This is a genomic window from Bartonella sp. CM120XJJH, assembly GCF_042194715.1.
Lineage (GTDB): Bacteria > Pseudomonadota > Alphaproteobacteria > Rhizobiales > Rhizobiaceae > Bartonella.
Genome location: NZ_JBHINE010000007.1, coordinates 57,672 through 101,713 on the forward strand (window position 1 = coordinate 57,672; position 44,042 = coordinate 101,713).

32 protein-coding genes, 2 tRNA genes and 1 pseudogene are annotated in these 44,042 nt (G+C 35.6%); 18 read left to right on the top strand and 17 right to left on the bottom strand.

What is annotated here, in order from left to right:
* Positions 1-1,061: 1,061 nt before the first annotated feature.
* Positions 1,062-2,000, bottom strand: a complete 939-nt coding sequence (locus ACFIKU_RS04595; RefSeq protein WP_375656822.1) for an ArsR/SmtB family transcription factor — start codon at positions 1,998-2,000, stop codon at positions 1,062-1,064.
* A gap of 672 nt (positions 2,001-2,672) precedes the next feature.
* Positions 2,673-4,322 carry an energy-dependent translational throttle protein EttA gene (gene ettA, locus ACFIKU_RS04600; RefSeq protein ID WP_375656823.1) on the bottom strand — a complete coding sequence of 550 codons (1,650 nt, stop codon included), beginning with the start codon at positions 4,320-4,322 and terminating at the stop codon, positions 2,673-2,675.
* 171 nt (positions 4,323-4,493) lie between these two features.
* Between ettA and ACFIKU_RS04605 the strand changes: the two genes are divergently transcribed.
* Both ACFIKU_RS04605 and pncA read left to right on the top strand, forming a co-directional pair.
* Entirely contained in the window at positions 4,494-5,030 is a 537-nt protein-coding gene (locus ACFIKU_RS04605; protein WP_375656824.1) for a hypothetical protein, read from the top strand.
* A gap of 46 nt (positions 5,031-5,076) precedes the next feature.
* Complete coding sequence (pncA, locus tag ACFIKU_RS04610; protein WP_375656825.1) at positions 5,077-5,685, top strand: bifunctional nicotinamidase/pyrazinamidase; 609 nt, start codon at positions 5,077-5,079, stop codon at positions 5,683-5,685.
* 456 nt (positions 5,686-6,141) lie between these two features.
* On the opposite strand, the gene ACFIKU_RS04615 is transcribed toward pncA, so the two are convergent.
* Positions 6,142-7,194, bottom strand: coding sequence for a DUF475 domain-containing protein (locus ACFIKU_RS04615; protein WP_375656826.1), 1,053 nt, complete (start codon positions 7,192-7,194; stop codon positions 6,142-6,144).
* A 360-nt stretch (positions 7,195-7,554) separates the two neighbouring features.
* Between ACFIKU_RS04615 and ACFIKU_RS04620 the strand changes: the two genes are divergently transcribed.
* Positions 7,555-8,094, top strand: a complete 540-nt coding sequence (locus tag ACFIKU_RS04620) for a helix-turn-helix domain-containing protein (protein WP_375656827.1) — start codon at positions 7,555-7,557, stop codon at positions 8,092-8,094.
* Between the two features lie 391 nt (positions 8,095-8,485).
* Positions 8,486-8,665 carry a DUF1508 domain-containing protein gene (locus ACFIKU_RS04625; RefSeq protein ID WP_142416545.1) on the top strand — a complete coding sequence of 60 codons (180 nt, stop codon included), beginning with the start codon at positions 8,486-8,488 and terminating at the stop codon, positions 8,663-8,665.
* A 738-nt stretch (positions 8,666-9,403) separates the two neighbouring features.
* Here ACFIKU_RS04625 and ACFIKU_RS04630 read toward each other — a convergent pair.
* The gene (locus ACFIKU_RS04630; protein ID WP_375642089.1) at positions 9,404-9,715 is read right to left on the bottom strand and encodes a hypothetical protein; all 312 of its coding nucleotides are present in this window, start codon (positions 9,713-9,715) and stop codon (positions 9,404-9,406) included.
* Between the two features lie 1,313 nt (positions 9,716-11,028).
* Between ACFIKU_RS04630 and ACFIKU_RS04635 the strand changes: the two genes are divergently transcribed.
* Entirely contained in the window at positions 11,029-11,343 is a 315-nt protein-coding gene (locus tag ACFIKU_RS04635) for a helix-turn-helix domain-containing protein (protein ID WP_007347852.1), read from the top strand.
* On the opposite strand, the gene ACFIKU_RS04640 is transcribed toward ACFIKU_RS04635, so the two are convergent.
* Entirely contained in the window at positions 11,267-11,449 is a 183-nt protein-coding gene (locus tag ACFIKU_RS04640; RefSeq protein WP_273722851.1) for a hypothetical protein, read from the bottom strand. The genes ACFIKU_RS04635 and ACFIKU_RS04640 overlap by 77 nt on opposite strands.
* Before the next feature lie 1,698 nt (positions 11,450-13,147).
* A tRNA-Ile gene (locus ACFIKU_RS04645) sits at positions 13,148-13,224 on the bottom strand.
* 170 nt (positions 13,225-13,394) lie between these two features.
* On the opposite strand from ACFIKU_RS04645, the gene ACFIKU_RS04650 reads away from it, so the two are divergent.
* Positions 13,395-14,138 (top strand): SIMPL domain-containing protein, encoded by a 744-nt coding sequence (locus ACFIKU_RS04650; RefSeq protein WP_375656828.1) that lies wholly within the window; start codon positions 13,395-13,397, stop codon positions 14,136-14,138.
* Between the two features lie 28 nt (positions 14,139-14,166).
* On the opposite strand, the gene ACFIKU_RS04655 is transcribed toward ACFIKU_RS04650, so the two are convergent.
* The 3 genes from ACFIKU_RS04655 to dnaG form a co-directional block, all read right to left on the bottom strand.
* Positions 14,167-14,628 (bottom strand): YcgN family cysteine cluster protein, encoded by a 462-nt coding sequence (locus ACFIKU_RS04655; protein WP_375642087.1) that lies wholly within the window; start codon positions 14,626-14,628, stop codon positions 14,167-14,169.
* A 591-nt stretch (positions 14,629-15,219) separates the two neighbouring features.
* Positions 15,220-17,235 carry an RNA polymerase sigma factor RpoD gene (gene rpoD, locus ACFIKU_RS04660; RefSeq protein WP_375656829.1) on the bottom strand — a complete coding sequence of 672 codons (2,016 nt, stop codon included), beginning with the start codon at positions 17,233-17,235 and terminating at the stop codon, positions 15,220-15,222.
* A gap of 390 nt (positions 17,236-17,625) precedes the next feature.
* Positions 17,626-19,563, bottom strand: coding sequence for a DNA primase (gene dnaG, locus ACFIKU_RS04665; protein WP_375642086.1), 1,938 nt, complete (start codon positions 19,561-19,563; stop codon positions 17,626-17,628).
* 134 nt (positions 19,564-19,697) lie between these two features.
* Between dnaG and ACFIKU_RS04670 the strand changes: the two genes are divergently transcribed.
* The 4 genes from ACFIKU_RS04670 to ubiC all read left to right on the top strand — a co-directional run bounded on the left by ACFIKU_RS04670 (position 19,698) and on the right by ubiC (position 25,008).
* A complete protein-coding gene (locus ACFIKU_RS04670) occupies positions 19,698-20,915 on the top strand; it encodes a mechanosensitive ion channel family protein (RefSeq protein ID WP_375642085.1) in 1,218 nt (405 codons plus the stop codon).
* Between the two features lie 62 nt (positions 20,916-20,977).
* Positions 20,978-22,669 (top strand): Na/Pi cotransporter family protein, encoded by a 1,692-nt coding sequence (locus tag ACFIKU_RS04675; RefSeq protein ID WP_375642084.1) that lies wholly within the window; start codon positions 20,978-20,980, stop codon positions 22,667-22,669.
* A gap of 862 nt (positions 22,670-23,531) precedes the next feature.
* Positions 23,532-23,783: a GlsB/YeaQ/YmgE family stress response membrane protein gene (locus tag ACFIKU_RS04680; protein WP_375642083.1), complete on the top strand. Its 252-nt coding sequence runs from the start codon at positions 23,532-23,534 to the stop codon at positions 23,781-23,783.
* A gap of 718 nt (positions 23,784-24,501) precedes the next feature.
* Positions 24,502-25,008, top strand: a complete 507-nt coding sequence (ubiC, locus tag ACFIKU_RS04685; RefSeq protein WP_375656834.1) for a chorismate lyase — start codon at positions 24,502-24,504, stop codon at positions 25,006-25,008.
* A 674-nt stretch (positions 25,009-25,682) separates the two neighbouring features.
* Here ubiC and ACFIKU_RS04690 read toward each other — a convergent pair.
* A complete protein-coding gene (locus ACFIKU_RS04690) occupies positions 25,683-26,135 on the bottom strand; it encodes a GatB/YqeY domain-containing protein (protein ID WP_375642081.1) in 453 nt (150 codons plus the stop codon).
* A 257-nt stretch (positions 26,136-26,392) separates the two neighbouring features.
* On the opposite strand from ACFIKU_RS04690, the gene carA reads away from it, so the two are divergent.
* The gene (gene carA, locus ACFIKU_RS04695) at positions 26,393-27,589 is read left to right on the top strand and encodes a glutamine-hydrolyzing carbamoyl-phosphate synthase small subunit (RefSeq protein WP_375642080.1); all 1,197 of its coding nucleotides are present in this window, start codon (positions 26,393-26,395) and stop codon (positions 27,587-27,589) included.
* Positions 27,590-28,458: 869 nt separating this feature from the next.
* On the opposite strand, the gene ACFIKU_RS04700 is transcribed toward carA, so the two are convergent.
* A complete protein-coding gene (locus tag ACFIKU_RS04700; protein ID WP_375642079.1) occupies positions 28,459-29,679 on the bottom strand; it encodes an MFS transporter in 1,221 nt (406 codons plus the stop codon).
* A gap of 653 nt (positions 29,680-30,332) precedes the next feature.
* On the opposite strand from ACFIKU_RS04700, the gene ACFIKU_RS04705 reads away from it, so the two are divergent.
* Entirely contained in the window at positions 30,333-31,169 is an 837-nt protein-coding gene (locus tag ACFIKU_RS04705; protein ID WP_375656835.1) for a DUF1460 domain-containing protein, read from the top strand.
* Between the two features lie 1,304 nt (positions 31,170-32,473).
* Here ACFIKU_RS04705 and ACFIKU_RS04710 read toward each other — a convergent pair.
* On the bottom strand, positions 32,474-33,382 hold the full coding sequence (locus tag ACFIKU_RS04710; RefSeq protein ID WP_375642077.1) for a cation diffusion facilitator family transporter: 909 nt from the start codon (positions 33,380-33,382) through the stop codon (positions 32,474-32,476).
* A gap of 754 nt (positions 33,383-34,136) precedes the next feature.
* Here ACFIKU_RS04710 and ACFIKU_RS04715 point away from each other — a divergent pair.
* Positions 34,137-34,946, top strand: a complete 810-nt coding sequence (locus tag ACFIKU_RS04715; RefSeq protein ID WP_375656830.1) for a TrmH family RNA methyltransferase — start codon at positions 34,137-34,139, stop codon at positions 34,944-34,946.
* Between the two features lie 271 nt (positions 34,947-35,217).
* On the opposite strand, the gene mnmA is transcribed toward ACFIKU_RS04715, so the two are convergent.
* Complete coding sequence (gene mnmA, locus ACFIKU_RS04720) at positions 35,218-36,441, bottom strand: tRNA 2-thiouridine(34) synthase MnmA (protein ID WP_375656831.1); 1,224 nt, start codon at positions 36,439-36,441, stop codon at positions 35,218-35,220.
* 403 nt (positions 36,442-36,844) lie between these two features.
* Between mnmA and ACFIKU_RS04725 the strand changes: the two genes are divergently transcribed.
* A complete protein-coding gene (locus ACFIKU_RS04725) occupies positions 36,845-37,120 on the top strand; it encodes a DUF1153 domain-containing protein (RefSeq protein WP_273724205.1) in 276 nt (91 codons plus the stop codon).
* 145 nt (positions 37,121-37,265) lie between these two features.
* On the opposite strand, the gene ACFIKU_RS04730 is transcribed toward ACFIKU_RS04725, so the two are convergent.
* Entirely contained in the window at positions 37,266-37,652 is a 387-nt protein-coding gene (locus ACFIKU_RS04730; protein WP_375642074.1) for a flagellar export protein FliJ, read from the bottom strand.
* Between the two features lie 564 nt (positions 37,653-38,216).
* Here ACFIKU_RS04730 and ctrA point away from each other — a divergent pair.
* A complete protein-coding gene (ctrA, locus tag ACFIKU_RS04735) occupies positions 38,217-38,918 on the top strand; it encodes a response regulator transcription factor CtrA (protein WP_273724203.1) in 702 nt (233 codons plus the stop codon).
* Between the two features lie 224 nt (positions 38,919-39,142).
* On the opposite strand, the gene chpT is transcribed toward ctrA, so the two are convergent.
* Positions 39,143-39,781 carry a histidine phosphotransferase ChpT gene (gene chpT, locus ACFIKU_RS04740; RefSeq protein ID WP_375656832.1) on the bottom strand — a complete coding sequence of 213 codons (639 nt, stop codon included), beginning with the start codon at positions 39,779-39,781 and terminating at the stop codon, positions 39,143-39,145.
* A 213-nt stretch (positions 39,782-39,994) separates the two neighbouring features.
* On the opposite strand from chpT, the gene ACFIKU_RS04745 reads away from it, so the two are divergent.
* Both ACFIKU_RS04745 and ACFIKU_RS04750 read left to right on the top strand, forming a co-directional pair.
* Entirely contained in the window at positions 39,995-40,591 is a 597-nt protein-coding gene (locus tag ACFIKU_RS04745; protein ID WP_375642072.1) for a DUF1134 domain-containing protein, read from the top strand.
* Between the two features lie 27 nt (positions 40,592-40,618).
* A pseudogene (locus ACFIKU_RS04750) lies at positions 40,619-41,261 on the top strand (hypothetical protein).
* A gap of 324 nt (positions 41,262-41,585) precedes the next feature.
* Here ACFIKU_RS04750 and ACFIKU_RS04755 read toward each other — a convergent pair.
* Positions 41,586-42,704 carry a DegT/DnrJ/EryC1/StrS family aminotransferase gene (locus ACFIKU_RS04755; RefSeq protein ID WP_375656833.1) on the bottom strand — a complete coding sequence of 373 codons (1,119 nt, stop codon included), beginning with the start codon at positions 42,702-42,704 and terminating at the stop codon, positions 41,586-41,588.
* 49 nt (positions 42,705-42,753) lie between these two features.
* Positions 42,754-43,710, bottom strand: a complete 957-nt coding sequence (locus ACFIKU_RS04760) for a Gfo/Idh/MocA family protein (protein WP_375656836.1) — start codon at positions 43,708-43,710, stop codon at positions 42,754-42,756.
* Between the two features lie 164 nt (positions 43,711-43,874).
* Between ACFIKU_RS04760 and ACFIKU_RS04765 the strand changes: the two genes are divergently transcribed.
* Positions 43,875-43,951 (top strand) — tRNA-Met (locus tag ACFIKU_RS04765).
* The last annotated feature ends 91 nt before the right edge of the window (positions 43,952-44,042 follow it).

Sequence of the window (44,042 nt, forward strand, 5' to 3'; positions counted from 1 at the left end):
CTGTTCTTCTAACGTAAACAATTCATTGATTTACAATCATAACGCATCATTTTACAATTTACATGAGAGATCTCAAGAACGTAAGGTTCTCTTATTTTAAATCTTCGTCTATTTAATCAATGAATAGCCATACTATCGCACATTACAAACAAGAAGAAGCATATGGATAAAAACATAAAAAGAGTCAAAATACCTTCTATGAACCATTTTAAAGCAAAATCTGCAGTAACATGCGGAACTGAAACATAAAATAATGATGCCGGCTTACAACTTTTACTTAAACTCAAGACGATAGTGCCCTATCAATTTTACGCTATACCCACGGACTGCGTCATAAGATGAGCGGCAAACATAAAAGCCAACGATAAAAACCTATTGCCATCTTTACCATTCCTTTCATTTGCTTTTACGGCTTCCAAACACGTTCATAACGCTGTGTTTTAAATAATGAAAAACACACCTTGTCTTACCCTTTTACTTTTTTGTTCTTTTTAGAGCATCTTTTTGCACACCTCACTAAAAATTCCAAGGGACTTCTTATCTAAGTAGCTGTTTTAAAGAGACATTTTAAGATCTATTGGGCACCACCATTTTTGACATTTATGAAGGTATAAACCATCACTATATTATATTGTGCGGCATTATATTATATTGCAACCACTCTCATATTTAGAAAATGTATTTCCTTTTACAAACGGTATTATTTAGATAAATATCTTCTCTTGTAACAGACAAACAGACTCTTTTGGATTCTGAAACAGGAAATTTGAAATGAAAAAATATTCCTGTATTCAAACCTCTCATTGGGTCTAAAAAATAATGATCTTTTAAAATCAATATATTGGCTAATAAACAAATATGATATCAAGACACCTTAAATAATCTCTATAGAAGGTGCTTTCATGATTACAGGCTACACGCCCTTATGAAACACCAAGACTCTCATATAAAAACATAATACAAATGTAAAAAACAATAGATGACCCATAATTAAATAAAGTTTTATCTCTGCGCTATTTCTTGAGAAAAATCAGAGAATAAAGCACGTTAACAAACGCTCTTTATGCAAAATCTACTTGTTTATCTTTGATATCGTCAACCAATAAACGCGGATCACGAGCAAGCCAAAGTGTAACCATGCCCTCCTCACTGTTTTCATTTTGTATAGGAGTAAGACAAACCGTTTGTTCTAGAATAAGTCCGGCATTTTTTAGCCATTGTTCTATTTGTAAAGCCGAAAATCCAAGACGCATATGCGCTTGATCAGAATATGAAGACTCAATTTCATGATAACCAAAATCCACAATCAATAAACGTCCATGAGGACGCAAAACACTTGATATCTCATGAAGAAATATTTCAGGATTTTCAAGAAAATGCAAAACCCAATGAAGAATAACTAAATCAAAAGTTGTATCTCCAACAGACAAGTGAACAACATTGCTATCAAGCACGACTTCAACCGCATGCGTATAAAGGTTAGAAAACAATTTTAAGACAGAGTCTCCACCTATTCCAATATTCAGCATCGTCTGAAATGGTTTATCGCCAATGATTTCAATTAAAGCGTTTTCCACACCATGATCTGCCATATAAGATGACCGTAATACATCCCATTGCAACGCATTTTGTAAAAAATGCTTCTTCCTCGTTTTTTGACGCTGCTTTTTAACATCCTTCAAACGTTCTAAATCATGCGCTAACAACACATCATGCTTTGGCAAAGCCGAAAGAACACCCTTCACAATGTCTTTACCCCAAAAATCATGACAAAGCTTAAAATAAAGGCTATCTCCCTTCTGATAACGCTCAATCAATCGTGCTTCGTACAATAAACGTAAATATCGTGATATACACGCTTGCGACTGATCAAGAATAAAAATAAAATCAGGAATTGTTAAATCTTCATGATGCAAGAGGGTAAGAACACGTAAATGGCTTACTTCCGCGATCGCTTTCAGCAGCACAATCATTGCATCTAAACTTGCACTTTTTTTCATAATTATCCCCTAAACACTCCTATAAACATTTGTTTATAGGAAAAAAAGTCAAGCATAAAACGCATATTCTCTTCTATTTTGTTCTCTCTATTTTATCATCCTATGAAAAAAAAGGCCAATGTAAAAACGAACAGCTCTTATCTCTCTGCTTCTCGTTATAATGAGAATACATTGATTTATAATAACAATTTATCATTTTTCAACTTGAATAAAAAACCGGAATACCGTAAATTTTTCTCACTTAAAATCGTTTCATGATAAATCAATCCAAATCATTCTCTTACAGCTCATAAACAGAGGGGACATATGGATAAAAATATCTTTTATGCCCACCTCAAAACAAGAACTGCACACCATTGAGAGAAAATAAATAACATGATGGTGCCAACTTGCATTTTTATTAAGTAAAGATGATAATGCTCAATGACCAGAGCATTTGTAGAAAGAGTACTATGCTCTTCATCCCCTCCTTTTCATTGCAATTTTACAAGCAATAACCCGTTATATATCACGAGTAGAATAACCCTATATAGGTCATAATTTCATAAAGTGTCTCTTACTCTTTTCAATGAATAAAAACTTACACAGAGTACACACACACTTTATTTATGAAATAAAAAACGCAATAAAATACACTATTATTCCAACAAAGTTGAGATAAGACAAAAAATTCTAGCGTGTAAGAGGTTTATAATTTGCGTGCTTAGGATTAAGAGATTCCGCCCCAAGACGACGAACTTTATCAGCCTCATATTCAGCAAAATTACCTTCAAACCATTCTACATGGCCATCACCTTCAAAGGCTAAAATATGTGTTGCCAATCGATCAAGAAACATACGATCATGCGATATGATAACTGCACAACCAGCGAAATTTTCCAATGCATCTTCCAATGCACCCAATGTTTCAGTATCAAGATCATTTGTCGGTTCATCAAGAAGAAGTACATTCCCCCCCTCTTTTAGAAGTTTCGCCAAATGTACGCGATTGCGCTGCCCTCCTGATAAATTTGCCACCTTCTGCTGCTGATCTGCCCCCTTGAAATTAAAAGCCCCGCAATAAGCGCGGCTATTCATCTCATATTTGCCTAATTTAATAATGTCATTTCCACCAGAAATTTCCTCCCAAACAGTTTTATTCCCCACCAAGGAATCGCGACTCTGATCCACATAACTCATGTGAACTGTTTCACCGATACGTATTTGACCTGAATCGGGCTGTTCCTGTCCCGTCAACATTTTAAACAAGGTCGACTTTCCCATACCATTAGCCCCAATAACGCCGACAATGCCACCAGCAGGAAGCTTAAAAGAAAGAGAATCAATCAATACACGTTCACCATAAGCTTTAGAAAGATTATCAACTTCAATAACAACCTGTCCTAATCTTTCTCCAATAGGAATAATGATTTGCGCCTCTCCAGGGCGGCGCTCACGTGCTGCTTGAACCAACTCATCATAAGCCTTAATCCGCGCTTTTGACTTTGCTTGTCGTCCTTTTGGACTAGAAGCGATCCATTCTTGCTCACGTGATAAAGCACGTTGACGCGCTGCCTCTTCACGGCCTTCTTGAGCCAAACGCTTGGCTTTAGCCCCCAAATAAGCAGAATAGTTCCCCTCATAAGGAATACCTCTCCCGCGATCTAACTCTAAAATCCACCCCGTTACATTATCGAGAAAATAACGATCATGGGTTATCAAAAGCACAGCCCCAGGATATTCACGTAGATGCCTTTCAAGCCAAGCCGTCGTTTCAGCATCTAAATGGTTTGTCGGTTCATCCAAAAGTAATAAATCAGGTTTTGACAAAAGCAATTTACAAAGTGCAACACGCCGCTTCTCACCACCCGAAAGTTTTGTTACATCCCCATCGGCTGGCGGACAACCAAGAGCAGCCATAGCCATTTCCACTTGACTTTCTAAATCCCAAAGATTCTGACTGTCAATAATGTCCTGAAGCTGTGCACTTTCATCAGCCGTTTCCTCGCTATAATTCATCATCAATTCGTTATAACGCTCAAGAATTTCCTGTTTATCTGCAACACCTTCCATCACATTGCCACGCACATCTTTGCTCGCATCAAGCAAAGGTTCTTGTGGTAGATAACCACAGCGTGCTCCTTCAGAAATCCATGCTTCTCCCGTATATTCCTTATCTAGCCCAGCCATAATACGTAAAATAGTTGATTTCCCTGCACCATTCGGCCCCAAAATGCCGATCTTCGCATCTGGATAAAAAGATAAATGAATATTTTCTAGAACTTTTTTATTGCCGTAAGACTTGTTAAGCCCAGCCATATGATAGATAAATTGACGTGCCATAAATTTCTCTTTATATTGTGCATATTGTGCGATATTAAAGATTAGGATTTTGAAAAAAACTGATTTTGCTTTTTGAAACTGTACAGTAAATAGCACTTACATCGTATCAAAAGCTTTTCGCTTTATATTGGTACATTTTTTCTAATCTCACAAGCCCCAGTATGGTCCTAAATGCAAAAAAACATCCCCCAAAAAAGCAAAAAGCAAATCTTTTTAGCTGTACCTGAAACCTGTTATCAAACATTACCTCTCTTTTCCATACCAGATATAACATTGTATTTTTATCGTATTAAACCAACTTATCAATGTAATATGGTACCACAAAGAAAAGCAATTCTCTATGCGCCTTCTTTTTTCGCTTTATGGGCTTTATATTACGCAGCAAAAAATCCTTCTCTTTTTTCATCGATTTTTTGCTACGGAAAGCAATGGACTTCCCCCCTTGCCTTGATATGGCTTAAATTACGTTTACAAAACGATCGCCGCCTTATGGGATCTGACGTCCCAAGCCAAATGATCATGAAAGCTTTGCATCAACACGTAGCAAAAAATGAATACAGTGCACTTCCCATTGGTACGTGGTTACAATTCGTAAAAAACTATAAAACCAATTGTAAAAACTTATCCATCCCCCTCTTTTGGCTTGATAATTATAAAAATAATATCAATATCCAACACATCATTTCAAAACTTCAAGACGACATATAGCTTTTTAAAAATACGGTAAAAGCTCTTCTCGTATAGGAATATATTTATGGAAAAAAAAGCCTTAATCGTCATTGATGTTCAAAATGACTTCTTACTAGGTGGAGCACTTGCCGTACCACAGGGTGATGCTATTTTACCCGCCGTCAATAATCTCATAAATCATTTTGACCACGTTATCTTAACCCAAGACTGGCATCCCAAAAACCATTGCAGCTTTGCTTCCTGTTACCCTGAAAAAAAGCCCTATGATACCATCATTCTTGACTATGGCCCTCAAATACTTTGGCCTGATCATTGCATACAAGGAACACAAGGAGCAGAATTTCATCCATCTCTTAGAGTGGAAAAGGCACAACTTATCCTTAGAAAAGGCTATAATCAAAAAATGGATAGCTATTCTGCTTTTCTTGAAAATGATCAAAAAACACCAACAGGTTTACAAGTTTATCTCAAAGAACATGGTTTTACTAAGCTCATTATGTGTGGCTTAGCAACTGATTTTTGTGTCGGATTTTCTGCTCTTCACGCTATACAATGCGGTTTTAAAGTCAGTGTTTCATTAAATGCCTGCGCTGGTATTGATGTAAACGGATCACTAAACACTATGCTTAAAACGATGAACGAAGCTGGTATAGAACTTTTAATGGTCTCTTAAAATATTCTTCTCTAATCTACCATTATAATATACTGATTTATAAAGGATAAATTATTTTTCACATATTTAAGTAAGAATCCAGAATATCGTAAATTCTCTCATTTCAAACCTGTTTCAAAATCATTCTCTTACACGTTACAAAAAGAATCCAATGTATGAATAAAAATCATTCAAAAAAACAGTAAAAATGCTTCTTACAAACCATTAATGCAAGAACTTGTCATCATATTGCAGGCTGGTAAAAAGTATAGTTCCAGCTTTCTGCCCTATATTTAGGTCAAAAAGTACCCTAGAGATTGTACATTATTCCCTTCATGGGGTAGTATCATGCAATGAACTCAACTTTAAAACAAAAACGCAAATAAACAATAAAATAGTATTTCATTTTGCATGAAAGACCTCTTTCTATTCAAAGATATGCGATAAACCAAAGCGTGAAAAAAGTAAAAATCTCCATTACTTAGACACAACATGTTTATCCAATTGTCGATGCTTAAAACGAATCGAAGAATATAATGCCATTCCAATAATACAGATTCCCACAAGTCCTGTTAAAACTTCAGGAACCGATATAATCGTTTGCAGATACATAATCACTGCAAGAATTAGAATTGCATAAAAAGCACCATGCTCTAAATAACGATAATGCAATAATGTCCCTGATTCAACCAACATAATTGTCATAGAACGAACATAAAATGCACCGATACCAAGACCTATCGCAATAATAAAAAGGTTGTGTGAAAAGGCAAAAGCACCGACTACGCCATCGAAAGAAAAACTAGCATCAAGAACTTCTAAATAAAGAAACGCCCCTACTCCCCCGTGAGCTACTGTTGTTAAAGTCTTTTGAGGAGTATCCAAGAGATGACCCACAACTTCAACACCGATAAAGGTCAAAAGTCCATAAAGGGCTGCCAATAAAAAAGTTATTTTATTTTCTGCGTCAATCTGCCCTGAAACAAATAAGATCAAAATCAAAACAATTGCAATATCAATCCCAACAAGCGCCCCAAACTTTTGAGCAGGTCTCTCTATAACATTAAGCCAATGCACCTCTTTTTCAGAATCAAAAAAATATTTTAAGCCAACCATCATAAGGAAAGTGCCTCCAAAAGCAGCAATCCCCATATGTGCATCGGTTAAAACTTCAGCATATCGATGTGGTTCCCATATCGCTAATTTGACTGCCGCAATTGGATTAATCCCAACAGCAACGACAACCACCAATAATGGAAAAACAATTCGCATCCCAAATACAGCTATCAAAATGCCCCATATAAGAAAACGACGACGCCACAACGGATCCATTCTACTAAGAACACGCGCATTGATAATAGAATTATCAAAAGATAAAGAAATTTCCAAAACTCCTAAAACAAAGCAAATAAAAAAATATTTAAGAAAACCAGTAATACTTTCCGTTTCAAACCAACCAATAATCCCTCCTAAAAAGACACCAATAATCGTGAAAAAAAAAGCAAACCCAAAATAGCGTAATAGGGCCATGATCATTCCTCAAAGTTTATTTCTAATTCATCTAAAGCACACCCAGTACAAATCCAAAGTTTGCATCTCTTTAAAGTTGCATCTATTAATGCAGAGGTGTATAGAATATATATGGTAAAGTTACATGAAAATTCTCTCAAAAAAAGCAAGAGACAAATGTAGCAAACAGGGAATGTTGTTTTGAAGTGAGTATCAATTGTCAATACAATAAGTGAAAGATTGCTTTCTATCCACGAAAATAAAAAAATAAAAAGAAATTAAAGCTATAAATATTGACATTATATCATAGAATATTAATACATAGTGTGCTTTTATTATTTAATGATTTATACCATGATGATTTACCGAGGGAGATAATTCGTGGCACGTCCTGAAACTGAATCAAAAACCATATTTGGAAAGCGTTTACGTTATGTACGTCTTGCTTTAGGCGATCCATCACGTGAGACCTTAGCTAAAAGTTTTAGCATGACAAAAAATTCCATTGCTTTTTATGAGCGTGGAGAGAGAGAACCCAATCTTAGTGTCTTACAAACATACCGCACGTTATATGGTGTCAATATTAATTGGCTTTTAACTGGACAAGGAAAAATGTTTGACACCGAATATACAAAAGGTGATTTTGACTGGAATTATTTTATTAAAAAAATCGAGGGACTGGAAGAAACACTTGCCGATAGTGATCGTAACGAAAAACTAAATCAAGAAAAAATCGACAGTTCTTATGAAAAGTTGCAGCAATATTTGTCAAGACAAGGTTTATCAAATGGCTTTAACCCTAAAACTACAACCTCTCTTATCGATATGAAAGCTAAAATGGCCAATTCTTATACCCTTAGCTTATTCATTGATTTACTCATTCGAAGCGTATCCCAAAAAGAGGCTATAGCTAATCAATAAACGTCTATTTCAAAAGAAAAAACAAGAAATGATTAAACTCTACCAGTATGGAGAAAAGTATTTTTTACTTTATCCGCGCTGGTGGAATTTTGTCTAATTTATAAAATTTGTTTCTGTAACGACAATAACAACGTTTGCATTGTAAATGAAAGTATAGTGTTTTTAAATTAAAAAAAATAATTTTTTAGTATAAAATTCTCATTCATATCTTATTGACAAGAATTTTTTTCTTGTTAAAAGGATAATAGCTCTCATAGAAATTATTTTTAAGGTCAGAAAATTTAAGGGAAATATATTGACGACTTCCTATAGAGACATACATTAGTACTCACAAACGGATTAGTTAAATATTTATCCTGAAAATTATCAGCTATTTTATGAGGTGGAAAGCATGTATTTTGAGGTGTTTCAAGGAGTTCACAATCAATGGTACTGGCGTTTAATCTCAGGAGATGCGCAAAAGATTGCTTTTTCTAGTAAAGGTTATCCAACAAAACAAGATATCCTAATCAATATTGAGCAAATCAAAGAAATTACGCATAAAGCTCTTATTAGAGAGCTCCAGTCATAACGTTTTTTACCATTAAAACAAGCGTTTATTTTATATAATGGTATGTGAGTTACTTTTATGACAAATAAAAAGTAATTGTTTTTCCCTCAAAGGGAAGGAGCTTTTGTGTTATTTCTCACACTCACAAATAACAGTCAAATTCTTTCAGATTATATGTTTATTTTCAGTCATACTCAACTCTCTATAGCATTTATTAAAAAAATCTTTTAAGTCTTGTATTTTCCATAAAAAATAAATGCACATGAAAAGAAGATAAATCATCAATGATGAAATATAATTACTCTACAAGATATTCATATCTTTTACGTTCATATTCCTCTTCTGTATCTAATAATCATAGCTGACTTAGCCATCTCATCTTCATAAAAAGCGAATATCTCTTTCTTCTATTATCATGCAATTTTTTATACCTATTAGCTGAACTATCGTAGCATTTATACCTTATATCTAAAAGGAACATGCAAAATTGTTTCTAGCAATAATATAAAATTTCTGAATTGTATAGACGCGCTTTTTAATAACCAGCATACCTATAAACTGGTTTATCATCATAAACTCTTAATTTTATGACCAACGATGCTCTGTCTTATAAACTTAAATGTTTTCATAAAATCAGAGTAAACTTGAATATTCTCTTCAGATACAATCTCTCCATCAGTACCATTAAAGTTTGTCTCTCTCATCATTCCAATCTTCCTAACACATTTCCAAGCCTTTTAATGCAAAATATGAATATAATCACTCTTTATCATCTTCAGTTTTAAGCATTTTTTGATATTTCTTTTCATTTTTTTCATATTGCTTAATTTGTTTTTTCAGTTTTTCAATTGTTTGGTCGCGTCTTTTAATCACCATACTTTGCTCTCTAATAGCTCTATCTCGTTCTTCAGTCATCTTCATAGAATCTCTTAAAAACTCATGCTTTATTCTTCTAGATTCCTCTTTTAAAACTTTCACTTGACTGCGATAATATAAAGCAAACCGAAATATAACCCCACTGCACAACAAAACAACAACCATTGCTCCCAATAAAATTTCGTTTACACTCATTTGGATCTCCCTTAAATTGTCGCGAAAGTGATCATCTTGACCAATTTGTTTCATCCTCAATCAAAAAAAGAATACAATAAACTGCATGTTCCAAGTGTGAATAATCACTCTCGGCATTCTTATTTTCTCCATTAAAGCATTGATAAATGACGCAAAAAAATCTCTGAAAGCGGCTAAATCTACACGCTTACACCAATTATTTGCGACACACTTATTGACACAAAATACAAAAAATAAGGAACGTAAAATAAAACTGACGATGCCATGCAATCATACAAGCCTTACCCAAATCGTTCCTATCTTCCTTTTTTACGCCATGTGGGATGCGGCTATATATGAAAGTTTTTCATTATTACACAAATCTTCAGTGTCACAAAGCACAGCATTTCTGTAAAATTTTGCCTTCCCAAAAATCTTTACATCACCATAAACTAAAGCATCATTATAACTCGAGCCTTTCTACAATCACGAGTATCACCATAACATTCAATACATTGAGCATTTAAAACTTGATCAAAAAGACAGCATTAACGTAAACATATGCATCTCCACTCATATTCAAATAACGGTAAAGTTCTTATTTTTCATAAACATGCGAACTCTTACGAACAACTACACAACCATATGTTAATGCCTTGTTATCAATAACAATATCATTGTAAATACAGGCTTCATTATAAAACGCAGCATCATAAAAACACATTTATCCCCTAAGGGCATTAATCAAATGTACAATTCTCCCAAACAACCACCTTTGTGACTCAGATTACCTTCCTGTTTAATAAAATACCCAAGATCACTTTTTTGATATTTTCCAATTTTTTTTAACGCATATATACGATCTACCATCTGATAGTGATCTAATTTATTACAATAAAGGAGAAATTAGTATTTTTTGCCTATGAATTTACATTTTTTCTACAGCCATTATCCTGTCTCTTAAGGCTCTAAAGCTTCATTATATTCACACACCACCTCAACGCAGAATTTTTTTACAAATTCTGATGTTGGGGTATATCTTGATTTATAATGCTGCTACGTATACTATCACAGTGAAATCTCATAAACATACGAGTGTGTATCGCCGTTTCTGGTATACACGTTTATTTTTTCACAACCGTGGAACTAAGCAACCATTTTTTATTGATTCGAATCTGAAAGTGTATGGGGACATTTTGTTATTAGTTAAAAACAACTCTATATGCTTCATTAGCGAAGAGCTACACATGGATATTTTCACGCTCCTTGTATCATATATTCTGGATTCGCAACGCAATATTAACGCTATAGCGTAAATATGTAAAGGTCTAAAAATGACAAAGACTGAAAAAGATTGGTTCCAACGCTTAGTTGAATTGATTAAAAGTGACGGACGAACAATGATTGAAATAAGCAGAGCTGCAGGCTGTGGACAAAATTATGTCCAACAAATGATAAATGGAGGAAAGAGGCCTTCAGTAGATAAACTCATGGCTATTTTGAACACACTGGGAAATGCTAGTGCCATATATGTAATAACTGGTTTCAACATCTCCGATGAAGACTTAAAACTCATAACTTTGATTTCGTCTGGAGATAAAAAGAAGATTGAAGCCTTAAATGTTCTGTTGAATGAGCAGAACCTGTAGAATTTTCTACTCTATCCAATATCGCTTGCTTTTGAGACGTCGATAAAGACTCCCATTTCACAATAATATCAGATAAAGTTGTTTCAAATTTTTTATCATTCTTCATAGTCATACTCCATGTAGTCAAACTGTATAACGCTAAAGCGTTTAAATGTATCTCATACCTTAGAAAAAAATATTTGCAATAGGCAGTATGAAAGCAATTGTGTACAAACTTATTTTACAAAATCAGATGAAGTTCTATTAGCCATGTACCATGGTGAAACAACAAGCATCACGTGATCCAGACCTTCTTATGGAAATTGGTATGATCTATCAAAAACGCGAATAATGTTACGCATAACTTATGATTCGGACCAATAAAAACTAATGTAAAAATATCCCTGAAGACACTCCTGAACTCTATATAAGAGAACACGAAAAAGCTTTTTTGAAAAAAATACATCACAATTTTATTCTACATAGCACCATCTATGTTTTTTCAACAATATTGCAAAGCACGAATATAACAATGTTATAGGAATAAATTCTTATAAACAGAGCCACACACTACCTAAAACTCTGTAACACGTTTACAGGTAACCTCCCCTCTAAACGCACTTTATAAATACTAATATAAGTCTTTATCATAAGCAAAAATAATACTATTAAAAAATAAAACGAATCACCACGCATAATCTTTGTACGTAAATTGTATGCAGATTTACAACAAGAGAAAAATTCCCTTATGTAAATGAAGAATTATATTTTCAAAGTGTAACTTTGAAGAAGAAGTGTACTTTTCCAAAAAAATCACCCTCTCTGCCAATAAGTTTTTATAAGAGAGAAAACTCATAACCAAGATAAAACTCTCTACACAATCAATACGAGAAAAATATTAGCAATACAAAAAGGTGCTAGTTTTACCGAAATATTGCCAATCCCTTATGAAAGTAAAATCAAAAAAGACGTCTGCTCTTCAATAATAATTCGGGTTACATGAAAACTCTATAATTTGAGCATTAAGAAAAAAATACATAAAGACAGAAAACGGCATTTTAACGAATTTTCCAATATCATAGAAAGCATTTCTTACAGAATAATACAATGCTTATTACAATAAATCTGGATGATGCAAAGCGATAGAAACAATCGCCCAATTGACTTTTCAAAGAACAATTGATGAAATTCTTTTCAGAGAACACGCCACCGTCATTATGAACAATATTTCTCAAAATCAAATAGAACGCCTCTCTTGGACAAAAGAAAATATCAACAAATGCTATCATCGTTGACCCCATATATGAACACCTATGGATCACATTCTCTTATATACAAGCTTTCATCACAATAATGCTATTCGAACGTCTAAAAGACATTAATATTACTCAGAAAAAAGCAAATTTACACTAAATGTTTTTTGAGCCATTTGTTCTGAACAGATACAATCTTTAAAATTGGTCTTACTGAGATCTGTTTATTTGCAGAACAAGCATAAATAAACTTATCCAATGAAGCTCTTAGCCTTCTATTTTATGACGAACATTATACAGAAAAAGTACGAAACAGTATATGAATTAAGAAAGTAAATAGCGATGCATATCAGTTAATCCAAATGCTACAATGTTGCAAATGAGAGCACTTCTTTGATGAGACTAAAAAAAACATCCCCTCACTTTATGTTAAGCGACTGAGAAAAAGCTGCAACAAATAACGACGAAAGGATTCTAGAACAAATAGGAAAACAACTAAATAAAAAACGAAAAAAGTAGAATCTCAAAACTTTTATATAAGCTATCCATTTTTCTATTGGACATTTCCCTATTGGTGGGCCCGGAGGGACTCGAACCCCCAACCAAGCGGTTATGAGCCGCTGGCTCTAACCAATTGAGCTACAGGCCCCACATAGGTTGTTTCTCTCTAAACTAAAATGCCCTATGATACAAGAGCTGACAAAGATTATAACCCATCTTTTTCTCTTTTCTATTGGTTTTTTTTTCAGTGCCCTAATTTCTTTACAAGAACTCTTAAAAATGAGAGAATAGTTAACTGATAAATATGAAGGAATAGATATGATAGAAAAGAAAATTCAACCACTGAAGTGTTCTCTGGTTAAAACAGTTATATTAGCATTTACACTCTTAGCCACATCATTGACTGTACGTGCTTATGCTGAAGAAAATAAAATGAAAAATGCAACGATTACAGTAACTGCAATCGGAGAAAGTCAAGCCGCACCGGATATGGCAATTATTAATCTAGCCGTTGTTACCTATGACAAAACTGCCCAAAAGGCATTAGCTTCCAATAATCAGTCCATCAATGATATTATAAAAGCCTTTAAAAACAATGGCATCCAAGCAAATGATTTGCAAACATCAGGCTTATCCATTTATCAATCGACCTCTGATAAACACCATGAAAAAAAGAATAATGAAAAACTTTATCATGTTTCAAATTCTTTAACCGTGCGCATTCGTGATCTTACTAATGCTGGTAAAATCTTTGATCAAGCGATGACACTAGGTGTTAATTCAGTTAACGGCATTACTTTTACCAACGCAGATACAAAGCCATTTTATCAAGAAGCACGTAAAAAAGCCATTACTGAAGCCATTGAAAAAGCACAAACGATAGCGCAAGCAGCCGATTTAAAATTAGGAAAAATTATTGAAATCAATGAAAAAGATGATTACTACCACCCAACACCACGCCTCATGAGTAGAGCAGCAGATGCAAGCTACGCAAATACAAATTTTGCAGGTGGCGAATTAAATTATAATGTGAGCGTCACTGTAGTCTTTGCGATCGATTAAGTCCCCAACTGTTGTATAAAAAATCATATTACTGGCCTTCACATAGAAGATCAGTAATGTGATGAAGATAATCTTCCTCAGATAACAATTCGTCTTCGTAGACCTCTATCTGTCCGCGTGCAGAAATACGCGCTGTATGTACCGTCTGACAATCTCCTGATACTAATGGATGCCACCAATGAAGATCTTTTCCCTCATAAATTAATCTATAAGCACAACTTTCTGGAAGCCACCGCGCTGTTTTAACTGTCGTAATGTCTAGCAATATACAATCTGGTACAATTGATTGACGATGGGCATAATTTCGACACCTACAGGTTTCTCCATCTAAAAGGCGACAAGCAATACTGGTTGCATAAAGGTCACCCGTATCATCGTCCTCAACTTTATGGAGACAACAACGGCCACAGCCATCACAAAGGCTCTCCCACTCAGAAATGGAAATCTCTTCTAATTTTTTTACTTTCCAAAAGGGAAGTTCTCCACTCATAAACTCAGACACACCTTTTTTAATTAAGACGATCTATAAAAAATGAAACGTTTAATTTCTATAATTTTATCTATTTCTGTCTCTTAAAAAGATTTAACTCAATGTATACTTTAAATCGTTTTTTAAAATCTATCTGAATAAAAAGAGAATATTCAAAAAATAGCACATATAAATGAACATAATCTATTGAAATATCCCTTTATAAACTGATAAAAAATAAAATACGTCACCTAAAATGATAAAAAAATTCCGCAACGAATACACATTTCTCATCAAAAAGTCCGTATGTTGCAATATAAGTTTATTCTTATTAGATCCCATTCCTTAAGAAATGAGCTTCTACACGCAAAATAATGTTTTATCTTTCATTTTTTTAATGACTACCACACCAGTCTTTGCCCTACATCTGTTATTTTCAGAAAGAGAAATACAAAATTCCAAAGCTAAGAAAAACATTAAACATCGTACACTTTCTAGATTATTCAAATTCTTCCCATATTTTTCAAGAAAGCATGCAAGTACAACGTACCGGACCTCCCCCTTCATTGAGAAGAAAAAGGGATTTATTAAAATGAACACGAATTCCTTTATTTAAGAATCGAGAAAACTGCGCAATTTTCGTGAACGACTAGGATGTTTCAATTTACGAAGTGCCTTTGCTTCAATCTGACGAATACGCTCTCTCGTAACTGAAAATTGTTGTCCTACTTCTTCCAACGTGTGATCCGTATTCATCCCTATTCCAAAACGCATCCGCAAAACACGTTCTTCCCGAGGTGTTAATGAAGCAAGAACGCGTGTTGTCGTATCTCGCAGATTAGCTTGGATAGCCGCATCAATTGGTAATAACGCATTCCTATCCTCAATAAAATCACCCAAATGGGAATCATCTTCATCACCAACAGGCGTTTCGAGTGAAATAGGTTCTTTTGCAATTTTAAGAACTTTTCGTACCTTTTCTAACGGCATAGAAAGCTTGCTAGATAATTCTTCTGGTGTTGGTTCTCGTCCAATTTCATGGAGAATCTGACGTGAAGTACGAACGATTTTATTAATTGTTTCAATCATATGAACAGGGATACGAATTGTGCGCGCCTGATCAGCAATTGAACGTGTAATAGCCTGACGAATCCACCATGTTGCATAAGTTGAAAACTTGTAGCCGCGCCGATATTCAAACTTATCCACAGCCTTCATCAAACCGATATTGCCCTCTTGAATAAGATCAAGAAACTGTAAACCACGATTAGTGTATTTTTTTGCAATTGAAATGACAAGACGCAAATTAGATTCTACCATCTCTTTTTTCGCAATGGTTGATTCGCGTTCACCTTTCTGCACCTGCATAACAATCCGACGAAATTCACCAATCGAAATAGCCGTTTCTTGCGCAAGATTTTGTATCTCACTTCGCAGTTTTTGGATTTCTTTTGCTTCACGCACCGAAAACTCTTTCCAACCAGGTGTAGGCAAAGCAGCAATATAATTCATCCAATCTGCGTCCAATTCACGTCCTTGGTATTCTTTTAAAAAATCCTCATGGCCAATGCCATAGCTATTGGCAATCCGTTTCAGCTTACCTTCATTATGAATCAATCTCTTATTGATGTCATAAAGCTGTTCAACCAAAGCTTCGATACGATTTTGGTTCAAAGAAAGAGATTTTACTGCTTGAATCAACTCACCCTTTAATTGAATATATTTCTTCTTCTGAGAAGATGTAAGGGCCCCCTCTTTACGCTCTGCCAAACTGCTTTCAACATGCTGATCTTGTAATTTTCGTAATTTCACATAGGTTTGAGCAATAAAATCCAATGTTTCCATAACTTGAGGACAAAGTTCATTTTCCATTGCAGCAAGTGATAAGTTAACATCATCATCGTCTTCATCATCATCTTCTTCAATATTTCTCTCTCCCGCGCTCTCCCCCATATTACGCATACCAGAAGACATTTTTTCTTCTTCTATCTTATTAACTTCACTTCGCTCAATAACAGGAGCCTGCTTTGCTTCTGGACCAGCATAAGTCGTTTCAAGATCAATAATTTCACGCAGAAGAATACGCTGTTCTTTTAACTCGTCACGCCAGATAATAAGAGCCTGAAAAGTCAAAGGACTCTCACAAAGTCCCGCAATCATTGTCTCACGCCCTGCTTCAATACGCTTAGCAATGGCAATTTCGCCTTCCCGCGAAAGAAGCTCAACAGCTCCCATCTCACGCAAATACATACGCACCGGATCATCCGTACGATCTGTTACTTCGCGCTTATTTGTTGTCGTTGCAATTGCGTGGCTAGAGGCTTCTACTAAATCACCACCCTCAACCGTAACCTCTTCTTCATAATTTTCAGACTCAACTTCATCCTCATCATCCACAACATTAACCCCCATCTCAGAGAACATCGCCAAGATATCTTCAATTTGTTCGGATGTAACCTCGTCAGAAGGAAGAACTGCATTGAGTTCATCCATTGTTACGTAGCCATTTTTTTTGGCAAGTTTAATCATTTTCTTGATGGCATCATCAGAAAAATCAAGAAGAGGACCATCCAAACTCGCTTGGCTTGTTACTTCTGCATTATCTTTCTGTTTAACCTTTGTTGCCATACCATAACTCCACTCGATCACTTCACAGTTTCCATGTAACCATAGCTTCCATGTGACCAGTTTTTTTGTTCTCACTAAAATCTACCAATAGTTTCTCATATATACTTCCTTTTAAGAGATTACTATTGGAAAGAATACATTTTGTATACACCTCGACATCCAGACAAACTTGACATCCAGATAAAAACGCGGGAAAACTCCAGAAGTCTCCCCGACACCTCTCAGCCCTTCTGAGATAATCTCTGCACCCTATCGTAAGAACCAATTTCCCGCTTTTCCTAAAATTTACCCGCTTTTCCTAAAATTTAATTATTATCTTTATGAATATGTCACTCCACATAAACTTCCTCATCTAAAATTTAAGTGACTGATTCGCATTAAAAAAGCGAATCATTTTATCGTATCTTGTGTATTCCCGTCTATTTTTTCATCCAACCAACTTCCAAACCCTTCAATTAACGCTTCTGTTGCCTGCATCTGCTCCAGCTCATTTTTTACCTCACGAAGCAGATCAAAAACCTCACTCTTAGGATTTTCTACAAGTTGCTCTTCAATATCCTGTAACCTCTTATGTAGGTGGTGTTCTTGAAGATGCAAGTAGACAGCTTGTTTTAATATAGCCCGTGCATCTTCTATAGGTGCTCCACCAAGGATAACACGCATACCAATATTTTGCACAAGATGTTTCATACGCTCTAACAGAGCCTTTTGCCCTCTTTTTTCTAAGAACGCAACCATCGTCTCTTTGTCATGAAGTTGTTGATTCCCAAGAATTTCTAACATAGCTTGATGGAAAATTATCAATTGAGTATTTTTTAATTCTAACTCAGAAAGAATTTCAAAATTTTCATACCACAACTCAGGATAGTAAGCTAAAGTGAGTAAAATCACTGCTTCACGCAAAGGAATAGATTGCGAAGAATTTCGTACTATTTCAGAATTTGCTAATAGAGAAAAGGATTGATCTTTAAAGATCCTATTTGGTGAAGATTGATCATATCGCCCTCCCCCCCTTTTTTTCGAAAAAGAGGGACGAAAAAAATCAAAAAGGCGTTTTTTTATATCTTGCAAATAATAACGACGGACATCTTCATCCTTAATCGTAAAGATTTGTTGTTTTAGTTGTTTTTCGAGTGCTGCTCGTGTCTCTGGAGTTTCAAAATGCTTTCCATAGGTAGCTCGCCACCATAAAAGTTCACTCAAAGGAATTGCTTTTTGCAAAAAAGAAGAAAAAAGTTGTGCTCCACCAGCACAAACAATTTCATCAGGATCTTTCCCTTGTGGCAACAAAACAAAGCGTACACAAACCCCAACCTTTAAAAGAGGCAACACACGATCAGCAACACGGAAAGCAGCTTTTAAACCAGCATCATCACCATCAAAACACAAAATGGGCTCCTTTCCCATCTGCCATAAAAGCTCAATTTGCGCTTCCGTTAATGCTGTCCCTAAGGGCGCTACGACTCCTTCAAAACCAGCTTTAGTCAATGCAATGACATCCATATACCCCTCAACAACAAGGAGTGAATGAATTTTTTCATCGCCAACAAAGCGACTATTTTTGCGAGCCGCTGCCGCGTTATAAAGTATATTTCCTTTATGAAACAACGCTGTTTCAGGGCTGTTGAGATATTTTGCTCGTGTCTCTTTCTCTAATGCACGCCCTCCGAAAGCCACCACACGTCCGCGTAAATCTTCGATAGGAAACATAATGCGATTTCTAAATCGGTCATAAGAATCCGCGCTCTCTTCATGCACTGTGAGAAGTCCACATTCTTCCATTTGCTTTATTGAAATGCCCCGTGCACTCAAAGCTTCTTTCAAAGCTGTACGCCTTACCGGCGCAAAACCAATGCGGAAGCGCTCTACAAGCTCTGGTGTAACGCCACGTGCATCTAGATAACGACGTGCTTGCGTACCTCCTTTATCGCGTAAATTATATTGAAAAAAATCTGTAGCAATTTTCATCACATCATAAAGATCAGCTTTTTCCAGTTGACGTTTATGACTTTGTGAATCCAAAATGGGGAGTTTCATTCCCGCAAAATCAGCCAAACGCTCTACACTTTCTGAAAAGTGCAATCCATCAAGCTCACACAAAAAGGTAAAAATATCTCCACTTACACCACAACCAAAACAATAATAACGCCCTTTATGATCCTCACAATGAAAACTTGGCGTTTTTTCACCATGAAATGGACAACAACACCAAAAGTCTCCCCGTGAAGGCTTACTCTTTCGAGGATCAAAATCCACCCGTTGACCAATCACTGTTGAAATTGGGAGTCTCGTACGTAGTTCATTAAGGAAATCAGGCGGGAAACGCATTATCTCTCACAGAGTTTAAAAATTCTTTTTTGCATATTTAACGACTTTAGAGCATAATTCCAATACTTCCTCTTAAGCAGTTGTAAAATTTTAAACTCTCAACTGCATATATTTTTAGAAATGGAGAATAAAAAGTGATCGAATTTATTGTTCAATATCCGTGGTTAGAGGCTATTTCTTGGCTTGTTATTCTTACTATAGCTGCCCTTTTAGTGAACTTTCTAGGACGAAAATTACTCATTCACGGAGCAAAAAAACTCTCTTCTTTTCTCCCAAAAAATACAACGATCGATATTAATAATGCTATTCAATACATGGCGAATATCACTTCAGCTTTTATTCTTTCAATTGGTGTTAATTTTATACCAACATTGCCCGATGCATTTAGCACTGTCATCGGTAATGTTGCCAACGCCTTCATTATCTTTTTTGTTGTCCTGACAATTTCTTCCTGTCTCAATATCATTAACATCCTTTACGAACAACGACCAACAGCACGACTAAAACCAATAAAAGGTTATATTCAAATTGCTAAAATTGCACTTTTTGCTGTTGCAACAATTTTAATGGTCGCTACATTGATTGACCGCTCCCCTCTTATTCTCTTCTCCGGTCTTGGTGCAATGGCCGCGGTTCTCATGTTAATTTTTCAAGATACGCTTCTTTCTCTCGTTGCCGGTATTCAAATTTCATCCACTGATATGGTTCGCGTTGGTGATTGGATTGAAATTCCCAATCTCGGTGCCGATGGTGATGTTATTGAAATTGCCCTGCATACTGTTAAAGTTCAAAATTTCGACAACACCATCACCTCAGTTCCTATCCGTAAACTTGTGACAGACCCTTTTAAAAATTGGCGTGGAATGCAAGAATCGGGTGGCAGACGCATCAAACGCTCCCTTTTTATTGATCAATCAAGTATCCATTTTCTCACAGAAGAAGAACAAAAATATCTTTCCAGATTTAATTTATTAGAAAATTATTTCACGCAAAAAATAGCAGAAATTGATCAATGGAACGCCCAATTAGATAAAAATCATGATGTCTTAGCCAATACGCGCCGTTTAACCAATATTGGAACTTTTCGTGCTTATGTTTTTTCTTATCTACAACAGCATCTAAACGTCAACCCTAATATGACCTTTATGGCACGGCAATTACCTCCTACAGAAAATGGTTTACCCTTGGAAATTTATTGCTTTACGAACACCACCGTTTGGATAGACTATGAACAAATTCAAGGTGATATTTTTGATCACCTTTATTCCATTCTGCCCTGTTTTGGTCTAAAGGTTTTTCAAAACCCAAGCGGTTATGATTTTAATCAAGTACTAAAAGCAAAAACGAAATAAAAACAATAAACTTCAATTTTGAGGAAAACATCTTCTCAACAACAGAGAAAGAATAAAGTATCATGAATGGTTCATTGGTACTCCTTCATCTTGCCGGCGCTATTTCTTTACTTCTCTGGGCCACACGCATGGTGCGCACAGGAATTGAACGCGCCTATGGTGACAGGCTTAAATATAAAATGTACCACGTCATTTCAAAACCATTGTTTGCTGTAAGTTTTGGGCTTTTTACAGCAATGATTTTACAAAGCTCTACAGCAATAACGCTCCTCGTTGGTTCTTTCGTTGAATCTGGTTTTGTCTCTGGAGTAGCGGGACTTATGGCTGTACGTGGAGGAGAATTAGGATCAGCAATCGTTGTAAAAATTCTCACCTATGACCTTACTCTTGTTGTGCCCCTTTGTCTTTTAATTGGCACTTGTATCTTCATGACAACAGAAAAACGTGAATGGCGTCAAATAGGACGTATTGTCATCGGTATTGGTCTTTTGATTTTATCTTTAGAGATGATAAGTACAGCGACAGAACCTTTACGTGAAAGCGAAATTTTGCCTAGCATCATTCGTTATCTTTCAACCGATCCTGTTTCCACTTTTTTGTTGGCTGCTGGCTTAACCTACCTCTTACATTCATCCATTGCAGGAATTATTTTGCTGGTCAATTTTGCCAATTACGATCTTATTCATACGCAACTCTGTGTTGTCATGGTTCTTGGTGTCAACTTTGGCTCTTCTCTTATAGCACCACTTTTAACGCGCAACGCCCCTCCTAATACCCGCCTCGTTCCCTTAGGAAATTTACTCATGCGTGGGGCAGGGTCAATCCTTGTACTTATCTTATTTCTCTCCTTTCACCCTCCCATCACATGGCTTGGCAATAACGCCCCTACTCAAGTGATCAACGCCCACATTATTTTTAATGTTTTCATTCTCCTTGCTGGAATACCGCTTTCAAAATGGGTTTTAAAATTAACCTCTCAAATTGTTCATATAAGTGCAAAAAAAACGCAACCCGATAAAACACTCAATTTATCGGATCAAACAGCTCTTGATGACAGTGTTCTTGAACACCCCTCTCTCGCTCTCTCGAATGTCATGCGTGAAGTCATTCATATTTGTGATCTTGTAGACATCATGCTAGAAAAAATCATGGGACTTTATGAAAATCCTGATCCCAATATTATTCGTGAACTCAACCAACTCAACACCATATTGGACAAAAAACATACCGCCATCAAACTTTATCTTGCACGATTAGCGGGACAAAAATTATCTGATGAAGAAGCTCTTCAAACGCAAGAACTTCTAAGCGCCTGTATAAAATTAGACCAAGCAGGCGATATCATTATTCATAATATGCTGATGCTGGTTAAAAAGAAACAACAAAAAGGTTTACAGTTCAGCAGCGAGGGCTGGAGTGATCTTCTTCGTTTCCACGCCATTGTACTAGCCAACGCCCATATAGCATTTAACGTTCTCGTCTCACGTGATACACATACTGCACACCTATTGGTACAAAAAAAAGATCAACTACGAAACTTAGAAAAAGAGATGAGTTTAAAACATTTTAAACGTCTGCGTGAAGGGGATCTCAAAAATGTAGAATCGTCCAGTCTTCATCTCGACACTGTCCGCGACCTCAAACAAATCAACTCTCTTTTGACCTCAATGATCTACCCCATTTTAGAAGAACAGGGACTTCTTCAAAGTTCTCGCCTACGCAACCCTGCTGAAGAACAAACAGAAAAACCTTAAACTTTTCAAATAACTTGAATAAGAAACACATCACATCGATTGTTCAATTTTGAATAAGGTCAAGCTATTTATTTAATCAAAATATTTTATTATTTGACAATTTAAATGAGCTTTCTTCATCGTAAATTTCTTTCATTTAAAATCTATTCATGATGAATTACTCAAAGTCATTTGCTTGCACATTACAAACAAAGCAGCATGTAAAATAGAACTCTTGAAGAAAGACGTAAAAATGCCTAACCACCCCAAAGCCAAGACTGTTAAACACATAAAGAGAAAGTCAAGAGTATAATGGTTTCAACCTAAACTCGCCTTGTAAAAAGAAAATTGCCCCACAGTAGCAGCAAAAACAGAAATGCTCTATAAGGAATGCAAAACCCCACAAAAATGCAACGTTTATATCAAGATTGGTAGAGGCTCAACCTATACAAGCATTCTATAACGTGTCAACAAAACAGTTTTAATTTCATTTCAACCATCATTGATATCAATTGTCAAACTCCAAACTTTTAAATATCCATTTTACTTATTGCTTTAACCACAATTGTTTTTTTACTTAAGAGAGAGGTTAAAAAAGCATATAAATAAAGTTTATGACTTCTTAAAATACTTTCACTAATATTTTCTTCTTTTATTCATATTTATCAATTAAGTAATTTATTTATACATTGAAATATATTATATAGTTATACTTATTAAGTATTATTGTGATATAAATGTGGAATATTATTTTAATATAAAGGAAAGTAATAAATAAGATCTCTAACAGAAATATCCTTTCCACTGGATAAAAAAGGGATAAATCTTGATTTTTACAAAGTTTACTCTAGTTACAATTTAAATTCAGGCAAAGGAGGGTATCATGGAAAATGCAAACATCGGTTGGATTGCAGCTATTATTATCGGCGGGATTGCAGGTTGGGCTGCACAGTATATTATGAAAAGCCAAACAGGGATATTATTAAATATTATCTTAGGGATTATTGGCGCTGCGCTAGCAAGCTTTCTTTTTAGTCTTTTAGGTGTAAGTTTTGCTGGTTGGGTTGGCTATCTTATTTCAGGTTTTATAGGAGCCTGTATTCTTATATGGATAGGACAAAAAATTCGATCATAGAACGTTTGTTTTTTACACCTTTTGGAATTCAATAAAAAACTGGGAAACAACTAGCAAAGTTTGAAATATTTCCTGTAACTCGTTGTTACCACTTTTGATATGATGGTGAGATGCTTAAACTGCGATTTTGGGCATACACTATCACCGTATTTTAAAACGAAATGCAGTAAAGACCTTTATAACGCACCATTTCATACCTATATAAACTTACACATATCAGGAGAGATATGTTGCGTTATTTTAACGAAATACGAACTTATTTTTGTACCAAGTGTGCAAATCCAGCTCATCTCACTGTAGTAACAATCCATAAGGTTACAAAATCACTAACGATGATTAAAGTTCCACTGCATAACACTTAATGCCTATACGCCCCATCAACATTACTCTTTTTACCAAAAAACTCGAAGAACTCTTTTGCATTCGTAAGAAATAAAGAGAGAAGGTAAGCACAACGTGATAAAGAAAATTCCGTATTGTATTGTGTGAAAGCGCCTTGGACAAAACATAATACCTTATTTTTCTTGTTTAATGAAAATGATCCTATAATATATATTTCCCGCATATCTTCTTTTAAAGATCTTTGCTTTCGACTTTCCCTTTGATATCTTCCTGTTAAAATCTTGCTGCTTTTATACTCCTTGTATTACAATAGAGCTATCTATTTAGTTCACCCAACGCAACATGTGGAATAAGACTTTAAATGTGGAGTAAAATGATGTCTGATCTTGAAGATTCCATCTTACCACCTCTAAAGTGGCTCTCTGATCAAAATCCTCCAATACCAGAAAACATTCGCGATTGGCTCATGGAATCGGGCTCAATGACGCTTCGATTAAAGAAATATTGTACCTTCCTCCAAGTTCAACCACAACGCGAATGTTTTATTACGCGAGATAAATTAACAGACGAAGCAGCGCATCTCCCCGAAAGTGCGCGTTATTGGCTGCGTGAAATCATATTGATGGGAGATAATAAACCTTGGCTCCTTGGACGCACTGTCATTCCACAAGAAACCCTCCTACACAATCAAGCCTTGATGCATTTGGGAACTGTACCTCTAGGACATTATTTATTTAACAATGACAAATTAACGCGCGATTACATTCATATTGGTCAACAAGGTGCGCTATGGGCACGCCGTTCCCGTTTGCGGTTAACGGGTAAGCCATTGTTGCTAACTGAACTATTTTTAACGGATTCACCACTGTATCCCCACAAATAAAGGTTACTCATTTATTCTGCATAATTTATAGATTTTATATAGCTTATAAGGGATTTAATCAGAAAAAAGAATTTCAAAATCATCTCAAAACACAGTACAAACAAAGAATTCTTTTCAAAATATCTTTTTATTTCATCAACTCAGCTAAAAAATGTCTCCCATAGAAAAAACGTTTTAAAGTTCTGATTTTCTTATCATTAAAACCAGCGCTTGAATTAAGAAGATACATACTATATTGATAAAACCATCTACGTTTAAATTTTTTGCTGAATAATCACCCCTCTAAAAATACAGCAACGCTTTATCAAACAAATGCTTTGCAACAGCAAAAAGACAACAACACACTCCTCCAAAATTGGAAATCTGTATCAATTAGCTAATCATTTTATTTTAAAATTTTTAACAGTGCAGACAATAGATCTTTTTTAAAAAGTAGAAACTCTATAATTTTTTTGTTTTGTTAATGATCTAACAGCTTTGAAGAACAGAAAAATATAATACATAAAAGATGTTTTATTACTCTATGAGTTCCAAAAAGATTCGTTTATTTCAAAAAATTACTTTTTTATAATAGTATGTATGTACAAGATAAATGACATTTATCAACATCCTACTGTCTTACAAAGGCGACGTACAATAAAAAATATTTTCCACTCCCCTTGAATTAATAAGATCTATTGCAATTTCTTACGAAGACTATTGCACACTTTAGAAAAATTCATTTGCCCCGCATATCGTTCTTTAAGCCATACTATCACCTTACCGATATCACGTAATTTTTCAGCCTTTGTTTGTGCCAAAGCTTCACAAAGAACCTTTTCTACTTCCATCTCCTTAAGTTGATAGGGAAGAAACTCACGAATAACTTCTATTTCTGCTTGTCCTCTCTCTGCCAATTCCAAGCAACCCGACTCTTTATAGACTCGTATCAATTCTTCACGCTGTCGAAGCATTTTAGTGAAAACAGATTGTATCTGCTGATCATCCACTTCTAGCTTCCCTTCATCATAATAAAGAATATCACGATCCCTCACTGCAGCATTCATTAAACGAAGTGTAGCAAGACGCGCACTATCTTGCGCTTTCAAAGCAGCCCGAAGAGCCCCATCAATCTGGTTACGCAACATAAATTTATCCAATTTTGTTCAAGAAGAAAATGCCTTTTAACCAATCTTTATCCATCTTGCAATGGAGAATAAAAAATAATTAAGGACTCGATCTTCGAAAAACTAAAACAAGACTTTACCTCTTCATGGAATATACTTATACTGCCTATTTCAAGCGAAACGTTACCAGAATAATATACACAGCATCTGTTAAAGATATGGTTTTTGTGTAAAGTTGATCATTATACCTTTCAGAGAATAAATTGTGGATACATACTATGATACAAACGACTTCACCTAGCCACCCTTGGACGATCAAAAAACCTACAGCCCTTTTAGTCTTAGCTGATGGAACCATTATTGAAGGCAAAGGAGCAGGTGCTACAGGCATTGCTGAAGCTGAAGTGTGCTTTAACACCGCCATCACAGGCTATGAAGAAATCCTCACAGACCCGTCATACACACAACAAATCGTTAATTTTACTTTTCCTCATATAGGAAATGTAGGGGCAAATAGTGAAGATATTGAAGCTCTCACTCCTCTCAATTGTCATGGTGCTGTTGGCGCTATTTTCAAGGCAGACATTACAAATCCCTCAAATTATCGTGCCAATGAAAATCTTCATCAATGGCTTAAAACGCGTAAAATTATTGCACTTTGTGGTATTGATACACGTGCGCTCACAATTCTTATTCGTGAAAAAGGTGCGCAAAATGCTGTCATTGCACATGATTCTAATGGAAATTTTGATATTCCTTCTTTAAAGAAACGTGCGCAAAAATGGCACGGTCTCATCAATCTTGACCTTACGAAAGACGTGACATCCCAAACATCAATGCAATGGGATGAAAAACCATGGAGTTGGAATAAAGGATATGGTACAAACAATGTGCACAATCTTCATATCATTGCAATTGACTATGGTATTAAACGCAATATTCTTCGCCTTATGGCAACACAAAAAGCACGCATTACTGTTGTGCCTGCCCACACAACTGCAAAAGAAATTCTAGCAATGAACCCTGATGGCGTTTTTCTTTCTAATGGACCAGGAGACCCCGCAGCTACCGCTCAATATGCCATTCCAATAATCAAAACATTAATTGATCATAATTTACCAATTTTTGGAATATGTCTTGGTCATCAACTTCTCGCTCTTACGGTTGGTGCAAAAACCGTGAAAATGCACCAAGGACATCATGGTGCCAACCACCCAGTTAAAGACCTTAACAGTGGAAAAGTTGAGATTGTATCGATGAATCACGGTTTTGCTGTAGATGCAACCACTTTACCCCAACATGTTCAAGAAACACATATTTCTCTCTTTGATGGTTCAAACTGTGGTATCCGAATCATTGGAAAACCAGTTTTTTCTGTTCAATATCACCCTGAAGCTTCTCCTGGACCACAAGATAGCCACTATCTCTTTCAGCATTTCTGTGATCTCATTATGAATTATAAAAAAATATCTTAAAATAAAATGTCCCCCCTTCTAGCTTCTCTCCTTTAAATTATATCATCTTCCTACGCAAAAACTATATTATTTTTATACACACAACTTATTGAATAAGTGTTATTATTTATCATTTTGCAACTAAAATGAGAGAACTGAATAGCTTAAATTTTCTCATTCCTCTCCTCTTAAGGTCGTATCCATCAACATCATTGGCTTCTCCCTCCAAGCAAGATAAGTGTGTCGATAAAAACCATTTTTAAAAAGAGTAAAGTGTCTAACCTTCAAATAAGTATTGGATTCACAATACAATTCTAAGCATTCTATTTTGCATGAAAAGCATAATTCCTATTAAAGAATAAAAAAATTAAAGTGTGAGACAATGCAACAAATCTCTACTTTTTAAAAGATATTGCTTTAGATGGTTTTGAAAGGTGTAAAGCCGAATAAAAAAGTGATGTCAAAACAGGAAACGGCTTTTCAATTTTACAACTTTATATTCTTCCAAAATGAGGTTTTCTTTCGATTCCAGAAGTGATGCAAACAAATATACGCAATATTTTACTTCCAATTTGCCATATAAAATTTGGAATTGTTCATACAGTACTGATACATCTAACGCAGATACGTTTTAATCTTTGTTTTCAATATGCTGCTGCATTAGCACTGGATATTAATTTGCAAGCAATAGAACAAATACGGACTCTACTATACAAACAATATCACAAAATAAAAAAATTATTTGCACTAAATGAGAAGAATATATCGATATTTTATACAACACTTTGTGAAACAAATATCACAAAAAACTTTCTGCCTATAAAATGATACATTTTGTTTATCTTGTGCATTCTCTAGCAAAATAGTATGTACCAGCCCCTTTCAACAAACTAACGTACCCGCAAGGCAAAAATAACTGTTGCAACGACAAGAAGAAAAAAGCCTCCAACAAAAGGAGCACCCGAAAAATAAAACAGTGCATTTTTATCTGTAAAACATTCAAAAAGAAACACATAAAAAACAGAACCAAATGTTAAACTTAACGAAATAACAGATGTCATCGCTCCTTGCAGTTCTCCTTGTACATTTGTCGGTACCTGCGCTGAAGCAATAGCACGTATAGGTGCATGAACAAGATATTCAAGCATTGTACACGCACAAACCATATAAACCATCCACCCCTGCGTCGCGAATGTATAGCCCAACATAGCAACAGAAGCAAACAAAAGCCCCACTATAACAATATGCCAATCACTCCATCGTTTAGAAAAATAAGGCAAAATGAGAGCGACTACAATAAATTGGCCTATCCCAAAAACACTATAGGAGAGCCCAATCGAAAAAGAACTCCAATCATAGCGTTCTTTTGCAATGAAAGCCCAAATGCTTAACCATACAGATTCCGCAAACCAATAAAGAAAAAAGACCAATAACACCCAAAGAACCATCGGGTATTGTTTCAGATGCCAAAAAGCACCTAAGGGGTTTGCCCGCTTAATATCAAAAAAGCGCCTATTCCATAGAGAAAGAGTTTCTGGAAGCATACGCCAAGCAAAAATAAAATTAATGAGTGAAAAACCAGCAGCAAAATAAAACGGTATACGCGGACCAAACTGACCTAAAAAACCACCAATAAACGATCCTAAAATAAACCCCAATGCGGATGCAACGCCTAACAGACCAAAATTACGTGTACGGGTTTTATCATCGGATATGTCCGCAAGATAAGCTGTACAAGTTGCAAAACTAGCACCACTTATCCCTGACAAAAGACGCCCGATAAATAACATAGAATAGCTCCATGCTATAGCACATATCAGATTATCAAGAGCAAAGCAGATAATAGAGACAAGCAAAATAGGACGACGACCATAACGATCAGAAAGATTGCCAATAACAGGAGCAAACAAAAACTGCATCACTGAATAAGCTGCAAGTAATTTTCCTCTTTCTACAAAAGCTGTACTGACATCTTTTCCAGTTAATTGAGAAAAATATTCAGGCAAAACAGGACAAATAATTGCAATGCCAAGAATATCTAACAATAAAGTGATGAACACTAAAGTGAGCCCACGCTGAACAAATTTCGGATTGAGCATTTGGTCTTGCATAACATACACACTATTTTACGCATACAATTACTCCCCCGCTCTCTTTTAACTCCCTTTTCCTTTTAAAAGTATTCTATACCGTATACTTTTCACATATAAAATAATAACAAAGTAAAAATTTAAGTAAGAGTCAAGATAAAACTATAAAATTACGTTTTAATTTGTATATCTTTAATTGGTATATCATTGTCAAAGCATAAAAAATATTTTTCGCATTATACGAACAAAATATTTATGTGACAAACTCATGAACAAAATTTCATGAAACACAGAGTATTTTCAATAGTTTTAGAGACATTATGATGAATTTTATCAGACATCATTTCCCCCTCTCATACCACCGTTTTCAGGAATCTCAATTCCATTGGATACGTTAGATATCCTATAGCAATTGAAACCTTTTAAAAGATAAGCTCTTAAAAAAATAAGTATATTATAGAGAAAAATTCTTTAATTCTATAATTTTAGAAAATATTCATATCGCTTGCAATTTGTGTAACCTTAAAAATCATGATTTTATCTTTATATTCATTGGTACTCCTAATGATTATATGCTACCATTAAATTTAACGATGATCATGATCAGCATTTAAAAAAATAGCACTTTTAGAAATAGTTCGTCATGAATTTTTAATTCAAAAATGGTGTATAAAATGCGAAAAATATCCCTATTAATTTTCATTTTAATGTTGGTAACAGGATGTGATGTTCAGGATTCTGATTCACAAGAGAGTGTTTTAGAAAATAAAATAGAAACAGAACAAACAACCAACGTAAACTTAGATCTCTATACTCTAAATAAATTAAATGCTCTTCTCAAAAAACGTTCAGAGACAAATTATCAGGAAAAAGGGGCACTAATTGATTTTCTTTCTGAATCTTTTTTAGGGACACCTTACCAAGCAAATATGTTACATGGCTCAGAAAATACACCAGAAAAACTGATTATCGATTTTAGAGGCTTAGATTGCTTTACTTATCTAGATTATGTTGAAGCATTGCGCAAATCAACATCCCAAACAGAATTCATAAATAACGTCATAAAAACGCGTTATATTAACGGTAATGTTGATTTTTTAAATCGGAAACATTTTTTTACGGACTGGACTTATAGAGAATATAAACTCGCCACTGATATTACCGCTGAAATAAGTCCCCATGCGGTAAAAATAGAAAAATATCTCAACAAAAAAGCTGATGGTGGAAGCTATCTACCTGGGTTGCCAGTTGTGAAACGCACGATAACGTATATTCCAAGTAACTTTATTAATGAGGAGGTTATAGGTCGTTTACAATCTGGTGATTTCATTGGTATTTATACGAAACTTGCTGGATTGGACGTAACACACGTGGGCTTCTTTATCATGACAGATAAAGGGCCAATGTTAAGAAATGCTTCTTCACGAAAAGAAAACGAAAAAGTCGTTGATTCTCCTTTTATGGATTATGTTTCAAAAACACCAGGAATCATTGTTTTAAGAGCTCTTTAATAACATCATAGCGATATGAAATATCTTCTCTATTCTTAAAATAGATACTGTAGTTATTCAGGTAAATATCTAACTTCGTTCAAGCTATACGGCTACAATATATTTGTTTACAGTTTTAAGAGAAAAAAGTCGTTTTGATCTAACTTTTGTTTATAGGTATGAAAAAATCACTTTTGGAGAAATCACGGATTTGTAATCACTTTTACTGGTTAAACGATAAAGACAGGCAAAACTCTACTATAGTATCACGCGTTCCTTTCATATTCTTAACCAAGAATTATCTATAGATTACCATTAATCTGATCTTTACGAATATAGCACAAAAGACATAGACAAACGTTTGTAAAAATAAGTAAAAGCAATGCCAGATATGTTTGGTTGTTGTCTCATAAAGTATTTTATAAAACTTCGATCTATCTCTCTAATTTATTGCGTATAAATTTTTGACTTTATAGCATTGTTTTCCTTATAAAGTTTTTGCTTTTTCTTGTGTCTATAAATTTAAATAGCCCTGATATAGCAGCATTTTTATGATTAGGATGCACCAATACTGTATGCGTTATTGTAAATTTTTTGATGCCAGATTGAAATAAAAATATGAAAGCATCAATTGAAAAACAGTTTTTATCTTTAGTGTCATTCTTTAGTTCAGCTTTGCGCTTTTCTAAAGCAATAACAATAATATCCTTTAAAGAGTAGAGATATGAGCATTATTTTTTGTTTTTTCATTCTTTAATGAGTCCCCTATCCTTCATGCAATAAAGAACACTTAAAACAGAACACATTGTATCGATAAAACAACACATTTGTTAGCAACAATAATGATGAGTAATCTATGATCACAAACTTTAAAATTCTATTCATAACTTTTATATAAAATTTATAATTAAATCTCATTAAACTTATTACGAAAGCTTCATTCCTCTTCGCCCTAAGAAACGAAACATCTACTCCCGACAATCCGTAAACAATTCGTTCTCTTAAGTAAATTTAAGCTACTAACCATTTCAAGAGATTTACTTACACAAGAATACACCGGCAAGCTCTATTTTGAATATTTACTCAATACTCTAAAAAGACTTAATAGATCAAATTTTATATGCCTTATCTCACCCCACCTTAAATGACAGTGTTTTAACGAAATAGAATAAATCTTGCCTTAAATACTCTGTTTAACCTTTTATACTTGATTGATGCAAAAATTAAATCAAAGAAAGAGCATCATTGTATTTTCGGGAAGTATGAATCGCCCCATCATAAAAAATAGTTCCCATAACAGGACAGGCAATTTGAAAAAAATCTTTTTATATAAAAGGGATCACCGTTGTACCGGGAGGCAATTTTGCCTCATCTTCAGGCTCGACATGAATAGAAATACGCACATTATCAAATTCTTTTTGAAGAACACCTTCGATTTTATCACAAATTTTATGTGCTTCTCCTACCTGCATTACAGCAGGCACAACCAAATGAAACTCTATAAAAGTAACCCTCCCAGCAACACGCGTCCGTAAATCATGGACCTCAAGTGCACCCGATGCATTTGCAGAAATCAGCTCCCGAATCCGCATGCTTTCATTCAATTCAACGCCAACGTCCATTAATCCCTGAACAGCATTTCTAATCACCTTCCAGCCCTGTAAGAGAATATTAACAGCAACGATTATCGCTAAAATTGGATCTAAAGCTCCCCATCCCCCGATAAAACCAGCAATCAGACCAACTAAAATTGCAAGCGAAGTAAAAACATCCGTTATAAAATGCACTCCATCCGCTTTAAGAGCCGGTGAGCGATGATGTTTTCCCTGCCAAATAAGAACCATTCCCCACATACAATTTATGACGGTTGCAATAAGATGAATAACAAGCCATATTCCAGGCTTCTGCAATAATTGAACGGTAGAAAGAGCTGTCCATGCTTCTCTTAAAATAACAATTGCCGCAATAATAATGAGTACCCCTTCAAGAATTGCGGAAAAATATTCTGCTTTATGATGCCCAAAGGGATGATCATGATCCGCTGGCTTCATACTCACTTTAACAGCCCACCATGCTGCCAATGACGCAAGAATATTAACGATTGATTCCAATGCATCAGAATAAAGTGCAACCGAACCTGTGATGTGATATGCCCAATATTTCAAAGCAAAAACAATACACGCAATAAAAATAGAGTATAAAGTTAAGCTTTGTATATTGATTTTTACATCCATGAACCTCATCCTTTTCTTCACGAAATAAGGGACTAATATTTTAAACCATAGAATGATACTTTTGACATACCGACAATATTTCCCCAATATTACAGAATCTTCATCATACAATAAACGCCTCAGCTCACCATTATTATCGTAAAAACTGCTCAGTTACACGAACAGCACTAATAAATAAAGAAGAGAGAAAATAATAAAAAAAAGAGCTTTTCCAAGGATAATCAAACACAACACCTTCATTATTAATCGTTTTCTGAATAACTTAAAGTCATTTCACTTCTCATAAACGAAAAACTTATTTTTGCTCATGATCATGCGTTATTTTTCGGTCTTATGATGTGCATTACAACCAATCTTAAGCCATCTTCGCACCTTAGAAAAATATCTTAGCACTCTACTGTAACTTTACAGGTCAACAGAATTTTTAAATATGATTTACTAAAAAATTGAGATATAAAAAAGAAGAACAATGATACCCTCAAAAAAAGAATCTGGGCATTGGGGACCCAGATTCTTTTCCCTTAGAAATTAAGGGCATACAGAACTTGGGAAATAGCGGGGACCCAAGACACTGCACCCGATACGAGAAAAAATATATGATTCCGTATCAGTATTTTTATACTATACCTATGGTTGTGCATTGTCAACACAAATTCTACCATAAGTTTTAAAATAATGTTTTTTTCTCTCTTTTTTACAATAAAATAAATTCTAACATCTGGAAATCATAAGAAAAAAGCACTAAAAATCTCTCATGCATTTGAATATCATAACAATCAATGAAACAGATGATCCACGCCTAAAAGCCTATCATAATATCCGTGAAAAAGATCTTGTTGGACGGCAACATCAATTTATTGCTGAAGGCAAAGTAACATTGTCCGCATTACTGCACTCGAAAGATTTTTCTGCCATCTCACTACTCATCGTAGCAAACCGTCTCTCCGGACTTCTAACGCTTTTAGAAAAAACACAGCCTCTATGTCCCATTTATTGCGTTCCACAAAAAGTTATGGATAATATCACCGGCTTCCATGTTCATCGTGGTGTTCTGGGTATTGGTAAACGCAAAACACTGCCATCCTTACAAAGTTTTTTACAATATCTTCCAGAAAAAGCTTTGATTCTTGTTTTATGTGGTATCTCGAATCACGATAATATGGGATCAATTTTTCGTAATGCAGCAGCCTTTGCCAGTAATGGCATTATTGTCGACAAAACCTCATGCGATCCACTTTATCGCAAATCAATACGAGTTTCTGCCGGCGCTGCTTTAAAAGTACCTTATACGCAAGACGCTGATATAAATGACATTATAACTGCTCTAAACGATAAAAACTTTCATCTTTATGCACTCTCCCCTTCTGCTTCACACACTCTCAAGCAAGCCAACAAAACTAAAAGAATAGCACTTATTTTTGGAACAGAAGGCGATGGCTTACCACCCCATATACTACAACAATCAAAAACCTTACGTATTCCCATGACTGACGGTTTTGACAGCCTTAATGTTGCCACAGCCTCAGGTATTGCACTTGCCCATTTTACCAACTTTGACCACTAAAGATGATGACACTTTAAGTTGTAAAACATAGCCGATGCTGTATGTTATCTACCAGTCTCCAATAATATTGCCGTTCCCTAGCATTTGAAAGTATTGATAAAAAACATTTTTTTATAAATGCTTTCTACACCCTAACCCCACTTATGATGTGCAGAAGACATAATGTTGATGAATTCAATCATAAAACAAACTTACAATGAGAAAATCTTCCGAAAGTCTCTCATTCAAGTTTAAGAGTACAAAATATTATTACAAATCAATTTACTATGTTTTATGAAGCTGTTGTTTTTAGTTCAGAGGAAACAGAATCTTTTGTTTCGAGATTGCATAAAACGCGCTTCAACATCATTTCAGTATCGGCCGCACGTTCTGAATGTGTTACAAATCCTCCCCCAAGAATACGCGCCTCATGACCATTTTCATCATAAAGAACGCAAGCTTGCCCTGGTGCCACACCATTTTCACATTCCAATAAATCAACGGAAAAAACACCTTCTTTATAATGTAAGCGCGCAAGGTGAGGAGGACGCGTTGAACGCACCTTTACAGCCACCTCAATACCTTGAGAAGGGAAATTATCTAACGACTCATCACCAAGCCAATTCACATCACGTAAAAAAAGCTTATGCGTTTCTAACATTTCACGCGGTCCAACAATAACACGTGCATTTTCCACATCGAGATAAACCACATAAAGCGCTTCACCCGTTGACACCCCAATACCACGACGTTGACCAACCGTATAATTAACAATTCCCGAATGTTTACCTAAAATCTTTCCATCAATATGGACAATAACACCAGGATTAGCTGCTTCTGGACGCAGTTTTGCGATAACATCTGAATATTTTCCTTGTGGAACAAAACAAATATCCTGACTATCATGCTTATTGGCAACCACAAAGCCCATTTCTGCTGCCATTTCACGAACGCGGGCTTTTGGAAGGTCACCAAGTGGAAAACGCAAATAATCAATCTGTTCTTGTGTCGTTGCAAAGAGGAAATAACTCTGATCACGATCATTATCGAGAGGACGAAAGAGTGCTCGATGCGCTCCATGGGAACGCGAACGAATATAATGTCCCGTAGCCAAAGCATCTGCCCCCAATTCGCGTGCTGTTGCTAATAAATCAGCAAACTTAACCGTTTGATTACATGCAATACATGGTACTGGTGTCTCTCCATGAGCATAGCTCTCTGCAAAAGGATCAATAACAGCTTCGCGAAAGCGCTTTTCATAATCAAGAACATAATGCGGTATTCCTAATGTTTCTGCAACGCGGCGTGCATCCTCAATATCTTGTCCTGCACAACACGCCCCCACCCGATGCGTTGCCGCCCCATGATCATAAAGCTGCAACGTAATGCCAATAACATTATACCCTTCCTTTTTCAAAAGACCTGCAACAACCGATGAATCAACGCCCCCTGACATTGCAACAACAATGCGAGAATCCTTAGGTTGTCCTGGTAAATCAAGACTGTTTAAAAACATATATTTATTCTCTATTTAATGCTCTGTTTAATGGCTACCCATATGTTAATATTCTGATGCGCGCTCTTCAGCACTTTTACACGACAGGTTGTCTTTATATTATTTTTTTATCCTTTCCACAACCATAGGCATTACTCTCTTAAAAGATGCTGCAAACAAAAAAAGAATGATAGAAATAAGGCATAATAGCAATCGTTTGGGAGAAATCCTTTTAGAAAACCTTTTTTGCTCTTTTGAAAAATCCGGTAAAATATTGCAAGAATCTCTTCTACACACCTCAACTTGAGCTTCTTTTTACATGCTCAAGCACTTTATTAATTTTTTCTTTCAGCGCTTTTAGCTCTTTTTTAAATTTCATGCTCTATAAACGAATCAAATCCTTGACTCAAGGTAGAGGATACGAATGAGCAATTTGATAAAAACACAAATGAAATATGTTATTGGGCCAGATGGAAGTCCGCTTACAATTGCCGACCTACCGCCGCAAACAACACGGCGCTGGGTGATTCGTCGCAAAGCTGAAGTTGTTGCGGCTGTCAGAGGTGGATTGTTAAGTCTTGACGAAGCGTGCCAACGTTATACTTTGACTGTAGAAGAATTTCTTTCATGGCAAAGTTTGATCGATGAACACGGTTTAGCGGGATTACGAACGACCAAGATTCAAAACTACAGGCATTAAGTTGCCATTGATTACGATTTGATAACATAAAGCAATTTATAAAACAGCCAAACTAGATAAAAGTTTGGCTGTTTTATACCATATCCAAAAGATAAATCTGAAAGAATGGATTTTTAATAATTGCTTTGATCATTCAGCCATTAAATTAGCCAACCATTGAATTAGATTGAATCAAAATATTCTCATCATCCGCAGCAATCTTCTTTTCTCGTGCTTCCAAAAGCTGTGCACGTTGCAGCTCTGTATTAGCTTCATGGAGAGCAATTTCAGCGTTTGTTTTTTGAAGCTGTAAATCACGAATCGAATTGATCAGGTTATCACGTCTTTGCCGCGCTGCACGCGCAAAAGCAGAATAAGCAAAATGGTGAACATCATTATTTCCAGATTTACGTTCTTCATTAGTAATCTGCGCTTCCAGCTCTAACACCATTCGTTCAAATTCTGCGATCATCATCTCAAGCTGTGCAATTTCACGGCGCTTTCCACGCACTTGAAACATCCTCAATCGCACCATATTTTCTCGTGGCTTCATACTCACTACTCCTTGATTGCGCCAACTCAAAACTCGTATTCACACCCATTAAATATCTTCTAGTTATATATCTATCCGACAAAAACAGTCTATTAACTTGAAATTATAATAATTTTTGCCTTTCTTTAAAGCATCTGACAAGACAATCTGCTTTAAAGAGCAATAACTATTTCTTTACTTTTCCACCCCATTATAAAATGAAGAGGTTTAAAGCTCAGTAAACAAACACTGAAATTGTAAAAAAGTAATTTATAATGCTCTTTTACAATTTTTTTAAGTTAAAGTTTATAGAGAAAGCCCTTCTTTTTTTATTATGTTAAAAAATAAGCGATTTTTTTAAAATAATTTTGTAGCCTCTTTCAAAAATAAAAATATTTTGTTAACCACTATCATGGATAGTGGGGAATTTAGTAGTGATTGTTACGCGTACTACTGAAATGTTCATAAACACTTTGTTGTAAGTGTTTGATTTAATGAATTGTTTTTATAACAGTGGTTTTGCTAACTGATATAAAATAGAAATGCTCCTTATGATTCGTGAAGGAGCAAAGTGAGGGATCTAAAATGCGCGTATTATTAATTGAAGATGATAGAGCAGTTACTCAGAGCATTGAGTTGATGTTAAAGTCGGCTAACTTTAATGTTTATATCACTGATCTGGGTGAAGAAGGTATCGATTTAGGAAAACTCTATGATTATGATATCATTTTGCTTGATCTGAATTTGCCCGATATGTCAGGGTATGATGTCTTGCGGACTCTAAGGTTGGCAAAAATAAAAACTCCTGTCCTGATCCTTTCTGGTATGAATGCCATTGAAGACAAGGTACGTGGTTTTGGCTTTGGAGCAGATGACTATATGACGAAGCCTTTTCATAAGGATGAGCTCATTGCGCGTATCCATGCAGTTGTTCGTCGTTCTAAAGGACATGCACAATCGGTTATTGTTACCGGTGATCTTACCGTTAACCTTGACGCAAAAACCGTCGAAGTTGCAGGGCGCCCCGTTCATTTAACCGGTAAAGAGTACCAAATGCTAGAGCTTCTCTCTTTACGCAAAGGTACCACTCTTACCAAGGAAATGTTTCTCAATCATCTCTATGGTGGAATGGATGAACCAGAACTAAAGATTATCGATGTTTTTATCTGTAAATTGCGGAAAAAATTGGAAGCAGTCTCTTCTAATGTAAATTACATTGATACAGTTTGGGGACGTGGTTACGTATTACGTGATCCAGTTGAAGAGAACGTACGAAAAACCGCTTAAGCAGTGAACATGCACATTGTAAAATCTCGGAGTGTAGCGGGCCGAGATTTTTTCTCGAGGATCTTTTCTCTATTAAAAATAGAAAACTCGCACACCAAAAATCTCATATAGAAAGCGCTTAAAGCTTAAGAAGTAAGCACACCAAATTTACACATATAATCCTATCGCTCATAAGTTCAACTGAAGCCACTTTTCCCAACACGGCTTAAGCGCTTCTCTCTTATTCAAAGCTTTTTTACACTTTCTAAAACAATACAACGATCACTTTCATCAATATTTATTTTCATCTCTGTCATCTGAGCAAGTAACATTGTGTAATAAAATTGAATGACATGTGCATCAATAAGCCCTTCTTGAACTTCTCCACGAAATAACGCAAGAAAATGAGGGGGTATCCGGAGAGTTCTACCGAAAACCTCAAATCGAAAAGAACGTTTATTTTCTTCTTGCAAAATCATAACAACAATTTCACCACCACGAGAAACTGTTGCGTTTGCAATCAATAATAAATTAAGCAAAAGTTTAACTTCATCTTTTTCTAACAATAAAGAAGAAGATTGCCATTTTAAAGTTGCTTTTTCTTCTTTCATATATTGTTGAGCAACCTGCTCTGCAGCCCGTGTATCTATTTGTCCTCCACTTGCACCAGAAAAACCAAAAGCCAATCGCGCAAATTGTAGACGTGCAGTAGCACTCGCAACGGATAAACGCACCAATTGCAAAGCATCTTCTTCAGCTCCTCCTTCATCATAAAGCTCCATTGCATTTTGAATAGCCCCCACAGGTGAAATCAAATCATGGCAAATACGACTACAAAGCAAAGCAGCAAGATCCATAGGCTTCAAAGAAACATCTAACGTCATAATGATTGAAAACTCCTAGATTCAAAAAACAAACTTTATTTTAAAGAAAAACTCTTAACATCTGATGCATAATAGGAAAAATTAACGATCATGCTAAAAAAATCAGAAATAAATTCAAGAATTTAAATAACCTTATATCTTATTTTTCATTTGAATAGAATGAAAATTCTAATATTATCTTTTTGTTTATCACTAATAAAAGGAGAAAACTCCATGGCTCTCTCTCTGCTCAAATACTGGTACAAAAATATTATATCTTTAATCTTCCTTTTATTCATCACCATAAACACTGCACATGCTCAACTAAAACCAATAGAGCAAAACGAACCCCATTATTCACTCCAAGAAATTATTGATTCTGGTCATATTTTTTTTGGAAAAACAGCCAGTGGTCTGGCTGTTGCTATTCAAAATATTTTTTCAAAATACGGTTATCCCAATGCCTATATTTTAGGAGAAGAAGCTTCTGGTGCCTTTTTTGCTGGATTAACCTATGGCGAAGGAAGGATTTTTACCAAAAGCTATGGTCAACATAAAGTTTTTTGGCAAGGCCCCTCAGTAGGATGGGATTTTGGCGGCCAAGGCTCCCGTTTAATGATCTTAGTTTACAATCTTAATGGCATAAATAATTTATGGAGACGCTATGGTGGTATTTCAGGTTCGGCCTATTTAATTGCAGGTGTTGGTTTTCATGTCCTCAAATACCATAATACCTTGTTAATCCCAATACGTACAGGAGTCGGCGCACGCCTTGGTATCAATGTAGGGTATTTAAAATTAACACCTAGACCGACATGGAATCCATTTTAAACGTATTCTTATTTGAAAAGGGGCATTATGCTTATTCAATCATTTCTTTTTTTTATACTTGGAGTTGCTTTCACTTCCTGGTTACTGGTCCTTTTATCTCCTTTTATTTGGCGTAAAGCCGTTCATTTTGCGTATAAAGATGTTTGTGCGCAAATGCCATTATCACTCGCGGAAATAGAAGCAAATCACGATTTTCTTCGTGCACAACATGCTGTAGAATTAGCAAACAACCAACAAAAGTACGAATTTTTGCAAAAAAAATACGCCCAACAAAAAATACAACTGAGCCAAGTAACAGAACAATTTTATCGGCTATGCCTCCCCACACAAGACGCTCTCACCAAAGAAGCGATAGCAATCAAACAAAATATCGCCACAATACACACTTTCAAAGGAAAGAAAAATGATGCGTGAAAAAATCGCACACTATCAGCAACGTTTACAAAAAATCCAAACTTATGAGCTTAACACGACCGCTAACCACCAATTGCTGGAAGAACTCCGTGAAGAAACAAAAGAACTCGCAGCAACATTAGCAGCTCAAATAGCGCTACAAGAGGGGAATACATCACCCATCAACACATTGATTCAAAAATCCAAAAGCAAAAATGACCTAGCATCACGTATTCGCAAAAAAATAACTCTTCTCTCCAAAAGCCCCCTTAAATAGGTTATCTTTTAAAACACCTTAAATGAAGAGTAAAATCAACAAAGGTTCACGGTAACTTTCATAACCCAAATCCTTTTTATTAAACGCGACTTTCTTGCTAAGCTAAAGGACAAGGTTTCCTAACCCATACAGTTCTATTAAAAAACATCTTCTTGTCAAGCAGATTCACTTTCTAATCATATCACCGCTCTAAAGGACAACATTTCATAGCTCTTAGAAAGTAAATAATACCAAAAACATTGATTACACACTCTAACAAAAAATACCTTCTAAAATGGGTCACCAATAGAGCTTTGACCATAATTTTAAGGATAAAACACGCTCTCAAGAGTGATAAAAATCTCTTATTTTTTGGATAATCATATCCTGATCCGTTTGTGTCAAGTAAGGATGCATTGGTAAACTTAAAACACACTCTCCTAAAGACTCTGAAACAGAAAGGGAATCTTTTACATAAGGGAAGTGTTTATAAGCTGGCTGTTGGTGTAAAGGAGTTTTATAATAAATCATTGTAGGGATAGAATTTTTTTGTAAGAAATCTTTTAATTTATCACGTTCTTTTACCTTAATCGTATATTGTGCATAAGCAGAACGAATATTTTCTCCTATTTCTGGAACTGTAACAATATCTCTTAAGCCATTGTAATAGCGTTGAGCAATTTCTACACGCTTTTCCATTTCATCTTCAAAGATCGCAAACTTTTCTAGTAAAATTGCAGCCTGAATACTATCTAGGCGCGAATTCATACCAATACGTACATTGTCATATTGCGTTTCACCTTTACCATGAAACAAAATAGAGCGTAAAAGTTTTGCAAAATGATCATCATTAGTCATCATAGCACCTCCATCGCCATAACACCCTAATGGTTTTGCAGGATAAAAACTTGTAGCAGCCACATCACCAAAAGCACCGCACATAGTATTACCGCTTCTTCCGCCCATAGATTGAGCAGCATCTTCAATTACAAAAAGATTTTCTTTTGCTGCCACTTGAGCAATTTGCACATAGTCAGCAGCAAGCCCAAATAAATCAACGGCAATAATAGCCTTTGGCTTTAGACGTCCCTCTTTTTTTACCATTTCGATAGCGTGAGAAAGTTTTTCAACATCAATATTGAATGTATCAGGTAAAACATCAACAAAAACAGGCTCAGCCCCCACCAAAGCAACCACTTCAGCCGTTGCTGAAAATGTAAAACTAGGACAAAACACAGCATCCCCTGGACCAATATTTTTAGCCATAAGAGGCATCTTCAAAGCATCTGTTCCATTAGCACATGCAATCACATGTTTAACGCCCAGATATTCTGCCAATTTCTCTTCAAACTCTGTTACTTTTGGCCCCAAAATATACTTCCCACTAGCGACCACATGCGCAATTGCAGAATTAATTTTATCTTCAATACGCGCACGCTGCGCCCCAAGGTCGATGAATTGCATATTAACTCCATTGATCATCACAAGAATGCAAAAGCGCTACCTATCTCTTTTATCTATCATAATTGACACCAGCAGCTGTTAAAATCCGTAAAACCGTAATAGCATCATCACCATTTGTACGAGGTGATTGACGCGTTTCAATACAATGAAGAAAGTGACGTAATTCGCAAGTAAGCGGTAAGTCTTCACAAACATCAATATAATTCAGCTCATCCATGCTAAAAGCCCACTCTTGATTTTCTTTCCAAACGGCAAAATGGTGCATTGCCAATTTACGACTCCACGGTTCCATATCATCAAAAACGAGCATAGCCTTTGTCCCCACAACAGTTAAACGCCTCTCACGATAAGAACTCAAGCGTGAAGTAAAAAGATGACTACGCACACCATTTGGAAAAGTCATATGAATATGAGAAAAATCAGAAATCTGATTAACGACAGCAGCCCCCTCACCGCGAATTTCGGAAGGTTCACATCCTGTCAACGCCAAAATCATTGAGAGATCATGAGGGGCAAGATCCCATAAAGCATCACTGTGTGTATGAAATTTTCCAAAGCCTAATCTATGGGAATAAATATATCGCACATCTCCCACTTCTCCGTTTTTCACCAATTCACACATTTTTTCAAAAGCTGGATGAAAACGTAAAATATGGCCCACCATAAAAACTCGCCCATAAGCCTCAGCCTCCTGAACTTGGCGTTTAGCATCAGAAACATTCAAGGCTATTGGTTTTTCCACCAAAACATCTTTACCATTTTTAACAGCACAGAGCACATTTTGCGTATGCAATTGTGGCGGCAACGCTAATACTAGCGCATCAATATCTCGACGAGTAAAAAGATCATCTGGTGTAACAACCTCTACACCATACATCGTTGCAAAACTAGCAGCACGATCATTATCAATATCAGAAACCGCTGCTAAAGCCCCGAGAGAGTGAAGTGTCCGTATATGATTTTCACCCCAATGACCGCATCCTAAAACCGCTACACGTGGCACCATTTTCATGCCTTACCTTACTTTATCATATGAAAATTACACTTTTACATATCGAGGATAATATAGAATGACAAGAGAAAAGCTTAAAAACGATGCTTGACATCTTACTATTCTACCCCTTATATCCGCAAAAGATGTAATTATTTACAATTGTGATTGCTTATTTTGGCGGAGTAGCTCAGTAGGTTAGAGCAGAGGAATCATAATCCTTGTGTCGGGGGTTCAAATCCCTCCTCCGCTACCATTACTTTTTTGTTGTTGTAGCTTGCCAGCGGGTTTTGTATATTTTGCCACTAGGTTTTGTAGCAATTTATTTTTTTTCAAAGAGTTTTAAA

Excerpts from the sequence above, each read along its gene's own strand:
- ACFIKU_RS04595 (WP_375656822.1), bottom strand. The coding sequence starts at position 2,000 with ATGAAAAAAAGTGCAAGTTTAGATGCAATGATTGTGCTGCTGAAAGCG.
- ettA (WP_375656823.1), bottom strand. The coding sequence starts at position 4,322 with ATGGCACGTCAATTTATCTATCATATGGCTGGGCTTAACAAGTCTTAC.
- ACFIKU_RS04605 (WP_375656824.1), top strand. The coding sequence starts at position 4,494 with ATGCAAAAAAACATCCCCCAAAAAAGCAAAAAGCAAATCTTTTTAGCT.
- pncA (WP_375656825.1), top strand. The coding sequence starts at position 5,077 with ATGGAAAAAAAAGCCTTAATCGTCATTGATGTTCAAAATGACTTCTTA.
- ACFIKU_RS04615 (WP_375656826.1), bottom strand. The coding sequence starts at position 7,194 with ATGGCCCTATTACGCTATTTTGGGTTTGCTTTTTTTTTCACGATTATT.
- ACFIKU_RS04625 (WP_142416545.1), top strand. The coding sequence starts at position 8,486 with ATGTATTTTGAGGTGTTTCAAGGAGTTCACAATCAATGGTACTGGCGT.
- ACFIKU_RS04630 (WP_375642089.1), bottom strand. The coding sequence starts at position 9,715 with ATGAGTGTAAACGAAATTTTATTGGGAGCAATGGTTGTTGTTTTGTTG.
- ACFIKU_RS04635 (WP_007347852.1), top strand. The coding sequence starts at position 11,029 with ATGACAAAGACTGAAAAAGATTGGTTCCAACGCTTAGTTGAATTGATT.
- ACFIKU_RS04640 (WP_273722851.1), bottom strand. The coding sequence starts at position 11,449 with ATGAAGAATGATAAAAAATTTGAAACAACTTTATCTGATATTATTGTG.
- ACFIKU_RS04650 (WP_375656828.1), top strand. The coding sequence starts at position 13,395 with ATGATAGAAAAGAAAATTCAACCACTGAAGTGTTCTCTGGTTAAAACA.
- ACFIKU_RS04655 (WP_375642087.1), bottom strand. The coding sequence starts at position 14,628 with ATGAGTGGAGAACTTCCCTTTTGGAAAGTAAAAAAATTAGAAGAGATT.
- rpoD (WP_375656829.1), bottom strand. The coding sequence starts at position 17,235 with ATGGCAACAAAGGTTAAACAGAAAGATAATGCAGAAGTAACAAGCCAA.
- dnaG (WP_375642086.1), bottom strand. The coding sequence starts at position 19,563 with ATGCGTTTCCCGCCTGATTTCCTTAATGAACTACGTACGAGACTCCCA.
- ACFIKU_RS04675 (WP_375642084.1), top strand. The coding sequence starts at position 20,978 with ATGAATGGTTCATTGGTACTCCTTCATCTTGCCGGCGCTATTTCTTTA.
- ACFIKU_RS04680 (WP_375642083.1), top strand. The coding sequence starts at position 23,532 with ATGGAAAATGCAAACATCGGTTGGATTGCAGCTATTATTATCGGCGGG.
- ubiC (WP_375656834.1), top strand. The coding sequence starts at position 24,502 with ATGTCTGATCTTGAAGATTCCATCTTACCACCTCTAAAGTGGCTCTCT.
- ACFIKU_RS04690 (WP_375642081.1), bottom strand. The coding sequence starts at position 26,135 with ATGTTGCGTAACCAGATTGATGGGGCTCTTCGGGCTGCTTTGAAAGCG.
- carA (WP_375642080.1), top strand. The coding sequence starts at position 26,393 with ATGATACAAACGACTTCACCTAGCCACCCTTGGACGATCAAAAAACCT.
- ACFIKU_RS04700 (WP_375642079.1), bottom strand. The coding sequence starts at position 29,679 with ATGCAAGACCAAATGCTCAATCCGAAATTTGTTCAGCGTGGGCTCACT.
- ACFIKU_RS04705 (WP_375656835.1), top strand. The coding sequence starts at position 30,333 with ATGCGAAAAATATCCCTATTAATTTTCATTTTAATGTTGGTAACAGGA.
- ACFIKU_RS04710 (WP_375642077.1), bottom strand. The coding sequence starts at position 33,382 with ATGGATGTAAAAATCAATATACAAAGCTTAACTTTATACTCTATTTTT.
- ACFIKU_RS04715 (WP_375656830.1), top strand. The coding sequence starts at position 34,137 with ATGCATTTGAATATCATAACAATCAATGAAACAGATGATCCACGCCTA.
- mnmA (WP_375656831.1), bottom strand. The coding sequence starts at position 36,441 with ATGTTTTTAAACAGTCTTGATTTACCAGGACAACCTAAGGATTCTCGC.
- ACFIKU_RS04725 (WP_273724205.1), top strand. The coding sequence starts at position 36,845 with ATGAGCAATTTGATAAAAACACAAATGAAATATGTTATTGGGCCAGAT.
- ACFIKU_RS04730 (WP_375642074.1), bottom strand. The coding sequence starts at position 37,652 with ATGAAGCCACGAGAAAATATGGTGCGATTGAGGATGTTTCAAGTGCGT.
- ctrA (WP_273724203.1), top strand. The coding sequence starts at position 38,217 with ATGCGCGTATTATTAATTGAAGATGATAGAGCAGTTACTCAGAGCATT.
- chpT (WP_375656832.1), bottom strand. The coding sequence starts at position 39,781 with ATGACGTTAGATGTTTCTTTGAAGCCTATGGATCTTGCTGCTTTGCTT.
- ACFIKU_RS04745 (WP_375642072.1), top strand. The coding sequence starts at position 39,995 with ATGGCTCTCTCTCTGCTCAAATACTGGTACAAAAATATTATATCTTTA.
- ACFIKU_RS04755 (WP_375656833.1), bottom strand. The coding sequence starts at position 42,704 with ATGCAATTCATCGACCTTGGGGCGCAGCGTGCGCGTATTGAAGATAAA.
- ACFIKU_RS04760 (WP_375656836.1), bottom strand. The coding sequence starts at position 43,710 with ATGGTGCCACGTGTAGCGGTTTTAGGATGCGGTCATTGGGGTGAAAAT.